This window comes from Brevundimonas aurifodinae (genome assembly GCF_040195595.1).
Lineage (GTDB): Bacteria > Pseudomonadota > Alphaproteobacteria > Caulobacterales > Caulobacteraceae > Brevundimonas > Brevundimonas aurifodinae.
Map to the genome: position 1 here is coordinate 55,851 of NZ_JBEGDD010000012.1, position 52,636 is coordinate 108,486.

63 protein-coding genes (1 of these 63 running past the window's edge) are annotated in these 52,636 nt (G+C 68.8%); 29 read left to right on the forward strand and 34 right to left on the reverse strand.

Annotated features, from left to right (window positions below; all coding sequences use genetic code 11):
* Both ABN401_RS13710 and ABN401_RS13715 read left to right on the forward strand, forming a co-directional pair.
* Positions 1–2,179 carry the 3' portion of a TonB-dependent receptor gene (locus ABN401_RS13710; protein ID WP_349685422.1) on the forward strand. It extends 164 nt beyond the left edge of the window, so only the last 2,179 of its 2,343 coding nucleotides appear in the window; the start codon falls outside the window, past its left edge; it ends in the stop codon at positions 2,177–2,179.
* 11 nt (positions 2,180–2,190) lie between these two features.
* Positions 2,191–3,156 carry a chromophore lyase CpcT/CpeT gene (locus ABN401_RS13715; RefSeq protein WP_349685423.1) on the forward strand — a complete coding sequence of 322 codons (966 nt, stop codon included), beginning with the start codon at positions 2,191–2,193 and terminating at the stop codon, positions 3,154–3,156.
* On the opposite strand, the gene ABN401_RS13720 is transcribed toward ABN401_RS13715, so the two are convergent.
* Positions 3,153–3,599: a hypothetical protein gene (locus ABN401_RS13720; RefSeq protein ID WP_349685424.1), complete on the reverse strand. Its 447-nt coding sequence runs from the start codon at positions 3,597–3,599 to the stop codon at positions 3,153–3,155. The two genes, ABN401_RS13715 and ABN401_RS13720, sit on opposite strands and share 4 nt — an antisense overlap.
* Positions 3,596–4,042, reverse strand: a complete 447-nt coding sequence (locus tag ABN401_RS13725; protein ID WP_349685425.1) for a DUF3598 family protein — start codon at positions 4,040–4,042, stop codon at positions 3,596–3,598. Before ABN401_RS13725 ends, ABN401_RS13720 begins: the two co-directional genes overlap by 4 nt.
* Positions 4,043–4,134: 92 nt before the next feature.
* On the opposite strand from ABN401_RS13725, the gene ABN401_RS13730 reads away from it, so the two are divergent.
* Entirely contained in the window at positions 4,135–4,914 is a 780-nt protein-coding gene (locus ABN401_RS13730; RefSeq protein ID WP_349685426.1) for an enoyl-CoA hydratase/isomerase family protein, read from the forward strand.
* A 242-nt stretch (positions 4,915–5,156) separates the two neighbouring features.
* Here the strand turns inward: ABN401_RS13730 and ABN401_RS13735 are convergent, their stop codons facing one another.
* From ABN401_RS13735 to ABN401_RS13750, 4 genes are read right to left on the reverse strand one after another with little or no spacing between them, the layout of a single operon-like run.
* A complete protein-coding gene (locus ABN401_RS13735; RefSeq protein WP_349685427.1) occupies positions 5,157–6,482 on the reverse strand; it encodes an amidase in 1,326 nt (441 codons plus the stop codon).
* A complete protein-coding gene (locus ABN401_RS13740) occupies positions 6,482–7,879 on the reverse strand; it encodes a phenylacetate--CoA ligase family protein (RefSeq protein WP_349685428.1) in 1,398 nt (465 codons plus the stop codon). Before ABN401_RS13740 ends, ABN401_RS13735 begins: the two co-directional genes overlap by 1 nt.
* Positions 7,876–9,243, reverse strand: a complete 1,368-nt coding sequence (locus tag ABN401_RS13745; protein WP_349685429.1) for an MmgE/PrpD family protein — start codon at positions 9,241–9,243, stop codon at positions 7,876–7,878. The genes ABN401_RS13740 and ABN401_RS13745 overlap by 4 nt, the downstream gene beginning before the upstream one ends.
* Positions 9,240–10,610: an MmgE/PrpD family protein gene (locus ABN401_RS13750; protein ID WP_349685430.1), complete on the reverse strand. Its 1,371-nt coding sequence runs from the start codon at positions 10,608–10,610 to the stop codon at positions 9,240–9,242. The genes ABN401_RS13745 and ABN401_RS13750 overlap by 4 nt, the downstream gene beginning before the upstream one ends.
* 68 nt (positions 10,611–10,678) lie before the next feature.
* Between ABN401_RS13750 and ABN401_RS13755 the strand changes: the two genes are divergently transcribed.
* On the forward strand, positions 10,679–11,929 hold the full coding sequence (locus tag ABN401_RS13755; protein WP_349685431.1) for an acetyl-CoA hydrolase/transferase family protein: 1,251 nt from the start codon (positions 10,679–10,681) through the stop codon (positions 11,927–11,929).
* A gap of 8 nt (positions 11,930–11,937) precedes the next feature.
* Positions 11,938–12,651, forward strand: coding sequence for a GntR family transcriptional regulator (locus ABN401_RS13760; RefSeq protein WP_349685432.1), 714 nt, complete (start codon positions 11,938–11,940; stop codon positions 12,649–12,651).
* Positions 12,652–12,783: 132 nt separating this feature from the next.
* Here the strand turns inward: ABN401_RS13760 and ABN401_RS13765 are convergent, their stop codons facing one another.
* From ABN401_RS13765 to ABN401_RS13805, 9 genes are all read right to left on the reverse strand, one after another.
* On the reverse strand, positions 12,784–13,905 hold the full coding sequence (locus ABN401_RS13765; RefSeq protein WP_349685433.1) for a CaiB/BaiF CoA transferase family protein: 1,122 nt from the start codon (positions 13,903–13,905) through the stop codon (positions 12,784–12,786).
* A complete protein-coding gene (locus ABN401_RS13770; protein ID WP_349685434.1) occupies positions 13,902–14,258 on the reverse strand; it encodes a DUF5615 family PIN-like protein in 357 nt (118 codons plus the stop codon). Before ABN401_RS13770 ends, ABN401_RS13765 begins: the two co-directional genes overlap by 4 nt.
* Before the next feature lies 1 nt (position 14,259).
* Positions 14,260–14,493 carry a DUF433 domain-containing protein gene (locus tag ABN401_RS13775; RefSeq protein ID WP_349685435.1) on the reverse strand — a complete coding sequence of 78 codons (234 nt, stop codon included), beginning with the start codon at positions 14,491–14,493 and terminating at the stop codon, positions 14,260–14,262.
* Positions 14,490–15,659, reverse strand: coding sequence for a CaiB/BaiF CoA transferase family protein (locus ABN401_RS13780; protein ID WP_349685436.1), 1,170 nt, complete (start codon positions 15,657–15,659; stop codon positions 14,490–14,492). Before ABN401_RS13780 ends, ABN401_RS13775 begins: the two co-directional genes overlap by 4 nt.
* Before the next feature lie 169 nt (positions 15,660–15,828).
* Positions 15,829–17,022 (reverse strand): acyl-CoA dehydrogenase family protein, encoded by a 1,194-nt coding sequence (locus ABN401_RS13785; protein ID WP_349685437.1) that lies wholly within the window; start codon positions 17,020–17,022, stop codon positions 15,829–15,831.
* Between the two features lies 1 nt (position 17,023).
* Complete coding sequence (locus ABN401_RS13790) at positions 17,024–17,545, reverse strand: MaoC family dehydratase (protein WP_349685438.1); 522 nt, start codon at positions 17,543–17,545, stop codon at positions 17,024–17,026.
* A complete protein-coding gene (locus tag ABN401_RS13795) occupies positions 17,546–18,334 on the reverse strand; it encodes an HpcH/HpaI aldolase/citrate lyase family protein (RefSeq protein WP_349685439.1) in 789 nt (262 codons plus the stop codon).
* Positions 18,335–18,384: 50 nt separating this feature from the next.
* Positions 18,385–19,014: a glutathione S-transferase family protein gene (locus ABN401_RS13800; RefSeq protein ID WP_349685440.1), complete on the reverse strand. Its 630-nt coding sequence runs from the start codon at positions 19,012–19,014 to the stop codon at positions 18,385–18,387.
* Positions 19,011–19,895, reverse strand: a complete 885-nt coding sequence (locus ABN401_RS13805) for a polysaccharide deacetylase family protein (protein WP_349685441.1) — start codon at positions 19,893–19,895, stop codon at positions 19,011–19,013. The genes ABN401_RS13800 and ABN401_RS13805 overlap by 4 nt, the downstream gene beginning before the upstream one ends.
* 65 nt (positions 19,896–19,960) lie before the next feature.
* Between ABN401_RS13805 and ABN401_RS13810 the strand changes: the two genes are divergently transcribed.
* Together ABN401_RS13810 and ABN401_RS13815 are read left to right on the forward strand one after the other, a co-directional pair.
* Positions 19,961–20,284 carry a type II toxin-antitoxin system Phd/YefM family antitoxin gene (locus tag ABN401_RS13810; protein WP_349685442.1) on the forward strand — a complete coding sequence of 108 codons (324 nt, stop codon included), beginning with the start codon at positions 19,961–19,963 and terminating at the stop codon, positions 20,282–20,284.
* Positions 20,281–20,691, forward strand: a complete 411-nt coding sequence (locus ABN401_RS13815) for a type II toxin-antitoxin system VapC family toxin (protein WP_349685443.1) — start codon at positions 20,281–20,283, stop codon at positions 20,689–20,691. Before ABN401_RS13810 ends, ABN401_RS13815 begins: the two co-directional genes overlap by 4 nt.
* 3 nt (positions 20,692–20,694) lie before the next feature.
* Here ABN401_RS13815 and ABN401_RS13820 read toward each other — a convergent pair whose 3' ends face one another.
* A complete protein-coding gene (locus ABN401_RS13820; protein WP_349685444.1) occupies positions 20,695–21,534 on the reverse strand; it encodes an SDR family NAD(P)-dependent oxidoreductase in 840 nt (279 codons plus the stop codon).
* Positions 21,534–21,845 carry a hypothetical protein gene (locus tag ABN401_RS13825; RefSeq protein ID WP_349685445.1) on the reverse strand — a complete coding sequence of 104 codons (312 nt, stop codon included), beginning with the start codon at positions 21,843–21,845 and terminating at the stop codon, positions 21,534–21,536. The genes ABN401_RS13820 and ABN401_RS13825 overlap by 1 nt, the downstream gene beginning before the upstream one ends.
* A gap of 89 nt (positions 21,846–21,934) precedes the next feature.
* On the opposite strand from ABN401_RS13825, the gene ABN401_RS13830 reads away from it, so the two are divergent.
* Genes ABN401_RS13830 through ABN401_RS13840 form a run of 3 tightly spaced genes read left to right on the forward strand, consistent with a single transcriptional unit; the run spans position 21,935 to position 24,017 of the window.
* Complete coding sequence (locus ABN401_RS13830) at positions 21,935–23,164, forward strand: class I SAM-dependent methyltransferase (protein WP_349685446.1); 1,230 nt, start codon at positions 21,935–21,937, stop codon at positions 23,162–23,164.
* On the forward strand, positions 23,161–23,523 hold the full coding sequence (locus ABN401_RS13835; RefSeq protein WP_349685447.1) for a hypothetical protein: 363 nt from the start codon (positions 23,161–23,163) through the stop codon (positions 23,521–23,523). The genes ABN401_RS13830 and ABN401_RS13835 overlap by 4 nt, the downstream gene beginning before the upstream one ends.
* The gene (locus ABN401_RS13840) at positions 23,523–24,017 is read left to right on the forward strand and encodes a VOC family protein (protein WP_349685448.1); all 495 of its coding nucleotides are present in this window, start codon (positions 23,523–23,525) and stop codon (positions 24,015–24,017) included. The genes ABN401_RS13835 and ABN401_RS13840 overlap by 1 nt, the downstream gene beginning before the upstream one ends.
* A gap of 3 nt (positions 24,018–24,020) precedes the next feature.
* Here the strand turns inward: ABN401_RS13840 and ABN401_RS13845 are convergent, their stop codons facing one another.
* Complete coding sequence (locus ABN401_RS13845; RefSeq protein WP_349685449.1) at positions 24,021–25,385, reverse strand: PleD family two-component system response regulator; 1,365 nt, start codon at positions 25,383–25,385, stop codon at positions 24,021–24,023.
* 4 nt (positions 25,386–25,389) lie between these two features.
* Positions 25,390–25,773, reverse strand: a complete 384-nt coding sequence (locus ABN401_RS13850) for a response regulator (RefSeq protein WP_349685450.1) — start codon at positions 25,771–25,773, stop codon at positions 25,390–25,392.
* 94 nt (positions 25,774–25,867) lie between these two features.
* Between ABN401_RS13850 and ABN401_RS13855 the strand changes: the two genes are divergently transcribed.
* Together ABN401_RS13855 and ABN401_RS13860 are read left to right on the forward strand one after the other, a co-directional pair.
* Entirely contained in the window at positions 25,868–27,127 is a 1,260-nt protein-coding gene (locus ABN401_RS13855) for a DNA polymerase IV (RefSeq protein ID WP_349685451.1), read from the forward strand.
* 23 nt (positions 27,128–27,150) lie between these two features.
* Entirely contained in the window at positions 27,151–27,888 is a 738-nt protein-coding gene (locus ABN401_RS13860) for a polysaccharide deacetylase family protein (RefSeq protein ID WP_349685452.1), read from the forward strand.
* Positions 27,889–27,892: 4 nt separating this feature from the next.
* On the opposite strand, the gene ABN401_RS13865 is transcribed toward ABN401_RS13860, so the two are convergent.
* From ABN401_RS13865 to ABN401_RS13895, 7 genes are all read right to left on the reverse strand, one after another.
* A complete protein-coding gene (locus ABN401_RS13865; protein WP_349685453.1) occupies positions 27,893–28,330 on the reverse strand; it encodes an HIT family protein in 438 nt (145 codons plus the stop codon).
* 7 nt (positions 28,331–28,337) lie between these two features.
* The gene (dxs, locus tag ABN401_RS13870; RefSeq protein ID WP_349685454.1) at positions 28,338–30,248 is read right to left on the reverse strand and encodes a 1-deoxy-D-xylulose-5-phosphate synthase; all 1,911 of its coding nucleotides are present in this window, start codon (positions 30,246–30,248) and stop codon (positions 28,338–28,340) included.
* A gap of 65 nt (positions 30,249–30,313) precedes the next feature.
* Complete coding sequence (locus ABN401_RS13875; protein ID WP_349685455.1) at positions 30,314–31,219, reverse strand: polyprenyl synthetase family protein; 906 nt, start codon at positions 31,217–31,219, stop codon at positions 30,314–30,316.
* Entirely contained in the window at positions 31,219–31,569 is a 351-nt protein-coding gene (locus ABN401_RS13880) for a tRNA-binding protein (protein WP_349685456.1), read from the reverse strand. The genes ABN401_RS13875 and ABN401_RS13880 overlap by 1 nt, the downstream gene beginning before the upstream one ends.
* Positions 31,569–31,820, reverse strand: coding sequence for an exodeoxyribonuclease VII small subunit (locus ABN401_RS13885; RefSeq protein WP_349685457.1), 252 nt, complete (start codon positions 31,818–31,820; stop codon positions 31,569–31,571). Before ABN401_RS13885 ends, ABN401_RS13880 begins: the two co-directional genes overlap by 1 nt.
* Before the next feature lie 47 nt (positions 31,821–31,867).
* The gene (locus tag ABN401_RS13890; protein ID WP_349685458.1) at positions 31,868–32,524 is read right to left on the reverse strand and encodes a histidine phosphatase family protein; all 657 of its coding nucleotides are present in this window, start codon (positions 32,522–32,524) and stop codon (positions 31,868–31,870) included.
* Between the two features lie 33 nt (positions 32,525–32,557).
* Positions 32,558–33,478, reverse strand: coding sequence for a histone deacetylase family protein (locus ABN401_RS13895; RefSeq protein ID WP_349685508.1), 921 nt, complete (start codon positions 33,476–33,478; stop codon positions 32,558–32,560).
* Positions 33,479–33,543: 65 nt separating this feature from the next.
* Here ABN401_RS13895 and ABN401_RS13900 point away from each other — a divergent pair, with 65 nt between their 5' ends.
* The 9 genes from ABN401_RS13900 to ABN401_RS13940 all read left to right on the forward strand — a co-directional run bounded on the left by ABN401_RS13900 (position 33,544) and on the right by ABN401_RS13940 (position 39,543).
* The gene (locus ABN401_RS13900) at positions 33,544–34,071 is read left to right on the forward strand and encodes a GNAT family N-acetyltransferase (RefSeq protein ID WP_349685459.1); all 528 of its coding nucleotides are present in this window, start codon (positions 33,544–33,546) and stop codon (positions 34,069–34,071) included.
* Between the two features lie 14 nt (positions 34,072–34,085).
* On the forward strand, positions 34,086–34,373 hold the full coding sequence (locus ABN401_RS13905) for a nucleotidyltransferase family protein (protein ID WP_349685460.1): 288 nt from the start codon (positions 34,086–34,088) through the stop codon (positions 34,371–34,373).
* Between the two features lie 31 nt (positions 34,374–34,404).
* The gene (locus ABN401_RS13910; protein ID WP_349685461.1) at positions 34,405–34,710 is read left to right on the forward strand and encodes a HepT-like ribonuclease domain-containing protein; all 306 of its coding nucleotides are present in this window, start codon (positions 34,405–34,407) and stop codon (positions 34,708–34,710) included.
* Positions 34,710–35,888: a vWA domain-containing protein gene (locus tag ABN401_RS13915; RefSeq protein ID WP_349685462.1), complete on the forward strand. Its 1,179-nt coding sequence runs from the start codon at positions 34,710–34,712 to the stop codon at positions 35,886–35,888. The genes ABN401_RS13910 and ABN401_RS13915 overlap by 1 nt, the downstream gene beginning before the upstream one ends.
* 67 nt (positions 35,889–35,955) lie before the next feature.
* Positions 35,956–36,459, forward strand: coding sequence for a hypothetical protein (locus tag ABN401_RS13920; protein ID WP_349685463.1), 504 nt, complete (start codon positions 35,956–35,958; stop codon positions 36,457–36,459).
* A 63-nt stretch (positions 36,460–36,522) separates the two neighbouring features.
* Positions 36,523–37,401 carry an alpha/beta hydrolase family protein gene (locus ABN401_RS13925; RefSeq protein WP_349685464.1) on the forward strand — a complete coding sequence of 293 codons (879 nt, stop codon included), beginning with the start codon at positions 36,523–36,525 and terminating at the stop codon, positions 37,399–37,401.
* Positions 37,402–37,449: 48 nt separating this feature from the next.
* On the forward strand, positions 37,450–37,959 hold the full coding sequence (locus tag ABN401_RS13930) for a hypothetical protein (RefSeq protein ID WP_349685465.1): 510 nt from the start codon (positions 37,450–37,452) through the stop codon (positions 37,957–37,959).
* A gap of 48 nt (positions 37,960–38,007) precedes the next feature.
* The gene (locus ABN401_RS13935) at positions 38,008–38,841 is read left to right on the forward strand and encodes an aldo/keto reductase (RefSeq protein ID WP_349685466.1); all 834 of its coding nucleotides are present in this window, start codon (positions 38,008–38,010) and stop codon (positions 38,839–38,841) included.
* Positions 38,842–38,880: 39 nt separating this feature from the next.
* A complete protein-coding gene (locus ABN401_RS13940) occupies positions 38,881–39,543 on the forward strand; it encodes a Pr6Pr family membrane protein (RefSeq protein WP_349685467.1) in 663 nt (220 codons plus the stop codon).
* A 3-nt stretch (positions 39,544–39,546) separates the two neighbouring features.
* On the opposite strand, the gene ABN401_RS13945 is transcribed toward ABN401_RS13940, so the two are convergent.
* The 6 genes from ABN401_RS13945 to ABN401_RS13970 all read right to left on the reverse strand — a co-directional run bounded on the left by ABN401_RS13945 (position 39,547) and on the right by ABN401_RS13970 (position 44,727).
* Positions 39,547–39,963: an MAPEG family protein gene (locus ABN401_RS13945; RefSeq protein ID WP_349685468.1), complete on the reverse strand. Its 417-nt coding sequence runs from the start codon at positions 39,961–39,963 to the stop codon at positions 39,547–39,549.
* A 2-nt stretch (positions 39,964–39,965) separates the two neighbouring features.
* On the reverse strand, positions 39,966–41,792 hold the full coding sequence (locus tag ABN401_RS13950) for a M14 family metallopeptidase (RefSeq protein ID WP_349685469.1): 1,827 nt from the start codon (positions 41,790–41,792) through the stop codon (positions 39,966–39,968).
* 37 nt (positions 41,793–41,829) lie between these two features.
* On the reverse strand, positions 41,830–42,447 hold the full coding sequence (locus ABN401_RS13955) for a hypothetical protein (RefSeq protein WP_349685470.1): 618 nt from the start codon (positions 42,445–42,447) through the stop codon (positions 41,830–41,832).
* Positions 42,448–42,512: 65 nt separating this feature from the next.
* A complete protein-coding gene (locus tag ABN401_RS13960; RefSeq protein ID WP_349685471.1) occupies positions 42,513–42,827 on the reverse strand; it encodes a type II toxin-antitoxin system PemK/MazF family toxin in 315 nt (104 codons plus the stop codon).
* Positions 42,824–43,159 carry an AbrB/MazE/SpoVT family DNA-binding domain-containing protein gene (locus ABN401_RS13965; protein WP_349685472.1) on the reverse strand — a complete coding sequence of 112 codons (336 nt, stop codon included), beginning with the start codon at positions 43,157–43,159 and terminating at the stop codon, positions 42,824–42,826. Before ABN401_RS13965 ends, ABN401_RS13960 begins: the two co-directional genes overlap by 4 nt.
* Positions 43,160–43,200: 41 nt before the next feature.
* Positions 43,201–44,727, reverse strand: a complete 1,527-nt coding sequence (locus tag ABN401_RS13970; protein ID WP_349685509.1) for a UbiD family decarboxylase — start codon at positions 44,725–44,727, stop codon at positions 43,201–43,203.
* Between the two features lie 81 nt (positions 44,728–44,808).
* On the opposite strand from ABN401_RS13970, the gene ABN401_RS13975 reads away from it, so the two are divergent.
* Both ABN401_RS13975 and ABN401_RS13980 read left to right on the forward strand, forming a co-directional pair.
* Complete coding sequence (locus tag ABN401_RS13975) at positions 44,809–46,155, forward strand: TldD/PmbA family protein (protein ID WP_349685473.1); 1,347 nt, start codon at positions 44,809–44,811, stop codon at positions 46,153–46,155.
* A complete protein-coding gene (locus ABN401_RS13980) occupies positions 46,152–46,946 on the forward strand; it encodes a 3'(2'),5'-bisphosphate nucleotidase CysQ (RefSeq protein ID WP_349685474.1) in 795 nt (264 codons plus the stop codon). The genes ABN401_RS13975 and ABN401_RS13980 overlap by 4 nt, the downstream gene beginning before the upstream one ends.
* Here the strand turns inward: ABN401_RS13980 and ABN401_RS13985 are convergent.
* A complete protein-coding gene (locus ABN401_RS13985) occupies positions 46,943–47,197 on the reverse strand; it encodes a hypothetical protein (RefSeq protein WP_349685475.1) in 255 nt (84 codons plus the stop codon). The two genes, ABN401_RS13980 and ABN401_RS13985, sit on opposite strands and share 4 nt — an antisense overlap.
* A gap of 104 nt (positions 47,198–47,301) precedes the next feature.
* Here ABN401_RS13985 and ABN401_RS13990 point away from each other — a divergent pair, with 104 nt between their 5' ends.
* The 3 genes from ABN401_RS13990 to ABN401_RS14000 all read left to right on the forward strand — a co-directional run bounded on the left by ABN401_RS13990 (position 47,302) and on the right by ABN401_RS14000 (position 48,062).
* Positions 47,302–47,547: a DUF4170 domain-containing protein gene (locus ABN401_RS13990; protein WP_349685476.1), complete on the forward strand. Its 246-nt coding sequence runs from the start codon at positions 47,302–47,304 to the stop codon at positions 47,545–47,547.
* Between the two features lie 90 nt (positions 47,548–47,637).
* Positions 47,638–47,862 (forward strand): hypothetical protein, encoded by a 225-nt coding sequence (locus tag ABN401_RS13995; protein WP_349685477.1) that lies wholly within the window; start codon positions 47,638–47,640, stop codon positions 47,860–47,862.
* The gene (locus tag ABN401_RS14000; protein ID WP_349685478.1) at positions 47,859–48,062 is read left to right on the forward strand and encodes a hypothetical protein; all 204 of its coding nucleotides are present in this window, start codon (positions 47,859–47,861) and stop codon (positions 48,060–48,062) included. Before ABN401_RS13995 ends, ABN401_RS14000 begins: the two co-directional genes overlap by 4 nt.
* A gap of 3 nt (positions 48,063–48,065) precedes the next feature.
* Here ABN401_RS14000 and ABN401_RS14005 read toward each other — a convergent pair whose 3' ends face one another.
* Positions 48,066–48,734, reverse strand: coding sequence for a protein tyrosine phosphatase family protein (locus ABN401_RS14005; protein ID WP_349685479.1), 669 nt, complete (start codon positions 48,732–48,734; stop codon positions 48,066–48,068).
* Between the two features lie 98 nt (positions 48,735–48,832).
* Between ABN401_RS14005 and ABN401_RS14010 the strand changes: the two genes are divergently transcribed.
* The 3 genes from ABN401_RS14010 to ABN401_RS14020 are packed head-to-tail and all read left to right on the forward strand — an operon-like array spanning position 48,833 to position 52,630.
* Positions 48,833–50,662 carry an ABC transporter ATP-binding protein gene (locus ABN401_RS14010; protein ID WP_349685480.1) on the forward strand — a complete coding sequence of 610 codons (1,830 nt, stop codon included), beginning with the start codon at positions 48,833–48,835 and terminating at the stop codon, positions 50,660–50,662.
* A 1-nt stretch (position 50,663) separates the two neighbouring features.
* On the forward strand, positions 50,664–51,350 hold the full coding sequence (locus ABN401_RS14015; RefSeq protein ID WP_349685481.1) for a lysophospholipid acyltransferase family protein: 687 nt from the start codon (positions 50,664–50,666) through the stop codon (positions 51,348–51,350).
* Positions 51,347–52,630 carry a 3-deoxy-D-manno-octulosonic acid transferase gene (locus tag ABN401_RS14020; RefSeq protein ID WP_349685482.1) on the forward strand — a complete coding sequence of 428 codons (1,284 nt, stop codon included), beginning with the start codon at positions 51,347–51,349 and terminating at the stop codon, positions 52,628–52,630. Before ABN401_RS14015 ends, ABN401_RS14020 begins: the two co-directional genes overlap by 4 nt.
* Positions 52,631–52,636 lie beyond the last annotated feature (6 nt).

The following is a 52,636-nucleotide window of genomic DNA, read 5'->3' on the forward strand; positions in this document are numbered from 1 at the left end:
CTTCACCGAAGAGGCCCTGCAGAACCAGCAGATCGAGGATCTGATCGACGTCGCCCGCTATACGCCCGGGGTGCAGATCCAGCAGGCGTTCGGCCGCGACGGCGATCGCCCGGTGATCCGGGGCGCGTCCAACATCCTGACCGGCGACGGCAAGGTCGGCATCTTCCTGGACGGCGTGCCGTGGTTCGGTGACTTCTCGACCCTGGACCTGGACCTGGCTCAGCGCGTCGAAGTGATCCGGGGCCCGCAGTCGGCGGTCTATGGCCGGGGCACCCTGTCTGGCGCAATCAACGTGGTCACCCGCCGTCCCGGCGACGACTACAGCGGCCGGATGAACTTCACCGTCGGCAGCGACGAGAGGCTCGACATCTCGGGCGTCATCTCGGGCCCGATCACCTCGAACCTGGGCGGCATGTTCGGCTTTTCCAGCAATGAGGTCGAGGGCCAGTACCAGAACACCGTCGGCCTGCGCGAGCGGCTGGGCAGCCAGAAGACGCGCGGCTTCTACGGCGGCCTGTTCTTCGAGGCGGGGGATGTCGACGCCTCGATCCGCTACTTCCGCAACGACGATCGCGATTCGCATTTCCCGATCTCGCTGCTGCCGGCGGCCGCCAACAACTGCTTCCTGACCACCCGGCCGTATTACTGCGGCGAGATTCCGGTGCCGACCAGCTATGCGCTGAACACCGATCAGATCCTGGTGCCCGGGATCGTGCGCGAGGGCGAACGCTGGGTCGCCGACGTGAACTGGGACATCGCCGGCTCGGGCTATGTCCTGTCCTATCTGGGCGGTCAGAACGACGTCTATGAGTCGGCCGGCTACGACGGGACCTACGACGCGCGCGACTTCTTCGTGCTCGGCGCGGGTTGCCCCTTCATCCCGATCGCGAACCGGTTCTGCCCCCGCTCGGCCTTCTACGACACCTCGGCGTCGGATCGGTCGACCCAGACCCATGAGCTGCGGCTGTCCAGCCCCGGAGACAACCGCTTCCGCTGGAGCCTGGGCTACTACACCGCCGAGGACGAGCTGACGCCGCTGGCCAAGTATCTGGAGGTGACGGAGGTCGGCTTCGACGTCCTGGGGGCGATCAATCTGGTGGAGACCGAGGCCTGGTTCGCCAGCGCGGACTTCGACTTCACCGAGGATCTGACCCTGACGCTGGAGGTGCGGCACCAGGAGGACCAGATCACCTCGACCAACCAGACCTATGTCGCGTCGCAGTATTTCGGACCGGAAGTCTTCGCCCGGGTGCGCAGCCCCAATCCAAACGCCGTCGTCGGCACGCCGGGCACGCGCAACACCTCGTTCGACGCCACCCTGCCCCGCGTGACCCTGACGTGGGAGCCGTCGCCCGAACTGACGCTGTACGCGCAGTACGCCCAGGGCAACTCGCCCGGCGGCTTCAACGACCCGGCCGCGCCGATCACCACCTACGAGGAAGAGACCCTCACCAACTACGAGATCGGGGCCAAGACCCGGATGTTCGGGTTCGATTATCTGAACGCCTCGCTGTTCTTCAACAGCTACGAGGACCAGGTCCTGACCAACACCTTCGTGGCGTTGACCGCGATCCAGAGCTACCGGGCCAACATCGGCGAGACGGAGCTGAAGGGGCTGGAGCTGGAGGGCGGCTATAGCCTGACGGACAACATCCGGGCCCGGTTCACCTATTCCTACATCGACGCCGAGATCGTCGAGGGCGTGGACGGCGACCAGGCCGTGCTGCTGCTCGGTCGGACCTGCATCCTGGGCACGGCCAACAACCTGGACGGTCCCGGTTGTCGCGCCGCCGGCGACATCTCGGGCAAGGAGCCGCCGCTGGTGTCGCGCCATCTGGGAAGCGCCGGCATCCGCTGGGACGGTGACACGATGGACAACGGCTGGAACCTGTTCGCCTCGGCCGACCTGACCTATCGCGGCGAGTTCTTCGAGCAGGTCCATAACAACATCACCATCCCGGCCTCGACCCGCGTCGACCTGCAGGTGGGGGTCCAGAACGACAATCTGCGCCTGTCGATCTGGGGCAAGAACGTGGGCGACGACGACGCGCCCGTGGGGGTTCTGCGCTACGTCGATTTCATCGCTCCGAACGGACCGGCGGGGGTTCGCCCGCGCGCCTTCGGCGTGACCCCCGGCGAACTCAGCAGCTACGGCGTGACCCTGAGCGCCCGCTTCTGATGAGAGCGGCCTTGCCCGTCGTCTCCCTGCTGGCCCTGTCGGCCGGGCGGGCGGCGGCGGGCGATCCGGCGCCCGCGCCTCAGGCCGTCGCGGTGCTTGAGCGCGATCTGCCCCGGCTGGTCGAGATGTTCCAGGGCGACTGGGACAACGCCGACCATATCGGCTTCGCGGCCGAGCTGGGCTTTCCCGACGACACGCCGCCGATACGTCGCCATCTGACAATCCGGCGGGTCGAAGCCCCGGGTCTGGGCCCGATCGTCCTGCGCCTGGACGAGTATCGGAACAACGATTCCGCCGATCTCGGGCGTCAGCGGCTGTACGCCTTCGCCGTCGATCCGGCGAAGATGGCGATCCGGATGGACGTGCTGACGCCGCCCGGTGAGGATCGGCTGGACCCGGACGCGGATCACTCCGGGCTGACGCGCGCGGCGATGCGGTTCAATCCGGGCTGCGAGACCCTGTGGCGAAGGAATGCCGATCAGTTCGTCGGCTGGATCGAGGACGGGGCGTGCCGGGTTCGCTCGCAGGGTGGCGCGGGGCCGGAGCTGACAATCGGGGCCGAGATCGCCCTGTCGGCGGACCAGCTGTGGATGACCGAAACGGCGCGGGACGGCCGGGGCCGGAACGCTTTTCCCGACCAGCCCGAGGCCCCGGTCCAATACCGCCGCGCCACGGCCTTCACCTGCTGGATCGCCGTGCCCCGGCAGGCCCCGCAAGAGGGCTGGTTCCATGCTCGGGACCTGGCCATCCACGACCAGGGCGGCGAGGCCTGGGTGACCACCGACGAGGCCACCCCCCGGACCTATGGCTTCAGGATGCGCAACGTCCGCTGGCCGACGGGCCTGAACGCCGACGCCCTGACGCTTTACGTCCATGACCAAAGGGACGCGCCCGCGATCAGCTACGCCTGGGCCAGCCCGGACGCGACGCGGATCGGGATCAATCTGCGCACCCTGCAGGGCAGCTGTTCGCGCTAAGCCACTCTGCGCTCATCGATCAAGGTGCGCTGGTAGCATTCCCCGTCGCGGAACCAGTGCCAGGTCCGCGCCCGCGTCCGGCCGTCCGGAGCCAGGACGATCAGTTCGTACAGATGGGCGCCAGGCGCGTCGGTTCGTTCCCAGGTCAGGATGCAGGTGCGCGCGTCGCCCTGCCAGGCGTGGCCGCTGATCAGGCCGGTGTCCCACCACAGTCGCCCGTCGCGATAGACGCCGGGGTGGGTCGCCTCCACCACCCGGCCATCGGGCCAGGCGAAGCGGTTCTTCTGGACATAGGCGTAGGGCCCGTCGTCGGGAAACGACACCTCGATGCGCGAGGCGTGGCGGTCGACCTCGATCCCGTCCGTCGTGGCGGTGCGATAGGTCCCCTCCCAGACGCCGGCGTGGCGGACCAGGGCGGGCATGTGCTGATGCAGAGGGTTCACGCGACCCGGCGTTCCGTGATGCAGGTGCGCCTGAACAGGGTGTCGTTCTCGAACCAGTGCCAGGTGCGGGCGCGCTTGTTGCCGTCCTCGGACAGCTGGATCATCTCGTAGAGATAGGCGCCGGGCATGTCCTTCCTCGTCCAGGTCAGGCAGACGGTGCGGGGGTCGATCTCCCATGCGCGGCCGTCGATGCGGTCGGTGTCCCACCAGATCTGGCCGTCGCGATAAGTGGCGGGGAAGTGGATTTCTTCCTTTCGGCCGTCGTCCCAGATGTAGGTGTTGATCTGATAGTAGGCGTAGGGACCCTCGTCGGGGAATTGGCACTGGAGGCGCGAGCGGTGGCGGTCGATGACATTGTTGTCGGGATCGACGTGGATGTAGTCGCCTTCCCACTCGCCGGCGTGGCGTGCCAGGACCGGCATGCCTTCGCGGATTCCACTCATCGTCCTCTCCCTCGCTGGGGCGGCGCGATCCGCCCTTGGCAAATGGTATAGACTTAGATCATTTGGTCGGGAAAGCCTTTTTGGAACTGCACATGAATGACGCGCTGAAGGTCGAGGTCGCGGGCGATGTGGCGACCCTGATCCTGAACCGACCCGAGAAGAAGAACGCCCTGACCCTGGCCATGTGGAGCGCCCTGCCCGGCCTGTTGGCGGGCGTAGCGGCGGACACGTCGGCCAAGGTGCTGGTGGTGCGGGGCACCGGCGGGACCTTCGCGGCCGGTGCCGACATCGGCGAGTTCGAGACCGTCTATGCGACGCCGGACAGCACGCGCGCCTATTTCGACCGGGTGGGCGAGGCGATGGAGGCGCTGGCGACGTTCGAGAAGCCGACCGTGGCGATGATCGAGGGGGCCTGCGTGGGCGGTGGGCTGGGGCTGGCGCTGGCGTGCGATCTGCGGATCGCGGCGACCGACGCGCGGCTGGCGCTGACGCCCGGCAAGCTGGGGCTGGTGTATTCGCTGCCGGATACGCGGCGGCTGGTGCAGGCGGTGGGGTTGTCGAAGGCCAAGGACATCCTGTTCACCGGGCGGCTGATCAGGGCGGAGGAGGCGCTGGCGATCGGGCTGGTGGACGCCCTGCATGCGCCTGACGCGCTGGAGGCCACGGTGGCGGAGAAGACGGCACAGATCGCGGCGGCCAGCCAATGGACCGCGCGCCGGGCCAAGGAGATCGTGGGTCTGATCGCCGACGGGGAGACGGCGGATACGGACGCGACGGCGCGCTGGCTGATCGAGGCGGTCGAGGGCGAGGATTTCCACGAGGGGCGGGATGCGTTTCTGGGGAAGCGGAAGCCGGTGTTTCCGTTTCGGTGAGGCGGTCGGAAACACGGTGCGAACCGTCTGAAACGTCTGAAATCGACGGATGTGCACTGTGAAAAACACAGTGCTCATGGTGGACATTGGGCGGTTCGGCGGGGCGGATCGGGTCATCGGGACAGCGTAAGTGAGCGGTGCGTCAGGATCGGACGCATCGAGCTTTTCCCTCTCCCGTAGGGAGAGGGCTTGAGGCTCGGAGAGCGAAGCGATCCGCAAGGACGACGCTGCGCGCCTTGCGCTCAAGCCCTCTCCCTCTGGGAGAGGGGGAGCGGTGTGGCCAGCTTCCCCGCCAACTCCAGGATCGCCCCGCTGTCCCGCCCGATGATCTGCGCCGACAGGGGCATCCCGTCACCTGACAGGCCCATCGGAAACGCCACCGCCGGCAGACCGGCCATGTTGGCGAGGCAGGTGATGTCGGCCTGGTCCGCCGGAATATGAGAGCCGAAGGGGAAGGCGGGGCCGCCCGTCGTGGGGCCCAGGAGGCCGACGCGGTCGCCGATCAGGGCCTCGACCGCCGCCTTGGCGGACGCGATCTCGGCGCGGGCCTCGGCGAGCTTCTCCGGCGGCTGGGCCGCGCCCCAGCGGAGCATGCCGGCGAAGGTCTCGGAGAAGCCGTCCGGTCGGGCCTCCAGCATGTCGGCGTGTTCGGCCAGGCCTTCGACCTCGGAGATAAGAAGACCGCGACGGCGAATGCGGCCGAGATCAATGTCGAGGGGGACCGAGCCTTGAAGCAGCCCTTGGGCTTCGGCGACGGCGATCACGGCGAGGAAGGCGGCGCGGACGTCGTCGGACAGGGTCGCACGGTCTGTCACGTCCAGCGCGGCGAGCGGGCCGGAGGGCGACGCGGGGTCCGGCGTGGCGATCTCGGCCAGCAAAGCGGCACAGTCCCCGGCCGAACGGGCGTGGACGCCGACGTGGTCGAGGCTGGGCGCCAGGGGCGTGACCCCCTCGTCCGAGATCGCACCGTAGCGGGGCTTGATGCCGAACACGCCGCAGTAGGCGGACGGAATGCGAACCGAGCCCATGGTGTCGGTGCCCAGCGCCGCCGCGCACAGGCCCGCCGCCACCGCCGCGCCCGAGCCGCCCGACGATCCGCCCGCCGTGAAGCCCTCGCGCCAAGGGTTCTGGGTACGGCCGAACCAGGGATTGTCCGTGACCGCGCCCAGCGCCCCCTCCTCCATGTTCAGAGTGCCGAGGAGGATCGCGCCCGCCGCCCGCAGCCGTCTGACGCAGGCGGCGTCGCGGTCGGCGATGCGGTCGCGATAGGCACCGATGCCCGCCGTCCAGGGTAGGCCGGCGACGGCGATGTTCGACTTCACCCCCACGACGCAGCCGTCGAGTGGAGACAGGGCCATGCCGGAAGCCCAACGGTAGGATGAGGCGCGGGCCGCGTCGCGGGCGCCATCGATGTCGAGGTCAATGAAGGCGTGAATCGCCGGGTTCATCCGCTCGATGCGGGTGAGATAGGTCGCCAGCACCGCGTCCGGACGGGTCGAGCCCTCTGCGTAGGCGGCGGACAGGGCCACGACGCCGGCAGTCACCTCTGGCTCGAACGGGCCGATCATCAGAACCGCTCGTCGATCAGGCGGATGGGTTTCTGGCGGACGTCGATCTGGGTCAGGGCGGCGGTCTGGCCCCGTTCGACCAGTTCGACCTCGACCTCGATGCCGATCTTGCGCTTCAGGATCTCGCCGAACCGGTCCGCCAGAGCCGGATCGCCGGGGGCCGAGGCCTCGGCGACGACGACGAAGGTGTCGCGGCCGGCGGCGTCGCGGCGGGTCTTGCAGACGAACTCGCCCGCGAACTCCGGCGCCTCGTCCAGCATGGGGCCGATGGCCTGGGGGAAGATGTTGATGCCGCGCACCTTCACCATGTTGTCCGAGCGGCCCAGGAACCCCTCGATCCGCTGGAAGGCGGCCCCGATCGACGAGGGCCGGGTGATGACCTCGGTCACGTCATGGGTGTTGAAGCGGATGATGGGATACAGGTCGTCCTTGTAGAGACAGGTCACAACCATGTCGCCGAGGGCCCCGTCGGCCACAGGCCTGCCGGTGTCGATGTCGCAGACCTCCAGATACTGGGCGTCCTCCATGACATAGAGACCGTCGCGGTCGGGGCCTTCGCCCGCGATGCAGCCGGTGTCGCCGACGCCGTACCAGTCGAAGCATTCCGCCCCGCCCCAGGCGTCGGACAGGGCCTGTTTGTCCTCGCGGCCCATGTGGCCGGAAATCATGCGGACGGGGATATCGACGCCGGGGACGAGGCCCGCCTCGCGGGCGACCTCGGCCAGGCGTTTGATGTAGTCGGCGAAGCCGACGATGGCGGTGGCGCCGAAGGTCGTCATCAGCTCGACCTGCTGGGCCGAACGGGTCTCCACCCCCGTGCCCGCAGACATGAAGACGGCGCTGGTCCAGTGGGTCACGGCCTCGCGCACATAGTGGCCGCCGTTGATCATGCCGTGGCCATAGACGGAGTGGACCACGTCGCCCGAGCGCAGACCCTGCCAGCGGTAGAGGCGGGCCAGCAGCAGGTTCTGGACCTCGCGCGACTTGGGCCCGAACAGCAGGACCTGGGGCTTTCCGGTGGTGCCCGACGTGGTGTGGAAGATGACCGGCGGGCGCTGATCCTCTGGGTAGGACTCGAAGCCCGCGAAGTCGCCGAAGGGGGGGGCGATCTCCAGCGACTTCATGATATCGGACTTGTCGAAACTGGGCAGGTTCGGGAGGTCGTCGAGGCCCCGGATGTCGCCCTCGGCGATGCCGGCGGCGCCCCACAGGCGACGGTAGAAGGCGGTCTTCCAGGCGCGGGCGACGCAACGGGCGAACAGCTTTTCCTGATGCGCGCGGAGCTCGTCGCGGCTGATCGAGGTCACCAGCCGGGTGAAGGCGTCGCCGATGGGGTGGTCGCGGGCGATGGCCGCGAAATCGATCTCGTCCCAGTAGGTGCGGTGGGTGTCGGTCATCGGTGGGCTCCGAGCAGGGAGAGGATCGAAGAGGCGTCGTCCAGGGTCTCGAACCGATCGATGGTGTCGGCGAGGGTGGCGGCGTTGGCGCCGAGGCCGGCGAAGTCGAGGCAGGCGGCCTGTTTGGCCAGGTGCTGGTCGCGGGTCAGGGGCTGGGCGGGCGAGCCGAGCTGGGCGGTGACGGTGTGGGTCAGGGCGCGGCCGTCGGAGGTGGTGACGGTGAGCGTCGCGGGCGTGAAGGCGGCGGGGTCGGGGTTGGCGTCGGCCTCGACCCGGATGCGCTCGGCGAGGATCAGCAGGGCGGGGTTGGACAGGTGCTCGGGCGTGAAGTCGGCGAGGCCGACCGTGCCGCGCGTCAGGACGACGGCCCCAAGCCACGGCAGACACAGCCGCGCCCAGGCCGGGGCCATGTCCGGGCTGGGGCGGCGGCCGACCAGGCGGGGGATCAAAGGCGGCGCGCGATAGACGGCCTCTGCGACGTCGGCGGCGGACAGTCCGTGCTGCGTCATCAGGGTCTGGAGGGCGACGATGCCGCCGTGGGCCGCCCGGCCGGTCGGGAAAGGCTTCCAGCTGACCTCGGCGATGCGGAAGCCGGGGGCGGGATCGGTCAGGGGGGTCAGATCGTGGGCGGTCTCGAACAGGGTGAGATAACCGAAGGGGCCCTCGATCGAGGCCTCCGGTCCGGGCAGGCCGGCCTCGGCGAGGTCGGCGGCCATGACAGCGGCACGGGCGGCGTTGGCGATCTGGATCGGCAGGGCGGGCTTGCCCTCGGCGTGGGCCTGCATGGTGCCCGACGCGAAGGCGAGGGCGTATCCGAAGGCGGAGACGCCCTGATCGGGCGACAGGCGGCGAAGCGAGATCAGGGCGGCGACGCAGCCGAAGATGCCCGCCGTCGCGGGGCGGAAGAACTTGAGCGGCGTCGTGGCGCAAAGGCCCAGGGAGGCGGCGATTTCGGCACCCGCTACGAGGGCGGTCAGCAGGGCCTCGCCGGAGATGGGTTTGCCCTCGGCGGAGGCGCGGTCGGCCTCGGACAGAATCACGGCCCCGACCGTCGCCATGGGGTGGACCACGGCCGGTTCGTGGACGCAGTCGAACTCCTGGGCGTGGATCTGGACGGCGTTGACGAAGGCCGCCGAGGGCTGGGGCAGGCGCACGCCGGGGTGGCCGAGGACGCCGCAGTGGGTCCCCTCGCCCCAGCCACGAGCGGCGGTCAGGACATTGTCGGCCAGCGGCGCGCGGGCCCCGGCGGCGCCAACGCAGAGGGTGTCGTGCAGGAAGGTCCTGGCGGCGGCGCGGGCCGCCGGGTCGAGGTCGGCCCAGGTCAGGGCCAGGGCGCGCTCGGCGAGGGTGCGCGACAGGGTCATGCGGCCCTGCCCGGCAAGGCGATGGACAAGTCGGCGACGGTGAAGGTCAGGCCCAATCCCTCGACGGCAATGATCAGTGCTTCGGCCGCATCCGGGGTCATGCCGCCCCAGGCCATCAGGGCGCGCGCCTTGTCGCGGACGGCGTCGGGCGACAGGGGGTTCTCGGGATCGCCGAGGGCGTCCAGCGCCTCGATGCGGTGTTCGACGCCGCCCGCCGTGGCGATCAGGCGCGCGCCGAAGCGGGCCGGATAGGCGGCGGTCAGGTCGTCGGCGACGGCGACCGAGACGCGGGCGCGCAGGGCGGCGACGCCGGGGTCGGTCAGGGCGGCGGGCTCGAACCGCGCGAGGCCCGCGTCGCCGTGGATCAGGGCGACGGCCACGCTGTGCTGGAGCGAGAACTTGGCCTCGGGGACGGTCGTCGGGCTCGGCTTGTCGCAGAAGAGGACGCTGTCGCGGTAGGTCTCGACGCGGATTGTCCGAAGAACTGGGTCCCCGCTTTCGCGGGGATGAGCGGAGAAGGGAAGGAGCCGCGCGCGCAGGGCCAGCGCCGCGTCGATGGTGGGGTGGGCGTGGCGGCAGGCGGCGTGGGGTTTGAAGCTGACCTCGTGGATCAGCCAGCCGTCGGCGGGCGCCAGCACGGCCTCGGGATCGGCGTCGGGGGCCATGGCGGGGAAGAGGCCCTGCTCGCCCTCCAGCACCCGGAGCGGTCCTCGAAAGCCGTCGCGGGCCAGCAGAGCGGCCGCCACGCCGTTCGCCGCCGCCCGGCCGTCGTGCAGCGCCTTGACCGAGCCGGGCTCGTGCCGCGCGCGCCACAGGCCCGCGCCCTGCTGGCCCGCGAGGCCCAGCGCCCAGGCCGTCCGTTCGCCGTCCAGCCGCATCAGGCTGGCCCCCGCCGCCGCCGCGCCGAAGCCGCCGATCGTGCCGGTCGGGTGAAAGAAGCGATAGTGCGACGGCCCCGCCGCCCGGCCGATGCGGATCATGGCCTCATAGCCTCGGACGACCGCGTCCAGCAGGACCTCGCCGTCGGTCACGTCCAGATGCTGGACGAGGGCCAGGGCGGCGGGCATGACCACCGGGCCGGGGTGCAGCAGCGCGCGGCGGTCGACGTCGTCCATCTCCAGGATCGCGCCCGCCGGGCCGTTGGCGAACGCGGCCGCCTGGGGCCCGACCCGGCCGCCGCCGACAATGCGGCAAGGCCCCTGCCCCTCGGTCTCGGCCAAGGCGGCGACGCGGGCCACGTCGGCCTCCCGCGCGCCCGCCACGGCGCACCCGACCCAGTCCAGAAGGTGCAGTCGCGCCCGCGCGCGATCCCCGGCGGAGACCGGCCGGCCCAGCCGTTCGACCAGCCGCTCGGTGATAGAGGACAAATGTCCGGACATATGCTGTTATCGCGTCCTGGACCCTCGCCGGTCAAGCCGGAGACGACCGCCGACACATGCCGATCTCGATGACGATGGACGCCGCGATCGACGCCCTCAAGACGGCCGTGCCCAATGGCGGGCGCGTCTTCATTCCCGGCTGCGCGGGCGAGCCTCTGGCGCTGGCGGAAACGCTGGCGCGGCGGCCCGAGGCAGCGGCGGGGCTGACCTTCGAAGGGGTCTGGATTCCGGGCGTCAACCGCACCGACTGGGCGGGACTGCATGACGACGCGCGGGCGGAGGCGATCTTCCTGGCCCCCGAATGGCGCGACAGCTTCGTCGCCGGGCGGATGACCTTCGCGCCCCTGACCTACACCCAGGTTTGGCGGCGGCTGTCGGGCCGGGCGTTCGATGCGGGCGTGTTCACCGTCGCGCCGCCGGGAGCCGATGGCCGATGCAGCCTGGGCGTCGCCGCCGATTTCAGCCCTGCGGTGTTCGAGCGGACGCGGTTCCGGATCGGTCTGATCCATGCGGGAATGCCCGCCGTCGCCGACGGTCCGACCGTGCCGCTGGCCGCCTTCGACGCCGTGGTGGAGGTCGACACCCCCCTGCCTGGCTATGGCGCGGGCGCGATCGATCCGGTCAGTGCCGCCATCGCCTCGAGGGTCGCAGCCTTGATCCCCGACGGCGCGACCGTGCAGACGGGGCTGGGTAAGAGCGGGGTGGCCACCCTGGCCGCGCTCGGCGATCGCAGGGGCATGCGCGTCCATTCCGGCATGGTGACCGAGCCGTTGATCGACCTGCTGGACCGGGATACGGTGGACGCCGTGACGACCGGCGTGGCGCTGGGGTCGGCCGCCCTCTACGCCCGCGTCGCCGCCGATCCGCGCGTTCGCTTCCGCCCGGTGGGTCAGACCCATGCCATCGCGACGCTCGCCTCCATCCCGCGCTTCGTCGCCGTCAACTCGGCCATCGAGGTCGACCTTTTCGGGCAGGTCAACGCGGAGTGGATGGACGGGAGGCAGGTGTCGGGCGCGGGCGGGCTGATCGACTTTCTGCGGGGGGCCTGGGCGTCGGAGACCGGCGTGCCCGTCGTCGCCCTGACCGCCTCGGCGAAGGGCGGCGCGCTCAGCCGTATCGTGCCGCGCCTGGCGTGCCCGCCCAGCGTCGCGCGCGGCGATCCGGTCGTCGTGGTCACCGAACACGGCGTGGCCGATCTGCGCGGCCTGTCGATCGACGGGCGCGCCGAAGCCCTGATCGCCGTCGCCTCGCCCGCGCACCGCGACCGATTGGCCGACGACTGGTCGGCGATGCGCCGGGCGATGTAGGGAGAGCCATGGCCGCGCCCCGCTATCGCCAGCTCGCCGAGACTCTGCGCGCCGCCATCGCGCGCGGAGACTTCGCCGTGGGGACACAGTTGCCGCCCGAGCTGGAGCTGGCCCAGACCCATGGCGTGTCGCGCCACACGGCCCGCGACGCCATCCGCCTGTTGACCGAGGCCGGGCTGATCGCACGGCGGCGGGGTGCCGGGACGACGGTGATCGCGGCGGCCAGCCCGCAGGCCTATGTCCAGCCGCTGGGCGGCGTCGAGGACCTGATGCAGTACGCCCAGACGGCGAAGCTGACGGTTCTGGCACAGAAGGAGCGACGTCTGACTCCGGACGAGGCGGCCCGGATCGGCGGGGATGTGGAGCGGACCTGGCTGGTGATCGACGGCCTGCGGATCGCGGAGGCCCTGCCTCTGGCCCTTTCGCGCATCTATGTGCCCCAGCCGTTCACGGGGGTCGCGGGCGACCTCGGCGAGGGGCGGTCGGTGCATGCCCTGCTGGACGAGCGGTTCGGCGTGGCGGCCGGGCGGATCGACCAGGAGATCACGGCGGAGCTGCTGTCGGCGACCGATGCGAAGGCGCTTCAGGCCGAGGCTGGCGGGGCGGCGTTGCGGACGCTGCGGCGCTATCACGGCGATGACGGGGCGCTGATCCTGGCGTCGGACTCGGTCCATCCGGGCGGGCGGTTCGTCTATGCGATGACGTATCGGCGGGAGGGATGACGTACCCGGTTTGAACCCGTCATCCTCGGACTTGATCCGAGGATCGGACGTCGTTCGAATGATGAGCCAGACGGTCGTGCACGATCGGGGGTCGCTGCCAGCATGTCCGCCACGGCGGGTCCGATCCTCGGATCAAGTCCGAGGATGACGGAGTCGGATTTCGCTTCCGTGTTCGTCCAGTCCCGGCACGCGCGGGTCGATCACCGCGGGCTCTTCGCGGAAGCGGATGGGCGTGCCGACGATCTCGTTGCCGTCGGCGTCTCTTGTCAGCATGCCTCGGGCCTCCAGCGCCGGGTCGTCGAACGCGTCCTTCAGCGTCCGGACCGGCGCCCAGCACACGTCCTTGTCGGCGAACCAGGCCTCCCAGTCCGCCAGCGTCCGCTCCGCGAAGACCTCGCGCAAGAAGGCCCGCAAGGGCTCCTGCCCCGATCCCGGCGGAAGCTCGGCGTAGTGGATCAGGTCCTCGCGCCCCAGCGGCGTCAGGAGGTTCCTCGCGAACTTCACCTCCGCCCCGCCCAGCGCCAGCCAGCGGTGGTCGGCGGTGCGGTAGAGGCCATACATCGCATTGCCGCCCCAGGAGCGTTCGTCCTTGACGACGTGGGGTTCACCCGTGGCGAAGATCCGGCCGGTGACATTGGGCGTCCAGGCCAGGACGCTGTCGAACATGGCGACGTCGAGGTAGTCGCCAACCCCCGTCTCGCGCTTTCGCAGCAGGGCCATCAGCACGCCGGACAGGGCCGTCAGCGACGCCAGCGCGTCCGCCACCGGCATGGCCGGCATGGCGGGCAGGCCGTCCTGCCCCTCGTTCAGCGACACGACGCCCGCCAGGGCCTGAACCGCCACGTCGTGCGCGGGCCGGTCGCGATACGGGCCGTCCTGACCAAAGGCCGAGACGGCGCAGTAGACCACGCCCGGATTGATCGCCCGCACCGTGTCGTAGTCGACGCCCAGACGCTTCGCCACACCGGGGCGGAAGGCCTCGACCACCACGTCGGCTTCGGCGGCCAGTGCCATGAAGACGGCGTGATCCGAAGGGTCCTTCAGGTTCAGCTGGATGGAGCGCTTGCCGCGATGGGTGTTCCGGAACCAGACGCTCTCGCCGTTCTTGCGATAGCCGACGTGGCGGGTGGGCTCGCCCTCCCCGGCCGGTTCGACCTTGATCACCTCGGCCCCGTGGTCGGCCATCATCAGGGTCAGCATCGGCCCCGGCAGGAACAGGCTGAGGTCGAGGACGCGGATACCGGAGAGTTTCATGGCTCGACAGCCAGCCAGCCGATCGGTCGCATTCGGGGCGGCTTGTCCGGTTCAATCGTGGTGATCTGGCCCGGCAGCTGATTGAGCAGCGGAGCGATCAGGTCAGCAGTCTGGTAGACGAGCAGCTCATCAACGACGACGATCCCCCGAGGCACAAACTCGCCGTACCGGACCAGCGTGCTCATCCGCCGGTCGTGGGTCAGAACGACACGGTCCTCGCGCTCGGCCCAGTCGAGCACGTCCTCGTCCGCCAGGCCGGGCGAGACCAGGACGACATAGGCGACGTCGTGACCCCGCTCCGAAAGGGCGCCACCGACGCCTTTCCAGAGACATTCGTCGATCAGAAACTTCAATCTAGGCGGCCGCGCGATCGTCGAACGTCCGCCGCATCATGGCTGCGGAAAAGCGAAACGCCGCGCGGATGTCGTCTTCGGTGATGCTGGGATAGTTTTCCAGGATTTCCGGGATGGGCACGCCATCCGCCACGAGGATCAGCAGGATGCTGACAGGCACACGCGTTCCGCTGATGACCGGCTGACCGGACATGATGTTCGGATCGATATTGATGCGCGGATGGCGGACGGTCATGGACGCACCATACCCGATCCGGGGCCATCGCCCAACACCGCGCTCGTCTGCTCGCCGAGTTTGGGCGCTCGAACACCGGGTGCCCTCTGGCCGTCGATCTTCACCGGGCTGGCCAGCATGTGCAGGCCGCCGTCGCGGTCCGGGTGGTCGACCACGTCGCGCATACCGACCTCGGCGACGAAGGGATTGGCGAGCGCCTCGGTGACATCGCGCACCGGGGCGAAGGGGACTTCGCCGCCAAGGATGCCCAGCCACTCGTCGGTCGTGCGGGTCGAAGTCACGGCGTCCACCGCCTCGCTGAGCGCGGCGAGATTGGCCCGGCGCGCGGGGATGTCGGCGAACCGGGCGTCGGCCTTCAGATGCGCCGCACCCGCCAGCTCGCAGAAGCGGTCCCAGAACCTGGGCGTCTGGCACATGAGCAGGCCCCAGCCGTCCTGGGTCTTCACCAGCTGGGACGGGGCGATCGAGGGGTGGGCGCCGCGCGGCAGGCGGCCGACGTCGTGGCCCTCGTTCATGGCCCAGACGGCGGGGTAGCTGAGCTGATGGAGCGCCACGTCGAACAGGCTGACGTCCACGTCGCAGCCGATGCCGGTCTCGCGCGCCTTCAGGATCGCGCTGACGGTCGCCATGGCCCACATCGTCCCGGTCATGAAGTCGACCATCGACAGGCCGAAGCGCGTCGGCGGGGCGTCCGGCTCTCCGGTCAGGCTCATGAACCCGGCCTCGGCCTGCATGAGGTAGTCGTAGCCGGGCCAGGCCTGACGACTGTTGTTGCGCCCATAGGCCGACAGATGGGCGCAGACGATCGACGGCTTGACCGCCTTCAGGCTCGGGTAATCGAGGCGGAGTTTCGCGGGCTGGTCGCCGCGCAGATTGTTGACCACGGCATCCGCCGACTGCACCAGCCGCTCCAAGTCGGCGCGGCCCTCCGGCGTCTTGATCTCCAGGGCGACCGACGACTTGGAGCGCGAGAAGGTCTGGAAGAACTGGCTGTCGCCCTCGCCCAGGAAATAGGGCCCGGTCTGGCGCGACACGTCTCCGCCCATCGAGGGCGCCTCGATCTTGATGACCTCGGCGCCGAGCTCCGCCATCAGCATGGTGCCGTAGGGACCGGCCCCGTACTGCTCGACCGCCAGGACGCGGACACCGGAGAGAGGGAGGTTCATGAGCCTCTCCCTCCCCCTCGGGGGAGGGTGGTCGGAGCGAAGCGGAGACCGGGTGGGGCGGGCCAGGCGACCCAAGCTCCCCTTGCGTGCGTTTCGCCTTGCCGTCCCCACCCGGCCGCTGCGCGGCCTGCCCTCCCCCGAGGGGGAGGGAGAAAGACTGCCGCCCGCGTCACACCTTGTTCCTCGCCACCAGCTGTTTGGCGATGATGATGCGCTGCATTTCGTTGGTGCCCTCGCCGATGCACATCAATGGGGCGTCGCGGTAGAGGCGCTCGATGACGTACTCCTTGGAATAGCCGTAGCCACCGAAGATCCGCATCGCCTCGGTCGCAACCTCGACGGCGGTTTCGGAGGCGAAGTATTTCGCCATGCCCGCCTCCATGTCGATGCGACCGCCGGCGTCGAAGGCCCGCGCCGCGTCCTCGACCAACAGCTCCGCCGCCCGGGTCCTGGCGGCCATGTCGCCCAGTTTCAGCTGGATCGCCTGGTGCTCGGCGATCGGCTTGCCCATGGTCTTGCGGGTCTGTGCGTAGATGACGCTCTCCTTCAGCGCCCGCTTGGCGATCCCCACCGAGCGGGCAGCGATGTTGACGCGGCCGATCTCGAGGCCCCCCGTCGCCATCAGGAAGCCCTTGCCCTCCTCGCCGCCGACCAGGCTGAGCTCGGCGTCGCAGCGGTAGCCGTCGAAGATGAACTCGCCCGAGTCGATGCCCTTGTAGCCCAGCTTCTCCAGCTTCTTGCCGTTGGAGATGCCCGGCAGGGGTGCCTTGGTCTCCGGGTCGATCTTGGACACAATCAGCATCGACATGCCCTTGTGGCGCGGCTGCGCCTCCGGGTCGGTCTTCACCAGAAGGGCGCAGCAGTGGCCCATGATGGCGTTGGAAATCCAGGTCTTGGTCCCGGTCACGACATAGTCCGAGCCGTCGCGCGTGGCGACGGCGCGGATGGCCTGAAGATCGGTGCCGGCGTCCGGTTCGGTCAGGCCGAGGCCGCCGCGCATCTCTCCGGTGACGAACCGGCGCAGCCAGTACTCTTTCTGCCGATCCGTGCCGAACCGCTGGACGACGGTGGCCATCATCAGGTGGGAGTTGAAGATGCCTGTCAGGCTCATCCACTCCTCGGCGATGCGCATGACGATGCGCGAATAGGTCGTCGCCGACAGGCCGAGCCCCCCGTATTCCGGATCGACGATGGCCCCGAACAGGCCCAGCTCGGCCATGTCGTCCACCAGATCGGCGGGCCAGATGTCGCCGTGCTCCAGCGCCATGGCGACCGGGCGGACCTTCTGCTCGATCCACTTGTCGATGGCGTCGAGGATGGCGCGTTCGTCGGCGTCGGAGATGATGGGCGAGTGAACGTTCATGTCAGTAGTTCCCGACGCGATCCTCGACCGCGTTGCCGCGACCGGGGATCAGCATGTTGCGCACGAAGGTGCAGACCTGAACGCCGTCCTGGTTCAGGCCGATGGTGCGGATGGTGACGATGCCCTGGCCCGGACGGGACTGGCTCTCGCGCTTGGCCAGCACCTCGCTCTCGCCATAGATGGTGTCGTCGGCGAAGACGGGGGCGGTGAACTTGACCTCGTCCATGCCCAGGTTGGCGATGGCCTTCTGGCTGCAGTCCGTGACGCTCATGCCGATCAGCAGCGCGAGGGTGTAGGGGCTGACCACGATGTTCCGCTTGAACTCCGAGGCCTTTGCGAACTCGGCGTCGAAATGCATCGGGTGGGTGTTCATCGTCATCAGCGTGAACAGGTGGTTGTCGTACTCCGTCACCGTCTTGCCGGGGCGGTGCTCATAGACGTCTCCGACGATGAAATCCTCGAAGTACCGCCCGAAGGTCTCGCGGTAGCGTTGCGGGCCGACCTCTTTGAACTGCTGAACCATTCAGGCGTCTCCGACGTGTTCGAGCGTGCGCATCGCGGCGCGGATCAGGGGTTTCTCGATCAGCCTGCCGTCCAGCAGGGCCACACCGCCGCCGGCCGCCTCGAAAGCCTCGAGCACGCGGCGGGCCCGAGCGATCTCGGCCTCGGTGGAGGTGAAGACGGCGTGGACCGGCCCGATCTGGGACGGATGGATGCAGGCCCGGCCGGTGAAGCCCATGGCCTTGATCCGGCGGGTCGAGGCGATCAAGTCGGCCTCGTCGGCGATGTCGAGATGGGGCACGTCCAGCAGCTCGACCCCCGCCCGCGCGCAGGCCGCGGCGAGCATGCCCCGGGCATGGAACAGCGGTTCCCAGTCCATGGTGCAGCCGAGGTCGGCGGCGTAGTCGGCCCCGCCGAACAGGACGCCCGCGACGCCCGGCGCGGCGGCGATGTCCCAGGCGGCGTGCAGGGCCTCGGCGCTCTCGACGATGGGCCACAGCGGGGCAGCGGTCGCTGCGCGGACGGCGGCGACGTCGGCGGCGGAGGCGGCCTTGGGGATCATGACGAAGACCGGTCGGGCGTCCGAGAGGGCCTTCAGATCCGTCTCGCCGTCTGCGGTGCCGACCGCATTGACCCTGACGCCGAACCCACCGTTCAGCGCGGCTATGGCTGCCGCTCGCGCCGCGTCCTTGGCGTCCGGCGGCACGGCGTCCTCCAGGTCGATGCAGACGGCGTCCGCCCCCGCCCCGGCCGCCTTGTCGAAGCGGTCGGGCCTTGAAGCGGGCACGAACAGGAGCGAGCGATAGGCCATGACGCCTCGGATCAAATGTCCGGACATTTAGTCTGAGCGGGGTGCGAACGTCAATCTGCGCCGACGGCCATCCCGCGCTGAACGGCTGGCCGCAGGGCCGTCCCGTCATGCCAGCGCCTCAGCGCGGGGTAAGCCTCCAGCCAGCCGTCAAGCCGCTTCGCCGACGTCGCCACCACCGGGAACAGCAGGCAATCGACCACGCTGAACGCCTCGCCGCAGACGAACTCGCGCTCGGCCAATCGCGCCTCGAACACCGCCAAAACGCCCTTCGCGCCGCTGGTCATGGTCTCGATCAGCCAGGGATTCGGCGTCGGGGCCAGCTGGCTTGCGAAGAACTGCATGGCGAAGGGCATGGCGACCGAGGAAGAGATGGCGGCGGCCCACATCATCTGTTCGGCCCGGATCGCCGGGTCGCCGGAGATCAGGCCGTTCGCCCCCTTCTCGGCCGCGTACCAGGCGATGGCCAGGGTCTCGGCGAGCACCAGAGGCCGCCCGCCCGGCCCGTCCGGATCGCGCATCACCGGGGCCTTGCCGAAGGGGTTGAGCGCCAGGAACTCCGGCGTCCGGTGCTCGCCGGCCACCAGATCGACGAGGGTGGCGCGATAAGGCAGCCTGGCCTCCTCCAGAGCGATCTGGACTTTCTGACCATTCGTCGTCGTCACGGTCCAAAGCTCGATCATGCGCTCGGCACCGGAACGGCCTCGGCGAAGGCGGCGGCGATCTTCTGGCGGCTGGTGATCCAGACGCCGGGCTTTCCAGCGATGTGCTCGAGGAAGCCCCGGAAGGCACCGATCCGGCCCGGCCGACCGATGATCCGCAGGTGGAGGCCCAGGCTCATCATCCTGGTTTCGCCGTCCATGGCCTCGGCGTGCATCTGGTCGAAAGTGTCTGTGGCGTACTGTAGCCAGTCGCGCGCCGTCAGCGCCGGGGCCAGCCAGAACTTCATATCGTTGGAATCCAGCGCGTAGGGCAGGATGACGATCGGCTTTTGGCCCTCCGCCGTTTCGACCACGTCCCAGAAGGGGAAATCGTCGGAATAGTCGTCCATGTGATAGGCGAACCCCTCCTCGACCAGCAGTCGCCGGGTCGCCTCGGTATGCAGATAGCGGCTGAGCCACCCGGTCGGGCGCTTGCCCGTCGTGCGCTCGATCGACTCCCAGCCCTTTCGGATGAAGTCGCGCTCCTTGTCCTCGTCCATCCAGAACTGGTGGGCCCAGCGCCAGCCGTGGCAGCAGACCTCGTCGCCCCGCGCGACGACTTGCGCCGCCAAATCGGGCGCCCGCTCCAGCGCCAGGGCCGCCGCCGTCCAGGTCGCCTCGATCCGGTGCTCGTCCAACAGCTTCAGGATGCGCGGCGCGCCGGCCTTGATGCCGTACTGGTAGTTGGACTCGTTGCCGTGCATGCGCATAGGCCGCTTCGGCACGGCGGACAGCTCATCGACCGGCTCGGGCCCCTTGTCGCCGTCGCGGATGTTCTGCTCGGCGCCCTCCTCGACGTTTACGACGATGGACAGGGCCAGGCGACGACCGCCGGGCCAGGTGAAATCAGCGGGCGCGGGCATGGGCGGTCTCATTGAAGTTTGCGAAGTGGTCCAGTATGACTGGTCCAGTTGAGAAGGAGGCCCTCATGGCCGACGACGCCGGACACATCGGCAAGCGGGTGCGCGAGATCGGCGTCACCGAATTCAAGGCGAAAAGCCTCGGCTTGATAAACGATGTCGAGAAGGGCCGTTTGGACCAGGTGGTCCTGACCAAGCGCGGGCGACCGGTCGCGCGGCTATCGCGTCCAGACGACGGCTCCGCCGCGACGAACCCCGATGGTCCCCTGTTCGGATGCATGAAAGGCCTGATCAGCGTTCCCGCCGATCTCGACCTCACCGCGCCCACCACGACCGAAGAGGAATGGGAAGAACAGGTTGAAAGCATGTCGACGTTCTTGCGCGAGACATGACCCACCTGCTGCTGGATACCTGCGCCGCCATCTGGCTTGCCGATGATGCCCCGTTCGCGGCAGATGCGAGAACGGCGGTAGAGACAGCGGCGTCCAATCACGCCCTCTGGATTAGCCCCTTCTCGGCCTGGGAAATGGCGGTCCTGATCCGAAAAAAGCGGATGCCTCAAACCATATCCGCCATCGAATGGTTCGACAGACTTGCGCGAAGACGTGACATCAGGGTCGCGACGGCTGACGCGGAAATTCTTGTTGAGTCCCAATCCTTGCCCGGCGGGTTTCACAATGACCCAGCCGACCGCTTCATCGTCGCGACAGCGCGCAGATTGAACGCCGCTGTTGTCACACGCGACAAGCCCATCTTGAACTACGCCGCCTTCGGCCACGTTCGCGTTCTGCCCTGCTGACACCTAGTGTGGCTCCTCGCCGCCGGAGACGTTCAGGCTTTCGGCGGTGATGTATTTCGCGTCGTCCGAGCACAGGAAGGCGACGGCGTCGGCGGTGTCCTGGGGCAGGCCGGGACGGCGCATCGGGATGCGGTCGGCCATGGCCTTCAGGTAGTCGTCGACCGATGCCGCGCCGACGACCTTGGCGAAATACTCGTTCTGCCAGGCCCCGAGGCCCGTCGTGACGTGGTTGGGGCAGACGTTGTTCAGGGTGATGCCGTGCGGCCCCAGCTCGATCGCGGCGGACCGCGTCAGGCCGACGAGCCCATGCTTGGAGGCGGTGTAGGCCTGGGCGTGGGGAAAGCCGGATTTGGCGGCTTGCGAGGCGATGTTGACGATACGTCCGCCGCGACCCCCATTCTTGGCGTTCTGGGCGATCATCACCTCGGCCGCCGCCTGGATGCCGTAGAAACAGCCCGACAGATTGACGTCGATCACGGCGCGCCAGTCTTCGGGCGTCACTTCCATCAAGGGCTTCATGATGTAGCCGATGCCGGCGTTGTTGACCCAGATGTCCAGCCCGCCGTGGGTCTGAACCGCGTGGGCCGCGAGCGCCCTGACCTGAGCCGGATCGCGCACGTCGCAGACGCAGGTACTGGAGCCGGGCAGTTCGACCGCGATGGCGGCCATCTCCTCGGTCGCGCCGATCATGGCCCCGGGTGTTGCCGCGTCCTTCGAGGTGCCGATGTCGGAGATGACGACGTGGGCTCCCTCACCGGCCAGCTTCCTGGCGATCGCCTCGCCCAAACCCTTGCGGCGGCCCGAGCCCGTGACGACCGCCACCCTGCCGTCGAAGCGCCCCATCACAGCGCCTTGGTGACGAGGAAGGTCACGTCGACCATGGACTGGAACTCGCCGGCGATCTTCTGGGCGGCGGGGGTCGAGACCTCCTCGAAGAATTTGCCCATGTCGTTGACGTCGATGGTTTCGATATAGGCGTAAGGCGGCGCTGCGTCGGACCCGAGCAGGCCCTCGACCTTCTGCACCTGGAAATCGTCGACCGAGCTCATGGCGCGCACGGCCGGCATGTCGCTGGCCCTGGCCCAGGCCTCATAGGCCGCCGGGTCCTGGCCCGGCTTCAGGTTGAACAGGGCGAAGATGCGGGTCGCGGCCATATGCGTCATCCTTGATGGTTCGGAACCCTCGACGGGCAAATGATATAATCCTATATCATTTGCGCGCGGCAAGCCCCCGGAGGTCGATCATGGACGGTTCACCCGATCTGAAGAACGCAGGACCCGCCCAGTCCTATTCCGGCCCGCCCGACTATCGCGTGGTCGGCCGCCATGGCGTGTTCCCCGAAACCAGCCACGACGAGATCGCGCGGTTCAACTTCCTGGCCCACATGAACCGGCACCTGTCGACCAAGGTCATGCCGGCGGTGAAGACGGCCTGGGAGCGCCGGGCCGGCCCCGCCTTCGAGGCCCGCGAAGGCCGCACGCCCAAAGACCGGCATGAGGTGAGGAAGGCCCTGTTGCAGGACCCCTACTATCAGGCCTGGTCCGCGCTGAGGCGGGCGACGATGGAACAGCGCCAGCAGGCGGGTCGGTGGATCGCCCTGCGCCAGGCCGAGTCCCTGTCGGCCAGGGTCGATTCCCTGACCAAGACGGGCGACCGGCTGGAGCTGGATCCTGCCCTGCCGATCCCGCGCTATGTGTCGGCGGTCGATCATCACTGCATGCCCGGCAGCTATCACCGCGAGGTCTTCCCCGGCGACGTGTCGGGGGCGGCCAACTACGACAGCGGCATCTTCGCCACCACGGGTGGGGCGCTGGGCCGGTTTTCGGACGGCGGCGGCCATGCGGTGGTGCGGTGGGTCAGGAAGAACCTGCCGGACTTCCAGCCGCGCCGCATCCTCGATATCGGCGCGAACCTGGGCCAGAACGTCCTGCCGATCGCGGAAGCCTTCCCCGACGCGGAGGTCATCGCCCTGGATGTCGGAGCCCCGATGCTGCGCTACGGCGCGGCGCGGGCGAAGTCGCTGGGGGTCGAGAATGTGCGCTTCGTCCAGGGCGACGGGTCGGACCTGTCGCGCTGGGCCGACGGATCGTTCGACTGGGTGCAGACGACCATGACCCTGCACGAGCTGTCGCTGTCCTCGATGAAGGCGATCTTCGCCGAGACGCACCGCGTGCTGAGGCCCGGTGGCATCGTGCTGCACGTCGAACAACCGCAGTATGCCGCCGCCATGCCCCTGTTCGAACAGGCCATGCGCGACTGGGACGCCTTCTTCAATAACGAGCCCTTCTGGAGCACGATGCATGAGCTAGACATCGACGGCTTCATGGTCGAGGCGGGCTTCGACCGGGCCAGGCTGATTCACGACGGAGTCACGGCCGTGGTCGACCGGGACGTCTTTCCCGACGCCGCCGACGACGACGGCGAGGACTACGGTCGCAAGGCCGCCTGGCACGTCGTCGGGGCCCGGAAATGAGCGTCGATCTGGCGCTGGGACTGTCCTCGGCCAAGCCGGCAGGCAAGCGGCCTCACTTCATGGATCCGTCCGTCGAGCGGGTCCTGAACATCCTGATGGCCACGGTCCAGGAACTGGCGGTCACGCGCGAGCGGCTGGACACGGTGGAACGGCTGCTGGAGGCCAAGGGCGTCGTCGCCCGATCCGAGGTCGAGCAGTTCGAGCCGACCAAGGAACAGGCGGCGGAGCGCGGCCTGTGGATGCAAGAGTATCTGAACCGCGTGCTCAGAACCCTCCAGCAGGAGGCCGAGGCGATGCAGGCCAAGGACGACCTGGCCTCCGAAGAGGTCGCGGTCGAAGTGTCGAAGGCGGACGCCTGATGCCGGTCTCAAGCCTGATTCGGTCCGCCGTCTTCTGTTCGGACCTGGAGCGATCGACGATCTTCTATCGCGCGCTCGGCCTCGATGCGGTCTATTTCGAGGGCGACCTCGATCCGGAATCGTCGCAAGGCGCGCTGCAGGTGCCCGAGGGCTCGACCCTGCGCTGTCGCATCCTGAAGCGCGGGGCGGACGCGGCAAACTTTGGCATGGTGGGCCTGTTCGAACTGACGCCGGCACCGGAGCCCCTGCCCGCCCCGGTGGGTCCGCCGCGCCTCGGAGAGACGGCGCTGGTCTTCTACGCCCGGCCCTTCATGGAGGTGCTGACCGCGGCGCGCGGGGCCGGCGCGACCTGGTCGCCCGATCCCATCACCTTCACCATGCCGCACCGCAGCCAGATGGAAGTCTGCCTGCGCGATCCGGATGGGGTGCTGATCAATCTGATCGACCGCGACCCGGCCGAACAGTTCCGCAACGCGGCGGTCAGCGTCGGCTGACGATCAGGCGACGCGGGCGATGACTCGATCGCGGCCGGCGGCCTTGGCCTCGTAGACGCCTTCGTCGGCGCGCTTCAGCAGGGCTTCGGGCGTGTCGCCAGGGCCCGAACAGGCGGCGACGCCGATCGAGATGGTAACGGTCAGATGCTCTCGCCCCCCCATGACGCGGAACGGGGTGGAGCCCACGTCACGACGGATGCGCTCGGCGATGCGGCGGGCGTCCTCCATGTCGGTCCCCGGCATGACCACGACGAACTCCTCGCCACCGAGGCGACACGGGAGATCGACCGCGCGGACGTTGGTGGCCAGGCGCACGGCGAACTCGCGCAGCACCTCGTCGCCCGCATCGTGGCCGAAGCCGTCGTTGACCGCCTTGAAGTGATCGATGTCCATCACCAGCACCGAGACAGGCTCTCCGCCCAGGCCCGCGCGGCTGACGAAGGCCTGGAGCTGTCCGGCCATGTAGCGGCGGTTGTGCAGGCCGGTCAGGGCGTCGGTGACGGCCATCTCGAGGCTGTAGTCCAGCTTTTCGCGCAGGAAGTCGGTGTAGCGTTTGCGCCGGACCTGGGTGCGGGCGCGGGCGGCCAGTTCCTCGGGGTCGACCGGCTTGGTCAGAATGTCGTTGACGCCCAGCTCCAGCGCCTTGACCAGGCGCGGCCGGTCGGCCGGATCGACGACGGCCAGGATCGGCAGATGGCGCGTGGTCTCGGCCGAGCGGACCTGGGCGATCAGGCGCAGACCGTCGAACTCAGCGGCCGCGACGTTGACGATCATCAGGTCGATCGGAGTCTTCGAGGCCGCCAACCCCGCCGCCGCGTCGGTCTCGATCGCCGGTCGGTGCTCGCGGATCAGCTCCTCGGCGATGCGGGCGGCCTGGCGATCATTGTCGTCGACGACCAGGACGCGGCCGCCGGAGCCCCGCAGGCGACCCGCGCCGTCGGTGGCGACGCCCAGGCGACGGCTGGCGTCCTCGCGCTCGCGCAGTTCGTCCATGATCATCTTGAGTCGCGTCAGGGAGCGGACCCGGGCGAACAGGACGACGTCGTCGATCGGCTTGGTGACGAAGTCGTCGGCCCCGGCTTCCAGCCCCTTGATCCGGTCCTCGCGGCCGTCGAGCGCCGTGACGAGAACGATCGGGATATGGCTCGACGCCGGATCGGCCTTGATGCGGCGGCAGGTCTCGAACCCGTCCATGCCCGGCATCATGACGTCCAGCAGGATGATGTCCGGCTTCTCGTCGGCGGCCAGGCGCACCGCCGTGGCCCCGTCCGAGCAGGTCAGGACGTCGTAGTACTCGATCGTGAGCTTGGCCTCGAGCAGGCGGACATTCGCCTCGACGTCATCGACCACCAGGATGCGCGCGGTCATGGTCTCAGGCCACCGCGACCGGCAGGTTGAGGTGCTTCTTCACCGTCTCGAGGAAGTGCATCACCGAGATGGGCTTGGAGATATAGGCCTCGCAGCCGCCCTGGCGGATCCGCTCCTCGTCGCCCTTCATGGCGAAGGCGGTCACGGCGATGATCGGGATGTGATTGAGCTCTTCGTCGTCCTTGAGCCATTTGGTGACTTCCAGGCCGCTGATCTCGGGCAGCTGGATATCCATCAGGATCAGATCGGGCATGTGCTGGCGCGCCAGGGCCATGGCCTGCAATCCCTCGCGGGTTTGCAGGGTCTGGTAACCCTGGGAATCGAGCAGATCATGAAAGAGCTTCATGTTCAGCTCGTTATCCTCGACGATGAGGACTTTCTTGGACATCGGCATCCGGCGGTCGTGGCGGCGATCATTTCGCCGTCTTCGGTTTCGATCCTGCCGATCCAGTCTTAAGTTGGCGTGAAGTCGGATCGCCAGCGTGACCATAACCGCCGTTTGTCGCGAGTGCCTCTGGACCGGAGCGGTGCCCGTGACGCGCTGCCCGGGCTGCGGATCGCCGCGCGTGGTGTCGGACCCGGAGCTGTCCGGCCTGTCGATCGCCCATTTGGACTGCGACGCCTTCTATGCCTCGGTCGAGAAGCGCGACCGGCCCGAACTGCGCGACAAGCCGGTGATCGTGGGTGGCGGGGTGCGTGGCGTGGTGACCACCGCCTGTTATATCGCGCGCCAGTCCGGCGTCGGCTCGGCCATGCCGATGTTCAAGGCGTTGAAAGCCTGCCCCGACGCGGTGGTGATCAAGCCCAGCTTTCCGAAATACATCGCGGAATCGAAACGCATCTTCGAGAAGGTGCGCGCCCTGACGCCCCTGGTGCAGACCCTGTCGCTGGACGAGGCGTGGATCGATCTGTCGGGGACCGAGCGGCTGAACGGCGGGCCGCCGGCGCTGCAGTTGATCCGACTGCAGCGCGAGATCGAGGCGGAGATCGGGCTGAGCGTCTCCATCGGCCTGGCCACCAACCGGTTTCTGGCCAAGATCGCGTCGGAGTTGGACAAGCCACGCGGGTTCTCGGTGATCGGCGCGGCAAACGCCCAGGCCATGCTGGCACCGAAGTCGGTGCGGGTGCTCCCCGGGGTCGGGCCGGTGTTCGGCAAGACCCTGGTGTCGGACGGCTATGCCACAGTCGGCGACCTGGCCGCAGCGGATGTGCGAGACCTGGTCAGACGCTATGGCGAGACGGGGCTGCGGCTGCACGATCTCAGCCACGCGAGGGACGCGCGGTCGGTGAACCCGGAGCACGACCGGCGCGGCATGAGCGCGGAGACCACCTTCAACACCGACCTGACGACGGGCGAGGATCTGGAAGCCGAGCTGTGGCCCCTGTGCGAAAAGGTGGCGTCCAAGGCGCGGCGCGACGGGGTGGCCAGCCGGGTGATCGTGCTGAAGCTGAGGCGCACCGACTTCAAGATCGTGACGCGCCGAAAGACTCTGCCCGAGCCGGTGCAGACGGCGCGGGGTCTGTTCGCCGTGGGGCGCGAGCTGCTGAAGCCGGAGCTGGGGCAGCCCTATCGCCTGATCGGCATCGGACTGGCGGATATCGCGGACGCCGAGGACGCGCCTGAGGGCCTGTTCGCCTCGTCCGAAACGCGGACGCTGAAGACCGAGACGACCATAGACGCCCTGCGCGAGAAGTTCGGAGCGAGCGCTGTGGTCGCCGGGCGGGCGTTGAAGCGGCCTTAAGTCTCGCCCGCTAGGCTTTGGCCATGTCCGCATTTCTCGACAAGATGCGTCGCCGGGCCGGTCGCTGGCTGGATGTGCGCCCCATGCCGGTCGCGCCCGAACGCGGGCTGTTCAGCCTGTCTTTCGACGATATCCCCGAGACCGCCTGGACCGAGGCGGGGCCGATCCTGGCCGAGCACGGGGTCAAGGCGACCTATTATGTCTGTGGCGGGCTGGAGAGCGGCGAGAACCTGGGCCTGCCCCAGTTCACCACCCGGCATCTGCAAGACCTCCATGCGGCGGGGCACGAGGTGGGGTGCCACACCTTCAGCCATCTGAGTTCGTTGCGGGCCACGCCCGCCGCCTATGCCGCCGACCTCGACCGGAATGCCTACTGGATCGCGGAGCGGCTGGACGGGCATCGGATGGAGACCTTCGCCTGGCCTTTCGGCGACGTGTCGGTCATCGGCAAGGCCGTGGTGGCGGAACGGTTCGGACTGGCGCGGGGGGTTCGGGATGGCGTCAACGTCGGACGCGCGGACCGGGCGGCGGTTCAGGCCATCGGTCTGGAGAGCCGCCGGCTGCCGGGCTACGACCTGGAGGCGCTGATGGCGGAGGCGGCGTCGGGGAAGGGCTGGCTGATCGCCTATGGCCACGAGGTGATGGACGGGCCGACGCCATATGGCTGCACGCCCGACGACCTGGACCGGGTGATCCGGCTGGCCAAGGTGGCGGGGCTGGACATCCTGCCGGTCGGACAGGCGCTGACGCGGGTCGGCTGACCGCCTAGTCGAGCGCCGCCGCGATCTTCGCCGCTGTGGTCTTCAGCTGATCCATGTCGGCCATGCCGGCCTGACCGTGAGACTTCAGCGGCCGGTCGGCCCAGCGCGGGATGACGTGGAAATGCAGGTGGAAGACGGTCTGGCCCCCGGCCTCGCCGTTGAACTGCATGACCGAAACGCCGTCGCAGCAGAGCGCCTTCACGACGGCGCGCGCGACCCGCTGGGTCGCGGCGACCAAGACCGCCAGCGTCCCGGGCTCGGCCTCCAGCAGGTTGCGGGCGGTCGAGGTCTTCGAGATCAGCAGGACATGCCCCTCGGACTGGGGGAAGACGTCCATGAAGGCCAGGACGGCGTCGTCCTCGAACACCTTCACCGCCGGCATCTCGCCGCGAAGGATCTTCGCGAAGACGTTGGCGGGGTCGTAGGCGGCGTGGAGCGTCATCGGGCGATCAGGCGCGGGCCGCGCCCCTCGCCTGCGCGACGCCCAGGGCCTTGAGCGCGGCGGCGGCGATATGCTCGGCGTCGAGACCGGCCTCGGCGTACTGCAGGGCCGGGTTGTCGTGGTCCTGGAAGACGTCGGGCAAGTGCAGGGTGCGGATCTTGAGGCCCGCGTCCAGCGCGCCCTCACCGGCCAGGAACTGAAGCACGAAGGCACCGAAGCCGCCCATGGCGCCTTCCTCGATCGTGATGAGGGCCTCGTGCTCGCGCGCGAGGCGGGTAATCAGGTCGTGGTCCAGAGGCTTGGCGAAGCGGGCGTCGGCGACCGTGGCCGAGACGCCGTGGGCGGCGAGGATGTCGGCGGCCTTGAGCGTCTCCTGCAACCGCGTGCCGAAGCTGAGCAGGGCGACGGCGGTCCCTTCGCGGACGATGCGGCCCTTGCCGATTTCCAGAGGGGCGGCCAGTTCGGGGATCTCGACGCCCACGCCGTCGCCGCGAGGATAACGGAAGGCCGAGGGACGATCGTCGATCTCGCAGGCGGTGGCGATCATGGCGGCGAGGTCGGCCTCGTCGGCGGCGGCCATCAGGATCATGCCGGGAAGCGCGCCCATATAGCCGATGTCGAACGATCCCGCGTGGGTGCAGCCGTCGGCCCCGACCAGACCGGCCCGGTCCATGGCGAAGCGCACCGGCAGCGACTGGATCGCCACGTCGTGGACGACCTGGTCGTAGCCGCGCTGGAGGAAGGTCGAATAGATGGCGCAGAAGGGCTTCATGCCGTCCGCCGCCAGACCGGCCGCGAAGGTCACCGCGTGCTGCTCGGCGATGCCGACGTCATAGGTGCGGTCCGGGAAGGCCTGGCCGAACAGGTCCAGCCCCGTGCCCGACGGCATGGCGGCGGTGATGGCCACGACCTTGGGATCGCGCTCGGCCCGCTTGATCAGCTCGGTGCCGAACACCTTGGTGTAGCTGGGCGCGTTGGAGACGGACTTGTTCTGCTTGCCCGACACCACGTCGAACTTGACGACCGCGTGGAGCTTGTCGGCGCTGGATTCCGCCGGGGCATAACCTTTGCCCTTTTGCGTGACGACGTGGACGACCACCGGACGGTCGGTGATGGCGGCGGCGTTCTTGAGGATCGGCACCAGGTTGTCCAGGTCGTGCCCGTCGACCGGCCCGATGTAGTAGAAGCCCAGTTCCTCGAAGAAGGTGCCGCCGGTGACCATGCCCCGGGCGTATTCCTCAGCCTTGCGCGCTGCCTCGCGGAAGGGGCGCGGCATGTGCTCGGCGACCTTCTTTCCGAACTGGCGGAAGTTCTGATAGGCGCCGCCCGAGACCTGTTTGGCCAGGTAGGCGCTCATGCCGCCGACTGGCGGAGCGATCGACATGTCGTTGTCGTTGAGGATGACGGTCAACTGGCCGGTGGTCTCGGCGGCGTTGTTCATCGCCTCATAGGCCATGCCGGCCGACATCGACCCGTCGCCGATCACGGCCACGACCTTGTTGTTCTTGTTCTGCTGGTCGCGCGCGGCCGCGAAGCCGAGGGCGGCCGAGATGGAGGTCGAGGCGTGGGCCGCGCCGAAGGGGTCGTATTCGCTCTCGGACCGCTTGGTGAAGCCGCTGAGCCCGCCACCCTGGCGCAGGGTGCGGATACGGTCGCGTCGGCCGGTCAGGATCTTGTGCGGATAGCACTGATGCCCGACGTCCCAGATCAGGATGTCGTCCGGCGTCCGGAACACATGGTGGAGCGCCACTGTCAGCTCGACGACGCCGAGCCCGGCCCCGAGATGGCCGCCGGTGGTGGAGACCGCGTCGATGGTCTCGGCCCTGAGTTCATCGGCCAGTTGCCGCAGCTGAGCCGCGTCGAAGCCGCGGGTGTCGGCGGGAATGCGGACCTTGTCGAGGAGAGGCGTATCGGGCATCGGGAAATCGGTACCTTGGTTTCTTGTCGTTGCGACGCCGGCCCCGAGAGCCGACGTCCTCCCTATCAGGACCGACGGTTTAGCACGAAGTCCACACTCGCCTTGAGGTTTTCGGCGTCGGTGCCGAACACGTCCAGATGGCCACGCGCCTGATCGGCCAGGTGCGCGACGCGATGCCGCGCCTGATCGACCCCCAGCAGGGTGACGAAATTGGTCTTGCCCTGGGCCGCGTCCTTCTGGGCCGCCTTGCCCAGCTCGGCCTCGTCGCCGTCGAAATCCAGCAGGTCGTCGACAATCTGATAGGCGAGGCCGATGTCGTGGGCGAAGTTGGTCAGGGCCTGCTGATGCCGCTCCTCGGCCTTGGCAACGATCAGCGGGATCTCGAAGGCATAGGTGAACAGGGCCCCGGTCTTGAGCCGCTGCATCCGCGCGACGCCCCCCAGGTCGTCGCGCACGCCCAGCAGGTCGATCATCTGGCCTCCGGCCATGCCGCGCGCGCCCGAAGCCAGAGACAGCCGGGCCGCGAGCGCGCAGCGGACCTCGGCGTCCTCGTGGGTGTCCTTGTGCAGGATGATGTCGAAGGCGGCGGTCTGGAGCGCGTCGCCGGCCAGCACGGCCGTGGCCTCGTCGTAGGCCCTGTGCAGGGTCGGCCGGCCCCGGCGCATGTCGTCGTCGTCCATGCAGGGCAGGTCGTCGTGGACCAGGCTGTAGGCGTGGACGCATTCCAGGGCGCAGGCGGCGCGCAGCACCGGCCGCTCCTCGATGTCGAACAGGCGCGACGCCTCCATGGCGAAATAGGGCCGCAGGCGCTTGCCGGGTCCGAGCGCGGCATAGCGCATGGCCTCAGTCAGGCGGGACTCGGGGCCGTCGGCGCGGGGCAGCAGTTCGTCCAGCGCGACCGTGACCAGATCGGCGACCTCGGCCACACGCTCGGCGACGGTCTGGACGGGGGCGTTGGCGGCGAGGCGCATCAGAACAGTCTCCCGCCGTTGGGCACATCGCGATCGACGCCGACCAGCACGACCTCGCCCTCCGCGTCCGGGAACCCCAACGTCAGCACCTCGGACATGAAGGGCCCGATCTGGCGCGGGGGGAAGTTGACGACCGCCGCGACCTTGCGGCCGGTCAGCTGGGCGGTCGTGTAGTGGCGGGTGATCTGGGCCGATGACCGCTTGACGCCGACATCGGGCCCGAAGTCGATCGTCAGCTTGTAGGCCGGCTTGCGGGCCTCAGGGAACGGCTCGGCGCGGACGACCTCGCCTACGCGCACATCGACCTTCATGAAGTCGTCGAAGGCGATGCGTTCGGCGATCGCTCCCATCAACCGAACTCGGCGGGTTCGAGGCCCCTGGCGGCGCCGTCGGAGCCCACGACGATCTTGTCGACGCGAAGCTGCGCGGATTTGAGCCGGGCCTCGCAGTGTTCCTTAAGCCGCGCGCCCTCCTCATAGAGGGTAATGGATTCCTCCAGCGGAGCCTGACCGGACTCCAGGCGCGAGACGATGGTCTCGAGGCGCGAGAGGGCATCCTCGAAGGACAGGTCGGCGGGAACGGGGGACGCGGGCTCTGACATCGTCACAGACCCTAGAGGGGCCGCGCTTTCGCTTCAACGGGGAAGCGTCAGCCGCGCTCGTAACGGCGCTGGCTCCAGTATTTGAAGCCCTGGTTGTGGACGAGGCTCCAGCCGTCGGCCTTCAGGCGGCGGCCGACCATGTGGTTGAAGTAGCCGTGGGCCAGGACCAGCACGTCCTCCCCGGCCTCGGCGCGGGCGATGAGCAGCTGGGCGGCGCGCTCGGCGCGGGCCTCGGCCTGGGCCCGCGTCTCCTGGCCGTCGTGATGATCGAAGGCGTGCCACCAGACCCGGGCCACCGCGCCCCAGTATTTTGGGGGCAGCTTGAACCAGCTGGGGAAATGCGGCGGCGGAAGCGGGGCCTCGATGAACAGGACGTCCGAGACGACGTCACGGCCCGCCGAGACGGCCACGGCGGTCTCCTGCGCCCTCTGCCGGGTCGAGGCGAAGATGACCCCCGCGCCCTGGGCTGTGGCCAGAAGGTCGGGCGGCGGGGTCTGACCGGCCAGCAGGCCGCCTTGTTCGTATTTGGCCCACCAGGCGCGGTACTGGTCCGAGGTCAGATAGCATTTGCGCGACAGGGCCGGTTCGCCGTGACGGGCCAGGGTGATCGAGCCGACGCGGCCTGGCGTCGCGCGCACGGGAGGGGCGGCCGGCTCGGGCACGGCGAGGTCGATGCGATCCTTGTGGAGAGTATCGGGGCTCATGGCGCGAGGGTTCGGCGGCGACGCCTTCGGTCCTCAATCCTCCCCCAAAGCCCGCACATGGGCGGCGGCCGAACGGCCGAGCCCTTCGAGGTCGTAACCGCCCTCCAGCGAGGACACAACCTTGCCGCCGCATCGACGCCGCGCGACCTCCAGAACCGCCCGCGTCGCCCAGGCGAAATCCTCGGCCTCCAGGCTCTGGTGGGCGAGCGGATCGCGGCGATGGGCGTCGAAACCGGCGGAGATCAGAATCAAGTCGGGCTCGAACGCATCGAGCGCCGGCATCAGTCCGCCGGCGAAGGTGGCGCGCCATGATTCGCGCGCGGCATGGGGTTCGACCGGCGCATTGACGACATTGCCGACGCCCGTCTCATGCGCCGCGCCCGTGCCGGGATAGAGCGGCATCTGGTGTATGGAGGCGAAGAACAGGCTGGCGTCCGTCTCGAACGCGGCCTGGGTGCCGTTGCCGTGGTGGACGTCGAAATCGACGACGGCGACCTTGAGCATGCCGAGCGACTGGGCCACGCGGGCGGCGATCGCGACGGAGGAGAACAGGCAGAACCCCATGGCCCGATCCGGTTCGGCGTGGTGGCCCGGCGGGCGCACGGCGGCGAAGGCGCGGGCGGTCTCTCCGGCGGACACGGCCTTGACCCCGTCGATGACCGCTCCTGCCGCGAGCCGGGCGGCGCGCACGCTTCCGGGCGACAGGATCGTGTCGGCGTCCAACTGGGCCAGTCCGTCCCGTGGAGACGCCTTGAGAATGCGGGCGACGTAGTCAGCCGGATGGACCCGCTCCAGATCGGCGACCTCTGCCTCGGTCGCGGCCCGCCGATCCAGCGACAGGTCCGCGTCGTCCAGCGCGGCGAGCACGGCGGCGAGACGCTCGGGCCGTTCGGGGTGGCCGACGCCAGGGGCATGGTCGGCCATGTCGGTATGGGTGAACAGGGCGACGGACATGGCGGCGGACACTAGGCGGAGTCCTCACGCTTGTCGCCAGCCACATGGGGCCCTATTCGCCCGCCATGACCGACGTCGTGATCCGCGCCCCGACCGCCGCCGATGCCGAGACCCTGGGCGCGCTCGGGCGGCGGACCTTCATCGACACCTTCGTGACCGGGTTCGGCATCCCCTATCCGGCCGACGATCTGGCGGTCTTCCTCGACGCCAGCTTCAGCCCGCAGGCGACGGTGCGGAGGCTGGAGGAACCCGGCGCGGCCTGGTGGCTGGCCGAACGCGACGGCGTCCTGCTGGCCTTCGCCAACGCCGGGCCGAACACCCTGCCCCATCCGGACGCGCGCCCCGGACACTCCGAACTGCGCCGCCTCTATGTCGCGGGCGAGGCGCAGGGGGTGGGTCTGGGCACCCGGCTGCTGGCCCTGTCGCTGGATTGGATGGAGGCCAACACCGACGGCCCCCTGTGGATCGGCGTCTGGAGCGGCAATCTGAAAGCCCAGAAGCTGTACGCCGCCCACGGCTTCGAGAAGGCGGGCGAGTATCAGTATCCAGTGGGTGCGTGGCGCGACGACGAGTTCATCCTGCGCCGGGGATAGGCTATGGTCGCGCAATGACCCGCGACGAACTGCTGGCCAAGCTGCGAGAGTTGAAGCCCTGGCTGGAAGAACAGGGCATCGTCAACGTGCGCCTGTTCGGCAGCTATGCCCGCGACGAGGCGGGGCCGGACAGCGACGTGGATCTGCTGGTGGATATCGCCAAGCCCTTGGGCTTCCGCTTCTTCGGCATCGAAGATGATCTGTCAGAACGTCTAGGCGCGCGTGTCGAGATGATGACAAATCGCGCGCTGCAGAATCCCTACGTCCGACACACGGCGGAGCGCGACGCGCTTGTGGTCTGAACGCGACGTCGCTCTTGTCGAAGAAATTCGGATGGCGCTGGCCAGCATCGCTGACCTGATTGAAGGCGAAGACCGGGAGGCGTTTCTGGCCGACAAGGCCAAGCCACACGCACTGGCCATGTTCTTCGTCGTTTTGGGAGAAGCAGCCAACAAGATCGGTCCTGCGGTTAAGGCTGCCTATCCCGACCTAGCCTGGGGATATGCGGCCAAGCTCCGGCATCTCATCGCTCACGAGTATCAGAGGATCGATCACCAACAACTCTGGGAGTTTGCAACCTTGGACGCCCCCGACATGCTGGCGCACCTCCCGCAGCCGCCCGTGGAAAGGCGTCTCTGATGCTCCTCCCCTTCTTCACCGCCCTGAAGGAAGCGCGGGTTCCCGTCTCGATGAAGGAATGGCTTCATCTGATGGAGGCCATGGACAAGGACGTGGCCGGTGGCCGGGTCGAGGACTTCTATCACCTGTCCCGCGCGGTCCTGGTCAAGGACGAGAAGCACTACGACCGGTTTGATCAGGTCTTCGGCACCGTTTTCAAGGGCATCGAAACGGTCGGCGCGGGCGAGGAACCGACGCTGGACGTGCCCGAGGACTGGCTGCGGCTGCTGAACGAGAAATTCCTGACCGACGAGGAAAAGGCCGAGATCGAGGCGCTGGGCGGCTTCGAAAAGCTGATGGAGACGCTCAAGCAGCGGATGGAGGAGCAGCAGAAGCGCCACGAGGGCGGGTCCAAGTGGATCGGCACCGGCGGCACCAGCCCCTTCGGCCACGGCGGCTACAACCCCGAGGGCGTGCGCATCGGTGGGCCGGGCAAGCAGGGCCGCGCGGTCAAGGTCTGGGAGAAGCGCGAGTATCGGAACCTGGACGACACGGTCGAACTGGGGACCCGCAATATCAAGGTCGCGCTGCGTCGTCTGCGTCGGTTCGCGCGCGAGGGCGCGGCCGAGGAACTGGACATCGACGGCACCATCGACGGCACGGCGCGCCAGGGCTGGCTGGACATCCAGATGCGGCCGGAGCGGCGAAACACCATCAAGGTGCTGCTGTTCCTGGACGTCGGCGGCTCCATGGACGGCCACATCAGGCTCTGCGAGGAGCTGTTCAGCGCGGCCCGGACCGAGTTCAAGAACCTGGAGTTCTTCTACTTCCATAACTGCCTCTACGAGGGCGTGTGGAAGGACAACCGGCGTCGCCACGCCGAGAAGATCCCGACCTGGGACCTGCTGAACCGCTACAACGGCGACTGGCGGGCGATCTTCGTCGGCGACGCGACGATGAGCCCATACGAAGTGACCATGCCCGGCGGCTCGGTCGAGCACTGGAACGAGGAGGCCGGGGCCGTCTGGATGCGCCGCGCCCGGCTGCAGTGGGACAAGTCGGTGTGGCTGAACCCGGTGGCCGAACGGTACTGGAGCTATACAGCCTCGGTCGGTCTGCTGCGGGAGATCATGGACGCCCGCATGTATCCCCTGACCCTGGACGGACTGGACAAGGCCATGCGGGCCCTGACGCGCTGAGGTCGATAGGCGGTCGCGGAAACGGGCGTTTCATGCGAGGATCGCGTGCCTTGCGAAGGACCAGACCATGCTGACGATGTTCGCCGTGATGCTCGTCCTGCAGCAGTCGCCCGGAGCGGTGGTGTGGGAAACGCCGTCTGCCGAGCCCGCGCCGGCGGTCCAGCCCGCCGCCGCCACCCCTGACCTGCCCGACTGGGCCGTCGCTGACCCGTTCGCCTGGGAGCGGTCGCAGTGCAGTCCGCTGGTGCGGGGCCGCGAGACCATCGAGACCTGCCAGGCGCGGGTCCGGAGCGATCTGGCGGCGGTCCTGGGTGACCGTCTGCCGGCGGGCCTGCGGCCGTCCGACGCCCCCACACCCTGTCGGGCGACCCCAGACGCCGACGGCTCCTTTCCCGTGGAATGCCGCGAGCCGGAACGACGGGTCGTCGACGCCAATCCCATCCAGGACCAGATCTGCGAAAGCCGGCCCCGGCGCGAAGGCGGGGCGGTCGCCTTCGTCACCGAATGCCGTCCAGCCGGGGCCCCAGCCGATCGGAACGGTCTGTCGATCCGGATTCCGGTCGGCGACTGAGACCCACTTGACCTTCCCTCGCGTCACCGTGAGACGTTCGTTTCCAAACAGGACGGACTCTCCATGGCGCGCTCTGACCTTATCGTCCGTGACCTGACGGCCCCGGCCGCCGACGGCTACACCCTGTCGATGCGACTGATATCGGCGATCGATCCGACGCACGCCGTTCTGGTCACCTCGGGCACCGGCTTTCCGAAGGGGTTCTACGAGCGGTTCGCGCGGCACTTGGCCGGACGGGGCGCGGCGGTCCTGACCCATGACATGCGCGGCGTCGGAGGCTCGCGCCCCGAGGATCTGGCAGCGATGCGGATGACCTATGAGGACTGGGGCCGGCTCGACATGCCCGCCGCCCTGGAGGCCCTGATCGCCGAGGCACCGGGTGTGCCCGTCAGCCATGTGGGCCACAGCGTCGGCGGACATTTCGCGGGCTTCATGCCCAACCATGCGAAGATCGGAAGGCACGCCTTCGTCGCCGTCGGCTCGGGCTACTGGCCCAAGCATCCGCTGAGCTACAATCCCGTGGAGGTGTTCTTCTGGTGGGGCTATGGCCCGTGGAGCCTGGCGCGCCACGGCTACATCAAGGGCGGAAACGTGTGGCGCGGCGCCGACCTGCCGCGCGGGGTCTTCATTCCCTGGCGGCGGTGGTGCCACGACCCGCGCTATTTCGGCGAGCGGCTGTCGAGCGAGCTGAAGCCCAACCATTTCGCCGAGGTGACCGCACCGATCCGGTCCTGGATCTTCACCGACGACCCGATCGCCAACGTCCGCACGGGGCCGGACATCCTTAAGGTCTATCCGAACACCCCGTCGGAACTCGTGGTGCGCAAACCCGCCGACTATGGCGTCGCCCGCATCGGGCACGAGGGCGCGTTCCGGCGCGGCATGGAACCGGTCTGGGACGAAATCGCGGGCTGGCTGACCGGTGAGGTTACGAGAGCTTAAGTTGACGTCGTTCGGTGAACGGTCGCCCCTGACGTCCAGGAGGCCGCCATGCTGATGACCCTGACCTTGATCGCCGCCCTTCAGACCGCCCCGGTCGCGCCGCCTGCGCCCATCGATTGCAGCGATCCCGACCACCGCGCTTTCGACTTCTGGCTTGGCGACTGGGACGTGCGCCAGACGGGGAGCGAGGCTGTGGTCGCCCATAGCGTCATTTCCTCGACCGCCGGCGGCTGTGCGATCGAGGAGGACTATCGCCAGACCGTCGGACCAGGCGGCGCGCCGCTGACCTATCACGGCGTCAGCTTCAGCGTCTTCGACGCCCGGCGGGGCGAGGTCTGGCGGCAGTTCTACATCGACAGCGGGGGCGGCGTGACGGTGTTCGAGGGCGGCGTCGGCGACGGCGCCATGGTGCTGGTGGCATCAGGCCAGCCCGGCGCGATGCAGCGGATGACGGTGGCCGCGCAGGCCGACGGATCGGTGCGGCAGCAGGGAGAATCGTCCACCGACGGCGGCGCAACCTGGACGCCGGGATACGACTTCACCTACCGACGCCGCTGAGGACACCCTAGATCAGGGGCTCTCTTTCAAGACGCCGGAGCCCCTACCATGACGCAGCAGGCCAGCATCACCGTCGATGGCCAGACCCTTCCGCTTCTCGGTTTCGGCACCTGGCAGCTGGAGCCGCAGGACGCGCGGCGCATGGTCGCCGAGGCTCTCAGGATCGGATACCGCCACATCGACACGGCCTGGATCTACAAGAACGAGGCGGCGGTCGGCGACGGCATCCGCGATTCCGGCGTGGCGCGCGACAATATCTGGCTGACGACGAAGATCTGGGTCGCCCATTTCGAGCGTGACGCCCTGCTGCGACAGGCCGAGGAATCGGCGACCAGCCTGGGCTTCACGCCCGACCTGCTGCTGCTGCACTGGCCAAAGGTGACGCCGTCGATCCCCGACACCATCGCCGCCCTGAACGAAGCCAAGGACCGGGGCCTGACCCGCGCGGTCGGGGTGTCGAACTACCCATCGACCCAGTTCCGCGAGGCCCAGTCGGCGTCGGATGCGAAGCTGATCACCAACCAGGTCGAGTACCACCCCTACCTGTCCCTGAAGACGCTGCGGGCGACGGCGGCTGAGCTGGGGTCGTCGATCACGGCCTGGTCGCCCCTGGCCCAGGGCCAGATCGCCGACGACCCGGTGATCGGCGAGATCGCCCGGGCCCACGGCAAGACGCCCGGCCAGGTGACGCTGCGCTGGCTGATCCAGCAGGACGTCATCGCCATCCCGCGCACGACGAAGCCCCAGCGGGCGGCCGAGAATTTCGACATCTGGGAGTTCTCCCTGTCGGCCGAAGAGATGGAGCGTGTCCACGCACTGGCCAGACCGGACGGGCGCCTCGGCGACTGGATCGACAGGGACTTCGTGTGGGATCAAGACTAGGCGCAGGCACCGCCATCCATGCGCGCATCAGAGGCCGGAATGATCAAGAACAGGATGACCGCGAGGGCCTGGCGCATTCTGTTCGCCCTGGTCGGCTGGACGGGTCTGGTCCTCCAGTACTGGCTGATGCTGAACGGCGGCACGCGGTCGGCAGCGGGCACGACCGTGGTCTTCTTCAGCTACTTCACGATCCTGACGAACATCCTGGTGGCCGTGGTGCTGACCGCACCGGCGGTGACCCCCGACAGCAGACTGGGTCGATGGACATCGACCGATGCCGTGCGCGCGGCCGTCGCCATGTATATCGCCGTCGTCGGGCTAGTGTATCACGTCTTGCTGGCCGGGACCTGGAACCCGCAGGGGCTGCAGCTGATCGTCGATCAGATCCTGCACACGGTGATGCCCATCGCCTTCGTGCTGGATTGGCTGCTGTTCACAGCCAAGGGCCGGCTGAGATGGATCGATGCCGGCAAATGGCTGGCCTATCCCCTGCTCTATGGGGTCTGGACGGTGATCCATGGACAGCTGATCGGCTGGTATCCCTACTGGTTCATCGACATCGGCGCGCTCGGCTGGACCAGGGCGATGACGAATTTCGGGGCGCTGCTGGTCTTTTTCCTGGTGCTCGGGTTGGTGGTCGTGGCGCTGGACAGGGGGCTGTCGCGCCTCGGCCGGGGCGACCCGGACCTGATCCGCGAATAAGGCTCAGTGCGGCGCGACGAAGGCGTGGACGATCAGCATCATCGCCGCCAGGAACAGCGCCAGCCAGGTCAGCAGGATGCCGAACACCCGCGCCATCGTGGCCCGGTCGCCGCGCAGGCCCGCCGCATGCAGGACGCGCCCCAACAGGAGCGGCACGCCGACCATGTGAATGCCGACCGCGGGCATGCCCAGAACGGCCAGGATGGCCATGGCGCCGACCCCTACAGGAATGTATTCGGCGGCGTTGCCGAACACCCGGCTCTTGAGCGCCAGGTCGGGGTCGCCACCGTCGCCGAGCACGACCCGCCGCGACCGGCGCGTCAGGGCGACCCGCATCGACAGGATGACCAGCAGGAGCAGCAGCAGGCCGCTCCACAGCGCGGCGGCTTCCGCGCCGCTCAGGCTCCCGTCGAATGCCATCCTCAGCCCTCCCGACCGACCGGATACAGTCGGTAGCGGTCATCATAGAACGGAGTTCGCGCATAGAACCACTGCAGCCGCGCGTCGCCGTTCGCCGCGAAGGCCGGGTCGGCGGCCAGATAAGCCTCGAACTCGGCTTTCAGACCCGGATCGGCGGCCATCATGGCCTCGGCCAGGGGCGCGATGGCGTAGCCCTCGATGTATTCGACGCGGCTGAGGACCTCGGGGACCAGACCCCAGGCGAAGACGCTCTCGCTGGACTGGGGCTCCAGCAACAGGACCGCGAGATCGCCGAGCGGCTGATCGGTCGGGACGCGAACCGAACCGGGGGCCCAGGTCCAGTCACGGTCTTCGGCCTCCACCGTCTGGACGCTCATCTGGACGTGACCCTCGTTGGCGCGAGGGGCGATCACGGGGTCGATGAGGCGAAGCATGGAGACCGAAACGGTGCGCTGCGTCTCCAGCGTCTCCATCTGCAACCCGTGAATCCGCAGCCGCTCGATCAGATCGGCGCGGTGGGCGGGCACCCAGTAGGCGGTCGGGCGACGCAAGGTCAGCGACGCACGCGACCCATAGTACGGCATCTGCCACAGTTCGGGATCCGGCCGACCCAGCCAGCGGATCTCGGTGCGGCCGGACGCCGGGCTGTCGTAGGTCTCGTACAGCACGCCCTTGAAGGCGCGGGTCTCGATCGGCGTCGGATCGGGGACGAAGTTGGCGAGGATTTCAGCGGGACGCAGGGTCCGGTCGACGGCGACGGCAGCGCGCACGGCCGCACCCTCCTCGGCCAGCAGGCGCATGGACGCCTCGATCAGCACATAGGTGCCCAGCACCCTCTGTTCGTAAGGCTTCAGGCTGTGGTTCTCGATCAGGACGGTCGGCACATGGGCGGCCGCGCCCCAGCCGTTGGAGAACCGCTCGCCCAGGCCGCCGTCGGACAGGCCGGCCCGGGGGTCGTCGCCATCGACGCCGAAGACCAGGGGGCCGGGAATGTGCCCCTGCCCTTCGAGGGCCGCGTTGATCGCCGGCTTGAACCGGTCGTCCAGCCATTCCGAGATCGCGGGGGAACGGGAATAGACCCCGTCCTCGCCGTTGAAGCCGAAGGTGATGTCGTACTGGTAGTCCATGCCGTCGGTGACGTGGATGTCCAGATAGAGGTCCGGATCGAGTCTGTTCATGAAGGTCCGCAGGGCCCGCATCTCGGGCTGGTCCAGCTTCAGGAAGTCGCGGTTCAGGTTCTGGTTGGTGGCAGTGTTTCGCCAGCCCTGGATGCGCGGCCCGCGCTGGTTGGGGCGGGAGTAGGCGCTGGCGCGCTCATGGCCGTCGACCGACAGGATGGGGATCAGGACCAGATTGATGTCGTCGATCAGGCCGCCCTTGTCGCCGAAGGCGATGTCGCGCAGCAGCATCATTCCGGCGTCCTTGCCGTCGATCTCGCCGGGATGGATGCCGGCCTGGGCCAGCAACACCGGCTTGGCCGGATCCAGCGTCGCCCCGTCGCGGCTGGCAATGACGGCATAGATCGGACGGCCCTCCGGCGAGACGCCGAACTCCTCGATGCGGATCAGGTCCGACGCCGCGTCCAGCCGGTCGAACCAGGCGCGAGTCGTGGCGTAGTCGGGGCTGACGTTCCGCTGGGGGTCGCGCTCGAAGTCGGTGATCCAGGGGTTCGTGGCGTCGGCCAGCAGCGCGCGGCTGGCGCCATGCCACTCCAGGGCGGGGGGCAGGAAGGCCGTATCCCAGGGGGCGAGATTGCGAACGGACTGGGACATGGCGGGACTCGACGACAGGGCGGCGGCGAGGGCCGCAAGGACAAGGGCGTTGCGCATGGCCCTTCGTCGTCCGATCCCGTCCATCTGGCAAGCCTCAGACGGCCGGCGACCACACGCCCGAGGAGAACAGCAGGTATCCTGCCCGCACCATGTTCCACAGGGTGTAGGCGAGGACGAGGACCAGAGCGCCGATCACCACCCCGCGCCGAGGCGCGAACGCGGCCGTCGCAGTGCAGGCCGCGAACAGGACGACGCCGAAGATCAACCGGGGCGTCCAGAAGCCGGCCCAGGCCGGGTCCGCCAGCGCCAGCAAGCCGAGCAATATCCACACCATGGCGTTGGCCGCCAGAACGCAACCGAACACCACCCGTCGATGCGCCCAGAAATGCTCGTCGAGGTCGATGCGCGTCTCGACACCCTCGGCGGTCACGCGCGGGAAGGTGACGCTGGCGGCGACGTAGAAGGTCGCGGCGATGACCAGCCCGATCAGCAAAAGGGCCGGGTTGAACGGCGCCTCCCGAAAGAACCGCCACGCCTGATTCCAGAATGTCGCCAGGTCGATGGCCACGAACAGCGCCAGCAGCGGCGTCAGCCACCCGAACCGCACGCGGTGCCGTTCGTGCAGCAGGCGCGCGAACCCGCCGGTCAGCTCGGCCACCGACAGTCCGAGCAGAAGGCCGTAGAAGCTGAAAAAGAACTCGAAGTCGCTCATGGCGGCCCCCCGACACGACAAGCAGCCAAGCTAGGTGGCGAGCGCCGTCTCGTCATCTGCGGAGTTCACTCGGCGAACATCTCGCGCAGAACTGCCAGCACACGCGATGTCGTGTGGGCATCCATCCGGCCAAGACGTTTGATCATGCGAAGATGGGAAACGGTGCGCACCTGGTCGACCAGGGCAAGGCCATCGCGGAAAAACCTCACGCGGGGACGAAAGCGGGTCACGCGCGCCTTGGACGTCAGCGGCACGATGGCGGAGATGCGATACGGGCCGGCGTCCGGCGGCGAGACGATCAGGCAGGGGCGCGTCTTGCCTTGTTCGCTTCCCTCGACAGGATCAAGCCGGACCAGCCAAACGTCTCCACGCTCGATCAACGGGGATCGCGCTCGTTGGCGGCGAGCGCAGCCTCAAGCGCGGCGATCTCCTCGTCCGTCCAGTCAGGCCCCAAGGCTTCTTCATCCGTTTCGCTAGTCAGGTCGGCCTCCAGCCATTCCCGATCCTCTTCCGACAGACCGTCCGCCGCCAGAGCCGCGAAATCCTCGGCCCAGCCCTCCCGAACCTTTCGCTTGGCCGGAACGATGCTGATCTTGCCGGTCTCGTAGATGAACTCCACCGCGCCGCCCTCCGCGACGCCGAGCGCCTGAAGCGCGGGCTTGGGCAGGATCACGCCCTGGGAGTTGCCGATCTTGCGGATGGACGTGGGCATGGCGGGCTCCGTTAGAACGAAGTTATAACACGATCGACGCGCTACTTCCAGATCGGCGCCCCGTCACCCGGCAATCCGAGGCTGTCCCACATCTCCGACACCCGCTCGACCACAGCGTCGTCCATGCGGATCTCCTCGCCCCATTCGCGCCTGGTCTCGGGCGGCCATTTGTCGGTGGCGTCCAGGCCGATCTTGGAGCCCAGGCCGCTCTCGGGACTGGCGAAGTCCAGGTAGTCGATCGGGGTGTTCTCGATGACGGTGATGTCGCGGGCCGGGTCCATCTTGGTGGAGATGGCCCACATGACGTCCTTCCAGTCGCGGGCGTCGATATTGTCGTCCACGACGATGACCCATTTGGTATACATGAACTGGCGCAGGAAGCTCCAGACGCCGAGCATGACCCGCTTGGCGTGGCCGGGATAGGCCTTCTTCATCGACACCACGGCGATGCGGTAGCTGCACCCCTCGGGCGGCAGCCAGAAGTCGGTGATCTCCGGGAACTGGGCCCGCAGCAGCGGGATGAAGACCTCGTTCAGCGCCTCGCCCAGCACGCTGGGCTCGTCCGGCGGGCGGCCGGTGAAGGTGGTCAGATAGACGGGGTCGCGCCGCATGGTGATGGCGCTGACGTGAAAGACCGGGAAGGTCTCGACCGAGTTGTAGTAGCCGGTGTGGTCGCCGTAGGGGCCCTCGGGCGCGTGCTCGTCCAGCAGGACGTGACCCTCCAGCACGATCTCGGCGCGGGCGGGCACCATCAGCGGCACGGTCTTGCAGGCCACCAGCTCGGCCTTCTGGCCCCGCATCAGGCCAGCGAACTGATACTCCGACAGGGTGTCCGGCACCGGCGTCACGGCGGCCAGGATGGTGCCCGGATCGGCGCCGAGCACGACGGCGCAGGGCAGCGGGCCGGTCTTCTTCTTCTTGTGCCGGGCGTAATGCTGGGCCCCGCCGCGATGGGTCAGCCAGCGCATGATCGCCCGGTCCTTGCCCAGCACCTGCATGCGGTAGATGCCCAGGTTGAAGTCGTCCTCGCGGTCCTCGCCAGGCCCCTTGGTGACGACCAGGCCCCAGGTGATCAGCGGCGCGGGCTCGCCGGGCCAGCAGGTCTGGATCGGCAGGGCGGTCAGGTCGATCTGGTCGCCCGTCAGCACCACCTCCTGCACCGGGGCGGACTTCACCACCTTGGGCCGCATCGACATGACGGTCTGAGCGAGCGGCAGGAGCTCTATCGCCTCGCCGAAGCCGCGGGGCGGCGTCGGGTTCTTGAGGAAGGCCAGCAGTTCTCCGACCTCGCGCAGCTCCGCCGCCGTGGTGCGCTGCTTCTTCTCCAGCGTCACGCCCATAGCGACGCGCTTGACCGTGCCGAACAGATTGGCCAGTGCCGGGATGGGGCTGATCGAGCCGTCGGGCATCACGGGCTTTTCGAACAGGACCGCCGGGCCGCCGTTCCGCAGCAGCCGCGTCTGGATCTCGGTCATCTCCAGCACGGTCGAGACGGGCTCGGTGACGCGCACCAGCTCGCCCTGCGCCTCCAGCACCGCCATGAACTCGCGCAGGTCTCTGTATGCCATGAGCGGGTGGTAGAGCCGCCCGGCGTCGCTGGGAAGCCCACGACGATTGCGGCACAGGCGCGCGTCGGCCATATGCGGCCCATGCCTGACAGTTCCGCGCCCGCCGACCTTCTGCACGATCTTGTCCGAGACGCCCTGAAGGCCGGAGCCGACGCCGCAGAAGCGGTCTCGTCCGAGCGGGCCTCCCTGTCGGTCGGGGTACGCAACGGCGCCCTGGAGGACGTGGAGCGCGAAGAGAGCCGCGATCTGGGCCTGCGAGTCTTTGTCGGGCGGCGTCAGGCCACGGTGTCGGCCTCGGACCTGTCGCAGGTGACGCGCACGCGGCTGGTCGAACGGGCCGTGGCCATGGCGCGTCTGGCCCCCGAGGATCCCTACAACGACCTGACGCCAAGGGAGCGGCTGGCGCGGGGGCCGTTCGCCGAGCTGGACCTGTACGACCCGACCGAGCGCTCCGCCGCCGAGCTGGAGGCGGTGTCACGCGAGGCCGAGGCGGTCGCCCTGGCCACGCCCGAGATCGCGCGGTCCGAGGGCGCCGGAGCTGGCCACTCCTCTTCGCGCTGGCGGCTGGTGACGTCGGAAGGCTTCGACGGCCACTATGCCGCGACGAGTTTCTCGCTGAGCGCCAGCGTCATCGCCGAGCGCGACGGGGCCATGGAACGCGGTGGCGAAGGCCGTTCGACCCGACATCTGTCCGACCTGCCGTCGCCCGAGGCCATCGGGGCCGAGGCCGGACGGCGGGCGGCGGCGCGGCTGGGGCCCCGAAAGATCGCCTCGACCACCGCGCCGGTGATCTTCGACCGCCGAATCGCCACCCAGGTGCTGTCGCCCCTGATCGGCGCGATCGGGGGGCCATCGGTGGCGCGGGGCACGTCGTTCCTGATGGGCCGGATGGGTCAACAGGTTCTGGCCGGCGGCGTCAGCGTCATCGACGACCCCTTCCGGGTGCGCGGTATGGGATCGACGCCGTTCGACGACGAGGGGTCGCCGGTCCAGCGTGTCGCCCTGGTCGAGGATGGGGTGCTGAAGACCTGGCTGCTCAACCGGGCTTCGGCCGCCCAGCTGGGCCTGGAGACGACGGGCCACGCCTCGCGCGGCTCGGCGGGACCTCCGGGGGTCTCGACCCACAACCTTCATCTAACGCCTGGCGACAGGGACCAGGCGGGACTGATGGCGGACGCGGGCACCGGCCTGGTCGTCACCGGCATGTTCGGCCCCGCGCTGAACCCCAACACCGGCGACTGGTCGGCGGGGGTCCACGGCTTCTGGTTCGAGAACGGCGAGATCGCCTATCCGGTCAGCGAGATCACGGTGGCGGGCAAGCTGGCCGAGTTCATGATGCGGATGGTGCCGGGATCGGACCTGGAGTTCCGCGGATCGGCCAACAGCCCGTCCCTGCTGATCGACGGCGTCGCCATCGCCGGCAAATGAGCGGCCTGAACGACGATCTGGCCCTGATCCGCGAGGCCGCGCTGGAGGCCGGGACCCTGGCCCAGGCCGAGCGGGCGAAGGGGCTGAAGATCACGTCCAAGGTCGGGGGATCGCCGGTCACCAGCGCCGATCTGGCCGTCGACGCCCTGCTGAAGGACCGGCTGCTGACCGCGCGGCCGGATCACGGGTGGCTGTCGGAGGAAACGCCGGACACGGCCGACCGGCTGACCAGGCGCCGCATCTTCGTGGTCGATCCGATCGACGGGACCGTGGCCTTCATGAAGGACAGGCCGTGGTGGTGCGTGCCCATCGCCATCGTCGAGGACGGAGCGCCCGTCGCCGCCGTCATCCATGTGCCCGCGCTGAACGAGACCTTCGAGGCGACGGTCGGCGGCGGGGCGCGGCTGAACGGGCGACCGATCGCGGCCTCGGACGTGGACACGCTGGACGACGCGGCGGTGCTGGCCGACGCGCGCCTGATGGAGGGGCCGCACTGGCCCGAGCCCTGGCCGGCCATGCGCTATGAGAAGCGCAACGCCCTGGCCTATCGCATGGCGCTGGTCGCCTCCGGGGCCTTCGACGCCGCCATCGCCCTGACGCCGAAGTGGGACTGGGACGTCTGCGCCGGGGCCCTGATCGCGACCGAGGCGGGGGCGAGGGTGTCGGATCACCACGGACGACCCTGGCGGTTCAACCGGCCCGACCCGCGTCAGGCCAGCCTGGTCTGCTCCGCGCCGGCGCTTCACCCGTTGATCCTGAGGCGGACCGCGTCGATACCGTTGGCGATCTAGGCGGCGGGTTCGTCGACCAAGTCCAGGCGACGCTCGATGCGGGTCACGTCGTCCCGCAGGCGATCAAAGGACATCTGTAGCCGAGCATCGGCCTCTGCAAGGAAGCCCAAGTCGCGGCGAACGGAGGCCAAGCCGACCTCGACGGCCGAAAGCCGTTCTTTCACCTCACGCACCTCTCCAGCCAAGGCATCGACCTTGGCGTCGATACGGCGGAGATAGACGAGGACGAGGTTTTCAGGTTCGTCGGCCATATCGGCATAATGCCTGATCAGCCGATTTCCGCCAAATCCTTGATCCCAAGCGACCCTGCGCCTATCCCGCTGCGCCAGTAAGCCCCCTCCCCCGGACTCCCGCCATGACCGACGCCCCCAACACCGCCGACCCGCAACTGCTTCATCTCGTGATCGGGGGCGAGCTGCGCCATCTGGACCAGCCGGTGTTTCGGGACCTGTCGCAGGTCGAGTTCGTCGGCGCCTTCGGCAACTACGCCGAGGCCAAGGCGGCCTGGAAGGCGCGGGCGCAGGCGACGGTGGACAACGCCCACATGCGGTACTTCATCCTGCACGCGCACCGTCTGATCGACCCGCGCGGCGACGCCTGATCGCCGGGGCCGATGGTCGCGGCGAGGAACCGCGCCGCAGACCCCTGCGCTGTTTGGGTCTAGACTGGACCGCATGACAGGAGCGATCCCATGACACCGACCTTGATCGTTCTGGCCTTCCTCGCCCTCGGAGTGGGTATCGTCGCCTTCGCCACGCGCGGTCCCAGGTCCCGCGTGGACGCGCAGGCGCACGAACAGGACACGGCGTGGGGGGAGCCGCCCGCACCGTCGGAGACGACGTCGGACCCCTTCGCGCACGCACCGAAGCCAGACGCGACCGTTACCCCGGCGCGCGAGACGGAGCGCCAGTCATGACCCTTTTCGGCACCACCCTGGACGGCATGCAGATCGCGCAGCTGGTCGGGCTGCTGGCGGTTCTGGCCCTGTGGATCTTCGCCTTTCGCGGCGCGCGCGGCTATGAGCGTTGGGTCAAGGGTTGGTCGAACGAGAAGAAGGCCGAGGCGACCAAAAAGAACGAGGCGCCCAAACGGACACCCACCGGCCCCTGGGGCTGAGGCCTATTCCCGCTTCAGCAGCCGCTCCGTCAGCAGGGTGCCCCACCAGTTGGCGCGGAACTCCCGTCGCATGGCCTGGGGGTCGTAGGCTTCGCTCTCGACCCACTCCATGAAGCCGACGCCGGTCGGCTCGATGTCGCGGACGTAGGTCTCCAGGAAGTGGTCCAGCACGCCCGTCAGCCCCTCGCGGCTGTGCAGGTATTTCTTCGACAGCTCCCGCATCGCCTGCGAGATCGGCTCGCCCAGATGGAAGTGGCGATAGAAGACCGCCATCAGACCGGCCCGGTCCGCGCCGGACTTGCAGTGGATCAGGGCGGGATATTCGATCGTGGCGAACAGGTCGCGGGCGCGGCGGACGCGGTCCTTGCCGGGCGGATCGCGGCTGTCCAGCGGGGCGTCGATCAGCGTCAGCCCCAGCCGGTCGCAGGCGGCCTTTTCCAGCCAGTAGTAGCCTTCGTCCCTCTGCCCCCGCAGGTTGATGACCGTGCGGATGCCGCGTTTCGCCCAGCCCTCCAGCTGGCGCGGCGAGGGCTGGTTGGTGCGGACGAGGTCCGGCCCCAGCCAGTGGGCGTTCGAAAACGCCAGCCGCAGGAAGGCGTGGTCGTTCCAGAAGAAGTCCCGCTCCGCCGCCCGGCGGCCCGCCTCGGTGCTGATGTCGAACCGGCTGGTCATGAGGCGAGCACATAGAGACGCCGGACGACGCCGTCATCCCGTTGCGATGCGTGGACGGATCGCTTGACTTGGCGGGCGGGCCGTCCGACCTCGGGCGGATGACCTCGTCCGCCCCGTTCGCCCAGCCCACGGACGCGCCCGCGCGCGGGCTGCTGGGCCGTGTCTGGCGCGACTACCTGTCCCGTCGCAAGGCGCCGTTGATCCTCTCGCTGGTCTGCGCGGCCATCGCAGGCGTCAGCGCGGCGACGGTGCTGCAGCTGCTGCAGCCGGCGATCGACGGCATGTTCCTGGGCCGGCCCGTGACGGTCGCGGGCGTCTTCGTCGTCCAGCCGGAGAACGCCCCGATCGCCATTCCCGCCGTCATCATCGGGGTGGGCCTGATCTGGACCCTGGCGGCGCTCGGCCAGGCCGCCCTGGTCAACCGGCTGGGCCACGGCATCGTCGGGGACATCCAGGTCCGGCTGTTCGGAGCCATGATCCGCGCCGACCTGGCCCGGTTGCGCAGCCAGCACTCCGGTGCCTTCGTCTCCAGCGTGCTGTTCGACGCCAATCTGGTGCGCGAGGCCTTCACCAACGGGGTGGTGAACTACACCCAGCACGCCCTGACCCTGACCGCCGTGCTGCTCTACATGGCCTGGCTGGACTGGCGGCTGACGCTGATCGTGCTGTTAGGCGCGCCCCTGATCGCCTGGGTCATCCGACGCTTCGGCAAGCGGATGCGCAAGGCCACGACCGGGGCCATGGTCGAGACCGAGAACCTGTCGACCGCCCTGATGGAGAACCTGGACGGCGTTCGCCTCATCAAGATCGAGAACCGTGAGACAGCCGAGGAAGCCCGCGTGGCGGAAGTCGTGGGGCGTCGCCAACGCCACGTCATCAAGTCGGCCGACAGCCGCGCCTTCGCCGGGCCGCTGTCCAACCTGGTCGCCATGCTGATCGTCGCCGCCGTCATGGCCTACGCCGGGTGGCAGGCCAGACAGGACCAGATGACGGTCGGAGCCTTCGCCGCCTATGTCGGGCTGTTGATGTCGGCGGGCCAGTCGCTGCGTCAGGTGACCAATCTTCAGACGGTCATGGCCGAGGGTCTGACGGCGGCGAGGCGGCTGTTCGGCGCGCTCGATATCGCGCCGGAAATCAGGGAGGCACCGAGGCCGAAGCCTCTAGCCCAGGGACCGGCGACCGTGGTCTTCGATCGCGTGTCCTTCGCCTATTCTGCCGCCGCGCCGACCATCACGGACGTGTCCCTGTCGGTGGGGCCGGGCGAGACCGTCGCCCTGGTCGGGCCCTCGGGCGGGGGCAAATCGACGCTTCTGAGCCTGCTCCCGCGCTTCTACGACGTCACGGAGGGGGCGATCACCATCAACGGGGCCGATCTAAGGGGCCTCTCGCTGAGCGACCTGCGCGACCGCATCGCCCTGGTGACCCAGGAGCCCTTTTTGTTCGACGACACGATCGCCGCCAACATCGCCTATGGCCGGGCCGGGGCGACGACCGCCGAGATCGAGGCGGCAGCGCAGGCGGCAGCGGCCCACGACTTCATCGCCGCCCTGCCCGAGGGGTATGCCACCCGCGCGGGCGAAGGGGGGCTGAGGCTGTCGGGCGGTCAGCGTCAGCGGATCGCCATCGCCCGGGCCTTCCTGAAGGACGCGCCCATCCTGTTGCTGGACGAGGCGACCTCGGCGCTCGATACCGAGAGCGAGGCCCTGGTGCAGGCGGCGCTGGAGCGGCTGATGGCGGGCCGATCAACGTTGATGATCGCCCACAGGCTGTCCACCGTGCGCCACGCGGACCGGATCCTGGTGCTGGAGAGCGGGCGCATCGTCGAGAGCGGCACGCACGCGGCCCTGATCCGACAGGGCGGGCTCTACAGTCGGCTGGCCCGGCAGCAGTCGCTGGACGGAACGCCGCCCGTCGCCACGGTCGCCTGAGGTGAGGCCGCTTCGCAATCCGGTCATCCAGACGGTCTTGTCCAGCCTGCTCGCCGGCTGGATGCGGTTCTGCTTTTCCACCATCCACTGGACCTACGAGGGTCGCGAGCGTGCGGAGGCGGTCTGGGCGGCGGGGGGCGGGGTCCTGTGCGCCTTCTGGCATTCGCGCATCGGTCTCAGCCCCGCATGCTGGGACCTGACGCGAGCTCAACCCGCCAAAGCCCTGATATCGCTTAGTCCAGACGGCCAATTTATCGCCAAAGCGGTGGCTCTGCAGGGCTTTCCCGCCGTGCGTGGGTCCTCGGCGAACAAGGACAAGGCGGACGCGGCCAAAGGTGGATCGCGCGCCCTGCGCGACGGGCTGAAGCAGCTGAAGGTCGGGGCGCTGGCCATCACGCCGGACGGACCGCGTGGCCCCGCGCGGGTCATGGCCGAGGGCCTGCCCCTGATGGCGAGGATGTCGGGGGTGCCGGTGCTGTTCATCGGCATGAGCTGCAAGCCCGCGGTGCGGCTGAACAGCTGGGATCGGGCGCTTCTGCCCCTGCCGTTCGGACGCGGTGCCATAGTCTATGAGATCGACCACTTTCCCGACGGCGGCGACCTGGCCGCCGTGGCCGCCGCGTGGGGCGAGCGCCTTACGGCGGTGGAGGCGCGCGCGGACGCGATCACGGGGCTGGAGGGGATATGAGCCCGGCCCTGTTCGCCTATCGGCTGTTGACCCGGATGCTGGAGCCTCTGGCCCCCCGGTTGCTCGACGCCCGGGCCAAGCAGGGCAAGGAGGATCCGCGTCGGGTGGACGAGCGGCTGGGGGTCGCGGGCGAGGCCCGTCCCGCCGGAGATCTGGTCTGGCTGCACGGCGTCAGCGTGGGCGAGACGCTGAGCCTGCTGCCGGTGGTCGAGCGGTTCCGAAAGGCGCGACCGGACCTGACGGTGCTGGTGACATCGGGGACACTCACGTCTGCGGAACTGTTGGGGCGGCGGCTGCCGGAGGGGGTGATTCACCAGTTCGCGCCCGTGGATGCGCCAGGTGCCGTGACGGCCTTTCTCGATCACTGGCGGCCATCGCTGGGCGTCTTCGTCGAGAGCGAACTGTGGCCCAATCTGATCGGGGCGGCCAAGGCGCGGGGCGTTCCGCTGGCCCTGGTGAGCGCCCGCATCACCGAAAAGACGGCCGAGGGCTGGGCCCGGTTTCCGGGCGCGGCGCGGACCGTGATCGGCAGCTTCGACCGGATCATGCCGCAGGACATCGTCTCGGCGGATCGCATCCAGGCCATGGGCGGGCGGATAGACGGACTGGTCAATCTGAAGCTCTCGGGTGCCCCCCTGCCCCACGACGCACGCGCCTTCACCGCCCTGTCGGCCGCGATCGGGGACCGGCCGGTGGTGGTCGCCGCGAGCACCCACGAGGGCGAGGAGATCGCCGTGGTCCGGGCGCTGGACCGCCTGACCGAGCGGCTGTGCCTGATCCTGGTGCCGCGCCATCCGGAGCGGGGGGGCGAGATCGCGACCGCCCTCGGCCGCGACGGCTATCGCTTCGCCCTGCGCTCGCAAGGGGCCGCGCCGAACGCGGAGACGGACATCTATGTCGCCGATACCTTGGGCGAATTGGGCCTGTTCCTCAGGCTGGCGGACGTGGTCGTGATGGGCGGCTCGTTCGGGTCCTTCCTGGGCCGCGATCCGTGGGGCGGGCACAATCCACTGGAACCCGCGCGGCTGGGCAAGCCCGCCGTCGCCGGGCCGGACGCGGACAACTGGCGTGAGGTGACCGACGCCCTGACGGCGGCAGACGCGTTGGCCGTCGTCGCCTCGCCCGGCGACCTGCCGGGCGTCGTCGCGCCCCTGCTGAACGACCCAGCGGCGGCCCGTGCCATGGGCGACCGCGCCCGGCGCGCGGCCAGCGACGCCGGGGCCGGACTGGAGCGGCTGTGGGAGACGCTGCAGCTCCTGTTGCCAAGGCGTTCAAGATGAGCGGCG

Bases quoted from the DNA above. Each gene is read 5' to 3' on its own strand.
- ABN401_RS13795 (WP_349685439.1), bottom strand. From the start codon at position 18,334: ATGGCCTATCGCTCGCTCCTGTTCGTGCCCGCTTCAAGGCCCGACCGC.
- ABN401_RS13930 (WP_349685465.1), top strand. From the start codon at position 37,450: ATGCTGATGACCCTGACCTTGATCGCCGCCCTTCAGACCGCCCCGGTC.
- ABN401_RS13945 (WP_349685468.1), bottom strand. From the start codon at position 39,963: ATGGCATTCGACGGGAGCCTGAGCGGCGCGGAAGCCGCCGCGCTGTGG.
- ABN401_RS13950 (WP_349685469.1), bottom strand. From the start codon at position 41,792: ATGCGCAACGCCCTTGTCCTTGCGGCCCTCGCCGCCGCCCTGTCGTCG.
- ABN401_RS13805 (WP_349685441.1), bottom strand. From the start codon at position 19,895: ATGCCCGCGCCCGCTGATTTCACCTGGCCCGGCGGTCGTCGCCTGGCC.
- ABN401_RS14000 (WP_349685478.1), top strand. From the start codon at position 47,859: ATGACCCTTTTCGGCACCACCCTGGACGGCATGCAGATCGCGCAGCTG.
- ABN401_RS13850 (WP_349685450.1), bottom strand. From the start codon at position 25,773: ATGTCCAAGAAAGTCCTCATCGTCGAGGATAACGAGCTGAACATGAAG.
- ABN401_RS13885 (WP_349685457.1), bottom strand. From the start codon at position 31,820: ATGTCAGAGCCCGCGTCCCCCGTTCCCGCCGACCTGTCCTTCGAGGAT.
- ABN401_RS13970 (WP_349685509.1), bottom strand. From the start codon at position 44,727: ATGGCATACAGAGACCTGCGCGAGTTCATGGCGGTGCTGGAGGCGCAG.
- ABN401_RS13895 (WP_349685508.1), bottom strand. From the start codon at position 33,478: ATGTCCGTCGCCCTGTTCACCCATACCGACATGGCCGACCATGCCCCT.
- ABN401_RS13955 (WP_349685470.1), bottom strand. From the start codon at position 42,447: ATGAGCGACTTCGAGTTCTTTTTCAGCTTCTACGGCCTTCTGCTCGGA.
- ABN401_RS13740 (WP_349685428.1), bottom strand. From the start codon at position 7,879: ATGACCGACACCCACCGCACCTACTGGGACGAGATCGATTTCGCGGCC.
- ABN401_RS13910 (WP_349685461.1), top strand. From the start codon at position 34,405: ATGGCGCTGGCCAGCATCGCTGACCTGATTGAAGGCGAAGACCGGGAG.
- ABN401_RS13835 (WP_349685447.1), top strand. From the start codon at position 23,161: ATGAGCGTCGATCTGGCGCTGGGACTGTCCTCGGCCAAGCCGGCAGGC.
- ABN401_RS13780 (WP_349685436.1), bottom strand. From the start codon at position 15,659: ATGAACCTCCCTCTCTCCGGTGTCCGCGTCCTGGCGGTCGAGCAGTAC.
- ABN401_RS14005 (WP_349685479.1), bottom strand. From the start codon at position 48,734: ATGACCAGCCGGTTCGACATCAGCACCGAGGCGGGCCGCCGGGCGGCG.
- ABN401_RS14010 (WP_349685480.1), top strand. From the start codon at position 48,833: ATGACCTCGTCCGCCCCGTTCGCCCAGCCCACGGACGCGCCCGCGCGC.
- ABN401_RS13890 (WP_349685458.1), bottom strand. From the start codon at position 32,524: ATGAGCCCCGATACTCTCCACAAGGATCGCATCGACCTCGCCGTGCCC.
- ABN401_RS13785 (WP_349685437.1), bottom strand. From the start codon at position 17,022: ATGAACGTTCACTCGCCCATCATCTCCGACGCCGACGAACGCGCCATC.
- ABN401_RS13725 (WP_349685425.1), bottom strand. From the start codon at position 4,042: ATGAGTGGAATCCGCGAAGGCATGCCGGTCCTGGCACGCCACGCCGGC.
- ABN401_RS13995 (WP_349685477.1), top strand. From the start codon at position 47,638: ATGACACCGACCTTGATCGTTCTGGCCTTCCTCGCCCTCGGAGTGGGT.
- ABN401_RS13915 (WP_349685462.1), top strand. From the start codon at position 34,710: ATGCTCCTCCCCTTCTTCACCGCCCTGAAGGAAGCGCGGGTTCCCGTC.
- ABN401_RS13730 (WP_349685426.1), top strand. From the start codon at position 4,135: ATGAATGACGCGCTGAAGGTCGAGGTCGCGGGCGATGTGGCGACCCTG.
- ABN401_RS13925 (WP_349685464.1), top strand. From the start codon at position 36,523: ATGGCGCGCTCTGACCTTATCGTCCGTGACCTGACGGCCCCGGCCGCC.
- ABN401_RS13830 (WP_349685446.1), top strand. From the start codon at position 21,935: ATGGACGGTTCACCCGATCTGAAGAACGCAGGACCCGCCCAGTCCTAT.
- ABN401_RS13765 (WP_349685433.1), bottom strand. From the start codon at position 13,905: ATGAAACTCTCCGGTATCCGCGTCCTCGACCTCAGCCTGTTCCTGCCG.
- ABN401_RS13760 (WP_349685432.1), top strand. From the start codon at position 11,938: ATGGCCGCGCCCCGCTATCGCCAGCTCGCCGAGACTCTGCGCGCCGCC.
- ABN401_RS13810 (WP_349685442.1), top strand. From the start codon at position 19,961: ATGGCCGACGACGCCGGACACATCGGCAAGCGGGTGCGCGAGATCGGC.
- ABN401_RS13990 (WP_349685476.1), top strand. From the start codon at position 47,302: ATGACCGACGCCCCCAACACCGCCGACCCGCAACTGCTTCATCTCGTG.
- ABN401_RS13820 (WP_349685444.1), bottom strand. From the start codon at position 21,534: ATGGGGCGCTTCGACGGCAGGGTGGCGGTCGTCACGGGCTCGGGCCGC.
- ABN401_RS13775 (WP_349685435.1), bottom strand. From the start codon at position 14,493: ATGACCGTCCGCCATCCGCGCATCAATATCGATCCGAACATCATGTCC.
- ABN401_RS13825 (WP_349685445.1), bottom strand. From the start codon at position 21,845: ATGGCCGCGACCCGCATCTTCGCCCTGTTCAACCTGAAGCCGGGCCAG.
- ABN401_RS13755 (WP_349685431.1), top strand. From the start codon at position 10,679: ATGCCGATCTCGATGACGATGGACGCCGCGATCGACGCCCTCAAGACG.
- ABN401_RS13965 (WP_349685472.1), bottom strand. From the start codon at position 43,159: ATGCCCACGTCCATCCGCAAGATCGGCAACTCCCAGGGCGTGATCCTG.
- ABN401_RS13880 (WP_349685456.1), bottom strand. From the start codon at position 31,569: ATGGGAGCGATCGCCGAACGCATCGCCTTCGACGACTTCATGAAGGTC.
- dxs (WP_349685454.1), bottom strand. From the start codon at position 30,248: ATGCCCGATACGCCTCTCCTCGACAAGGTCCGCATTCCCGCCGACACC.
- ABN401_RS13860 (WP_349685452.1), top strand. From the start codon at position 27,151: ATGTCCGCATTTCTCGACAAGATGCGTCGCCGGGCCGGTCGCTGGCTG.
- ABN401_RS13845 (WP_349685449.1), bottom strand. From the start codon at position 25,385: ATGACCGCGCGCATCCTGGTGGTCGATGACGTCGAGGCGAATGTCCGC.
- ABN401_RS13935 (WP_349685466.1), top strand. From the start codon at position 38,008: ATGACGCAGCAGGCCAGCATCACCGTCGATGGCCAGACCCTTCCGCTT.
- ABN401_RS13865 (WP_349685453.1), bottom strand. From the start codon at position 28,330: ATGACGCTCCACGCCGCCTACGACCCCGCCAACGTCTTCGCGAAGATC.
- ABN401_RS13920 (WP_349685463.1), top strand. From the start codon at position 35,956: ATGCTGACGATGTTCGCCGTGATGCTCGTCCTGCAGCAGTCGCCCGGA.
- ABN401_RS13975 (WP_349685473.1), top strand. From the start codon at position 44,809: ATGCCTGACAGTTCCGCGCCCGCCGACCTTCTGCACGATCTTGTCCGA.
- ABN401_RS13790 (WP_349685438.1), bottom strand. From the start codon at position 17,545: ATGGTTCAGCAGTTCAAAGAGGTCGGCCCGCAACGCTACCGCGAGACC.
- ABN401_RS14020 (WP_349685482.1), top strand. From the start codon at position 51,347: ATGAGCCCGGCCCTGTTCGCCTATCGGCTGTTGACCCGGATGCTGGAG.
- ABN401_RS13900 (WP_349685459.1), top strand. From the start codon at position 33,544: ATGACCGACGTCGTGATCCGCGCCCCGACCGCCGCCGATGCCGAGACC.
- ABN401_RS13905 (WP_349685460.1), top strand. From the start codon at position 34,086: ATGACCCGCGACGAACTGCTGGCCAAGCTGCGAGAGTTGAAGCCCTGG.
- ABN401_RS13815 (WP_349685443.1), top strand. From the start codon at position 20,281: ATGACCCACCTGCTGCTGGATACCTGCGCCGCCATCTGGCTTGCCGAT.
- ABN401_RS13940 (WP_349685467.1), top strand. From the start codon at position 38,881: ATGATCAAGAACAGGATGACCGCGAGGGCCTGGCGCATTCTGTTCGCC.
- ABN401_RS13735 (WP_349685427.1), bottom strand. From the start codon at position 6,482: ATGATCGGCCCGTTCGAGCCAGAGGTGACTGCCGGCGTCGTGGCCCTG.
- ABN401_RS13875 (WP_349685455.1), bottom strand. From the start codon at position 31,219: ATGCGCCTCGCCGCCAACGCCCCCGTCCAGACCGTCGCCGAGCGTGTG.
- ABN401_RS13800 (WP_349685440.1), bottom strand. From the start codon at position 19,014: ATGATCGAGCTTTGGACCGTGACGACGACGAATGGTCAGAAAGTCCAG.
- ABN401_RS13985 (WP_349685475.1), bottom strand. From the start codon at position 47,197: ATGGCCGACGAACCTGAAAACCTCGTCCTCGTCTATCTCCGCCGTATC.
- ABN401_RS13980 (WP_349685474.1), top strand. From the start codon at position 46,152: ATGAGCGGCCTGAACGACGATCTGGCCCTGATCCGCGAGGCCGCGCTG.
- ABN401_RS13840 (WP_349685448.1), top strand. From the start codon at position 23,523: ATGCCGGTCTCAAGCCTGATTCGGTCCGCCGTCTTCTGTTCGGACCTG.
- ABN401_RS13745 (WP_349685429.1), bottom strand. From the start codon at position 9,243: ATGACCCTGTCGCGCACCCTCGCCGAGCGCGCCCTGGCCCTGACCTGG.